General features: G+C 42.2%; 47 protein-coding genes and 1 tRNA gene (2 of these 48 only partly in view). 12 read left to right on the top strand and 36 right to left on the bottom strand.

What is annotated here, in order from left to right; translation table 11 throughout:
- On the bottom strand, positions 1-122 hold the start of the coding sequence (locus CGICJO_RS04450; RefSeq protein WP_486499782.1) for a hypothetical protein. Its footprint begins 826 nt before the window's first position; 122 of the gene's 948 nt are visible here — the first part of the coding sequence; the start codon lies at positions 120-122; the stop codon falls past the left edge of the window.
- 31 nt (positions 123-153) lie between these two features.
- Positions 154-744 (bottom strand): Crp/Fnr family transcriptional regulator, encoded by a 591-nt coding sequence (locus CGICJO_RS04445; RefSeq protein WP_486499992.1) that lies wholly within the window; start codon positions 742-744, stop codon positions 154-156.
- Between the two features lie 249 nt (positions 745-993).
- Between CGICJO_RS04445 and CGICJO_RS04440 the strand changes: the two genes are divergently transcribed.
- The gene (locus CGICJO_RS04440) at positions 994-1242 is read left to right on the top strand and encodes a helix-turn-helix domain-containing protein (RefSeq protein ID WP_486499781.1); all 249 of its coding nucleotides are present in this window, start codon (positions 994-996) and stop codon (positions 1240-1242) included.
- 67 nt (positions 1243-1309) lie between these two features.
- Here the strand turns inward: CGICJO_RS04440 and CGICJO_RS04435 are convergent, their stop codons facing one another.
- The 5 genes from CGICJO_RS04435 to CGICJO_RS04415 form a co-directional block, all read right to left on the bottom strand.
- Positions 1310-1633, bottom strand: a complete 324-nt coding sequence (locus CGICJO_RS04435) for a hypothetical protein (RefSeq protein ID WP_486499780.1) — start codon at positions 1631-1633, stop codon at positions 1310-1312.
- Positions 1634-1645: 12 nt separating this feature from the next.
- The gene (locus CGICJO_RS04430) at positions 1646-2266 is read right to left on the bottom strand and encodes a hypothetical protein (protein WP_486499779.1); all 621 of its coding nucleotides are present in this window, start codon (positions 2264-2266) and stop codon (positions 1646-1648) included.
- A 33-nt stretch (positions 2267-2299) separates the two neighbouring features.
- The gene (locus tag CGICJO_RS04425; RefSeq protein ID WP_486499778.1) at positions 2300-2806 is read right to left on the bottom strand and encodes a hypothetical protein; all 507 of its coding nucleotides are present in this window, start codon (positions 2804-2806) and stop codon (positions 2300-2302) included.
- Entirely contained in the window at positions 2793-9452 is a 6660-nt protein-coding gene (locus CGICJO_RS04420; RefSeq protein ID WP_486499777.1) for a GLUG motif-containing protein, read from the bottom strand. The genes CGICJO_RS04425 and CGICJO_RS04420 overlap by 14 nt, the downstream gene beginning before the upstream one ends.
- A 907-nt stretch (positions 9453-10359) precedes the next feature.
- The gene (locus CGICJO_RS04415; RefSeq protein WP_486499776.1) at positions 10360-12891 is read right to left on the bottom strand and encodes an AMP-binding protein; all 2532 of its coding nucleotides are present in this window, start codon (positions 12889-12891) and stop codon (positions 10360-10362) included.
- 261 nt (positions 12892-13152) lie between these two features.
- On the opposite strand from CGICJO_RS04415, the gene CGICJO_RS04410 reads away from it, so the two are divergent.
- Together CGICJO_RS04410 and CGICJO_RS04405 are read left to right on the top strand one after the other, a co-directional pair.
- Positions 13153-14487: an MATE family efflux transporter gene (locus CGICJO_RS04410; RefSeq protein WP_087376802.1), complete on the top strand. Its 1335-nt coding sequence runs from the start codon at positions 13153-13155 to the stop codon at positions 14485-14487.
- 77 nt (positions 14488-14564) lie between these two features.
- On the top strand, positions 14565-15410 hold the full coding sequence (locus tag CGICJO_RS04405; protein ID WP_486499775.1) for a DegV family protein: 846 nt from the start codon (positions 14565-14567) through the stop codon (positions 15408-15410).
- A gap of 51 nt (positions 15411-15461) precedes the next feature.
- Here the strand turns inward: CGICJO_RS04405 and CGICJO_RS04400 are convergent, their stop codons facing one another.
- From CGICJO_RS04400 to CGICJO_RS04350, 11 genes are all read right to left on the bottom strand, one after another.
- Positions 15462-15923: a C-GCAxxG-C-C family protein gene (locus tag CGICJO_RS04400; protein ID WP_486499774.1), complete on the bottom strand. Its 462-nt coding sequence runs from the start codon at positions 15921-15923 to the stop codon at positions 15462-15464.
- Positions 15924-15946: 23 nt separating this feature from the next.
- Positions 15947-17368 (bottom strand): motility-associated ABC transporter substrate-binding family protein, encoded by a 1422-nt coding sequence (locus CGICJO_RS04395; protein WP_486499773.1) that lies wholly within the window; start codon positions 17366-17368, stop codon positions 15947-15949.
- A gap of 13 nt (positions 17369-17381) precedes the next feature.
- Positions 17382-18086, bottom strand: a complete 705-nt coding sequence (locus CGICJO_RS04390) for an ABC transporter permease subunit (protein ID WP_087376794.1) — start codon at positions 18084-18086, stop codon at positions 17382-17384.
- Positions 18086-19054 (bottom strand): ABC transporter ATP-binding protein, encoded by a 969-nt coding sequence (locus CGICJO_RS04385; protein WP_486499991.1) that lies wholly within the window; start codon positions 19052-19054, stop codon positions 18086-18088. Before CGICJO_RS04385 ends, CGICJO_RS04390 begins: the two co-directional genes overlap by 1 nt.
- 161 nt (positions 19055-19215) lie before the next feature.
- Complete coding sequence (locus tag CGICJO_RS04380) at positions 19216-20007, bottom strand: RnfABCDGE type electron transport complex subunit B (protein WP_486499772.1); 792 nt, start codon at positions 20005-20007, stop codon at positions 19216-19218.
- A 43-nt stretch (positions 20008-20050) separates the two neighbouring features.
- Positions 20051-20665: an electron transport complex protein RnfA gene (locus CGICJO_RS04375; RefSeq protein WP_486499771.1), complete on the bottom strand. Its 615-nt coding sequence runs from the start codon at positions 20663-20665 to the stop codon at positions 20051-20053.
- The gene (gene rsxE, locus CGICJO_RS04370) at positions 20665-21360 is read right to left on the bottom strand and encodes an electron transport complex subunit RsxE (RefSeq protein WP_486499770.1); all 696 of its coding nucleotides are present in this window, start codon (positions 21358-21360) and stop codon (positions 20665-20667) included. The genes CGICJO_RS04375 and rsxE overlap by 1 nt, the downstream gene beginning before the upstream one ends.
- A 3-nt stretch (positions 21361-21363) precedes the next feature.
- Positions 21364-21945 carry an RnfABCDGE type electron transport complex subunit G gene (locus CGICJO_RS04365; protein WP_486499769.1) on the bottom strand — a complete coding sequence of 194 codons (582 nt, stop codon included), beginning with the start codon at positions 21943-21945 and terminating at the stop codon, positions 21364-21366.
- Positions 21946-22902: an RnfABCDGE type electron transport complex subunit D gene (locus CGICJO_RS04360; protein ID WP_486499768.1), complete on the bottom strand. Its 957-nt coding sequence runs from the start codon at positions 22900-22902 to the stop codon at positions 21946-21948.
- Complete coding sequence (gene rsxC / locus CGICJO_RS04355) at positions 22892-24286, bottom strand: electron transport complex subunit RsxC (protein WP_486499767.1); 1395 nt, start codon at positions 24284-24286, stop codon at positions 22892-22894. Before rsxC ends, CGICJO_RS04360 begins: the two co-directional genes overlap by 11 nt.
- 251 nt (positions 24287-24537) lie before the next feature.
- Complete coding sequence (locus CGICJO_RS04350) at positions 24538-27489, bottom strand: YfhO family protein (protein ID WP_486499766.1); 2952 nt, start codon at positions 27487-27489, stop codon at positions 24538-24540.
- Between the two features lie 236 nt (positions 27490-27725).
- On the opposite strand from CGICJO_RS04350, the gene nth reads away from it, so the two are divergent.
- A complete protein-coding gene (gene nth, locus CGICJO_RS04345) occupies positions 27726-28361 on the top strand; it encodes an endonuclease III (RefSeq protein ID WP_486499765.1) in 636 nt (211 codons plus the stop codon).
- Between the two features lie 34 nt (positions 28362-28395).
- A complete protein-coding gene (locus CGICJO_RS04340; protein WP_158096216.1) occupies positions 28396-28947 on the top strand; it encodes a phosphatase PAP2 family protein in 552 nt (183 codons plus the stop codon).
- A 65-nt stretch (positions 28948-29012) separates the two neighbouring features.
- Here CGICJO_RS04340 and CGICJO_RS04335 read toward each other — a convergent pair whose 3' ends face one another.
- The 13 genes from CGICJO_RS04335 to CGICJO_RS04275 all read right to left on the bottom strand — a co-directional run bounded on the left by CGICJO_RS04335 (position 29013) and on the right by CGICJO_RS04275 (position 42486).
- Entirely contained in the window at positions 29013-29492 is a 480-nt protein-coding gene (locus tag CGICJO_RS04335; RefSeq protein ID WP_087376773.1) for a P-loop NTPase family protein, read from the bottom strand.
- A gap of 16 nt (positions 29493-29508) precedes the next feature.
- Positions 29509-29985: a hypothetical protein gene (locus CGICJO_RS04330; protein ID WP_486499764.1), complete on the bottom strand. Its 477-nt coding sequence runs from the start codon at positions 29983-29985 to the stop codon at positions 29509-29511.
- 207 nt (positions 29986-30192) lie between these two features.
- Positions 30193-30741 carry a DUF5662 family protein gene (locus CGICJO_RS04325; RefSeq protein ID WP_087376769.1) on the bottom strand — a complete coding sequence of 183 codons (549 nt, stop codon included), beginning with the start codon at positions 30739-30741 and terminating at the stop codon, positions 30193-30195.
- A gap of 34 nt (positions 30742-30775) precedes the next feature.
- Positions 30776-31855 carry a tRNA 2-thiouridine(34) synthase MnmA gene (gene mnmA, locus CGICJO_RS04320; RefSeq protein WP_486499763.1) on the bottom strand — a complete coding sequence of 360 codons (1080 nt, stop codon included), beginning with the start codon at positions 31853-31855 and terminating at the stop codon, positions 30776-30778.
- A gap of 4 nt (positions 31856-31859) precedes the next feature.
- Entirely contained in the window at positions 31860-32771 is a 912-nt protein-coding gene (nadA, locus tag CGICJO_RS04315) for a quinolinate synthase NadA (protein WP_486499762.1), read from the bottom strand.
- 749 nt (positions 32772-33520) lie between these two features.
- Positions 33521-34426: an ornithine carbamoyltransferase gene (gene argF, locus CGICJO_RS04310; protein WP_486499761.1), complete on the bottom strand. Its 906-nt coding sequence runs from the start codon at positions 34424-34426 to the stop codon at positions 33521-33523.
- A gap of 2 nt (positions 34427-34428) precedes the next feature.
- The gene (locus CGICJO_RS04305; RefSeq protein WP_486499760.1) at positions 34429-35607 is read right to left on the bottom strand and encodes an aspartate aminotransferase family protein; all 1179 of its coding nucleotides are present in this window, start codon (positions 35605-35607) and stop codon (positions 34429-34431) included.
- Between the two features lie 15 nt (positions 35608-35622).
- Positions 35623-36048 carry a GNAT family N-acetyltransferase gene (locus tag CGICJO_RS04300; protein WP_486499759.1) on the bottom strand — a complete coding sequence of 142 codons (426 nt, stop codon included), beginning with the start codon at positions 36046-36048 and terminating at the stop codon, positions 35623-35625.
- A gap of 617 nt (positions 36049-36665) precedes the next feature.
- The gene (argB, locus tag CGICJO_RS04295; protein WP_486499758.1) at positions 36666-37517 is read right to left on the bottom strand and encodes an acetylglutamate kinase; all 852 of its coding nucleotides are present in this window, start codon (positions 37515-37517) and stop codon (positions 36666-36668) included.
- 36 nt (positions 37518-37553) lie between these two features.
- Positions 37554-38777, bottom strand: a complete 1224-nt coding sequence (argJ, locus tag CGICJO_RS04290; RefSeq protein WP_486499757.1) for a bifunctional glutamate N-acetyltransferase/amino-acid acetyltransferase ArgJ — start codon at positions 38775-38777, stop codon at positions 37554-37556.
- A 12-nt stretch (positions 38778-38789) separates the two neighbouring features.
- On the bottom strand, positions 38790-39824 hold the full coding sequence (gene argC / locus CGICJO_RS04285; protein WP_087376753.1) for an N-acetyl-gamma-glutamyl-phosphate reductase: 1035 nt from the start codon (positions 39822-39824) through the stop codon (positions 38790-38792).
- Positions 39821-41191 carry an argininosuccinate lyase gene (gene argH / locus CGICJO_RS04280; RefSeq protein WP_087376751.1) on the bottom strand — a complete coding sequence of 457 codons (1371 nt, stop codon included), beginning with the start codon at positions 41189-41191 and terminating at the stop codon, positions 39821-39823. The genes argC and argH overlap by 4 nt, the downstream gene beginning before the upstream one ends.
- Positions 41192-41265: 74 nt before the next feature.
- The gene (locus CGICJO_RS04275) at positions 41266-42486 is read right to left on the bottom strand and encodes an argininosuccinate synthase (protein ID WP_087376749.1); all 1221 of its coding nucleotides are present in this window, start codon (positions 42484-42486) and stop codon (positions 41266-41268) included.
- 408 nt (positions 42487-42894) lie between these two features.
- Here CGICJO_RS04275 and CGICJO_RS04270 point away from each other — a divergent pair, with 408 nt between their 5' ends.
- From CGICJO_RS04270 to CGICJO_RS04260, 3 genes are all read left to right on the top strand, one after another.
- Positions 42895-43404, top strand: a complete 510-nt coding sequence (locus CGICJO_RS04270) for a flavin reductase (protein WP_486499756.1) — start codon at positions 42895-42897, stop codon at positions 43402-43404.
- An 80-nt stretch (positions 43405-43484) separates the two neighbouring features.
- Entirely contained in the window at positions 43485-44030 is a 546-nt protein-coding gene (locus tag CGICJO_RS04265; protein ID WP_087376745.1) for a thioredoxin family protein, read from the top strand.
- Entirely contained in the window at positions 44027-44719 is a 693-nt protein-coding gene (locus CGICJO_RS04260) for a cytochrome c biogenesis protein CcdA (protein ID WP_087376743.1), read from the top strand. The genes CGICJO_RS04265 and CGICJO_RS04260 overlap by 4 nt, the downstream gene beginning before the upstream one ends.
- Before the next feature lie 153 nt (positions 44720-44872).
- Here CGICJO_RS04260 and carB read toward each other — a convergent pair whose 3' ends face one another.
- Positions 44873-48925 carry a carbamoyl-phosphate synthase large subunit gene (gene carB / locus CGICJO_RS04255; protein WP_486499755.1) on the bottom strand — a complete coding sequence of 1351 codons (4053 nt, stop codon included), beginning with the start codon at positions 48923-48925 and terminating at the stop codon, positions 44873-44875.
- Between the two features lie 56 nt (positions 48926-48981).
- The gene (locus tag CGICJO_RS04250) at positions 48982-50043 is read right to left on the bottom strand and encodes a carbamoyl phosphate synthase small subunit (RefSeq protein WP_486499754.1); all 1062 of its coding nucleotides are present in this window, start codon (positions 50041-50043) and stop codon (positions 48982-48984) included.
- A gap of 380 nt (positions 50044-50423) precedes the next feature.
- Between CGICJO_RS04250 and CGICJO_RS04245 the strand changes: the two genes are divergently transcribed.
- On the top strand, positions 50424-52532 hold the full coding sequence (locus CGICJO_RS04245; RefSeq protein ID WP_087376737.1) for a glutamine synthetase III family protein: 2109 nt from the start codon (positions 50424-50426) through the stop codon (positions 52530-52532).
- 62 nt (positions 52533-52594) lie between these two features.
- Here CGICJO_RS04245 and CGICJO_RS04240 read toward each other — a convergent pair whose 3' ends face one another.
- Positions 52595-53197: a TetR/AcrR family transcriptional regulator gene (locus tag CGICJO_RS04240; RefSeq protein WP_087376735.1), complete on the bottom strand. Its 603-nt coding sequence runs from the start codon at positions 53195-53197 to the stop codon at positions 52595-52597.
- 157 nt (positions 53198-53354) lie between these two features.
- Between CGICJO_RS04240 and CGICJO_RS04235 the strand changes: the two genes are divergently transcribed.
- On the top strand, positions 53355-54353 hold the full coding sequence (locus tag CGICJO_RS04235) for an NAD-dependent epimerase/dehydratase family protein (protein ID WP_486499753.1): 999 nt from the start codon (positions 53355-53357) through the stop codon (positions 54351-54353).
- A gap of 368 nt (positions 54354-54721) precedes the next feature.
- Positions 54722-55261 carry a hypothetical protein gene (locus CGICJO_RS04230; protein WP_486499752.1) on the top strand — a complete coding sequence of 180 codons (540 nt, stop codon included), beginning with the start codon at positions 54722-54724 and terminating at the stop codon, positions 55259-55261.
- A 121-nt stretch (positions 55262-55382) separates the two neighbouring features.
- Here CGICJO_RS04230 and CGICJO_RS04225 read toward each other — a convergent pair.
- Positions 55383-55458 (bottom strand) — tRNA-Trp (locus tag CGICJO_RS04225).
- A 285-nt stretch (positions 55459-55743) separates the two neighbouring features.
- Between CGICJO_RS04225 and CGICJO_RS04220 the strand changes: the two genes are divergently transcribed.
- Entirely contained in the window at positions 55744-57228 is a 1485-nt protein-coding gene (locus CGICJO_RS04220) for a sodium:solute symporter family protein (protein ID WP_486499751.1), read from the top strand.
- A 61-nt stretch (positions 57229-57289) separates the two neighbouring features.
- Here CGICJO_RS04220 and CGICJO_RS04215 read toward each other — a convergent pair whose 3' ends face one another.
- Positions 57290-57671: the final stretch of an alcohol dehydrogenase catalytic domain-containing protein gene (locus tag CGICJO_RS04215; RefSeq protein ID WP_486499750.1), read on the bottom strand. 635 nt of this gene lie beyond the right edge of the window; the window shows 382 of its 1017 coding nt (coding positions 636-1017); its start codon lies off the right edge, out of view; the stop codon is at positions 57290-57292.

The following is a 57671-nucleotide window of genomic DNA, read 5'->3' as shown; positions in this document are numbered from 1 at the left end:
TGACCCATAGAATCCCTCTTTTTCACCATTTTTGAGTAAGCGTTCTCCAGCACCATTTTTTCTTTTTCTAACTGTAAAACGGTATTGACATACTTTTTTAAATTTTCATAATCCAACTGCATAAATTTACCTCCTATTTTTATTATTTATATATTAGCAAAACAGTTCTACATTGTCTGTTATGCTGTCTGACATGTTTATAAGTCTGCTGAGAGTTACCGGAGACATATTTAAGTACGAGGCAACATATTTATGACTTATTTTATCAATTACCCCGGGATAGTTTTTTAAAAACCAGTGATATCTTTGCATTGCGGTAAACTGGTAAGCCATTATCTTTAAGCATCTGTGTAAATCATTTGAATTTTGAAGCAAATTTCTATACAACAAATTAGCCTCTGAAAAACAATCAAGCAATGCATTAAAATCTGAAACAGCAATACAAACTACTGTTGATTTAATGAGCGCCTCTATAGCTATGGGGGAAACCGCACTAAAATCAGAACTTGCAATAATAGGAGCACCGCATTTATATATAAGACAGTCAGTAATATCTTTCCCGTTTATATCCACGAAGAAACCACGGCATATACCGTCAACAAGAAAAAACATTTGCTCCGCCCGCTGTCCCTGTCTTATCAAATATTCTCCCTTTTTTACCGTCTTAACTGAAGACTTTTTTACAAGCTCACTGATTAAATTTTTGTCACTTAAATGCAGAGTCTCTGTAAAAAAATCGACCATTGTCAAAGAAATCCCCCTCTTTTAAAAGTATTTTTACCTAATTTTACACTTAATTTTTATTTTTGTCGTTATCATAGATTAACAATTTAAGCATTATTTTCATTTTTATAACATTTTTTAAGCATAATAACATTAAAAAAGCAATTATCACACAAAGACAATAATAACATTCAGTGAATGTCAACAGTTCTTTTAGCATAACATATAATTAAATCATTGACAAGCACTGAATGTCATTAGGGTGATTATATGTTTATTAACAAAAGTACGGACGGGAAAAATAATATTTGCGGGACGCAGGTTGCTAAGTACCGCAAGGCCATGAAAAAATCTCAGAGGGAGCTTGCCGACGAGCTTCAGCTTATCGGGCTTGACGTGGACAAAAATGCAATTCAAAGGATTGAAGCCGGTAAGCGGTTTGTCACCGATATCGAGCTTGTATATCTATGTAAAGTTTTAGGCATTACTCTTGAAGAACTTGTATTTGGCAGTAATTAAAAAACAATTAAATAATTGCATAATATAAAAACGACGATTGTTTCAAATAAAAACAATCGTCGTTTTCTTATTGTTTATTGTTACTTGTACCCCTACATGTAACTATAATAACCGCTGTTCCTGCTGCTATAATCAGAAAAAGAAATCCTAATGCCAGCTTTTCACCTGTTGGGATGGGAGGATTATCATCCGGTGTTTCGGTGCTGTCCGGAATTTCTTCCGTTGTGGGCTGTTCAGAGTCTTTTTCTATTCTTGCCGTAACCTTTGTTGTTCCGTCGCTGTTTTCATAACTCAGCTCCTCACCGAAAACAACACATGCTCCGTAAACGATATATAGAAACAAGAACAAAATTAAAAGCGGTTTTAACCTGTGTGCTTTGCTGTGAATCATATCTTACATTTATTATGGAAGAATTGATTCTGTAATTTCCGTATGGAAAGTCATTGTGCCACTGTATTCTCCGGCTAAATCATTTAAGTTCTGACCGTAAATCTGCTTCTGATTGAGAGCCAGTGTTGCGTTAAGTGTGTCGTTTGCGTCTTTAAGCATTACAAACATGTAGCCGTTTTCACCCATTTCGCCGCTGTTTATGGCTGTTTTCTCCGCAATATTCTCATCGTTTACTTCTTCTCCGTAAACATCATAGGTCATCTTAAAAGGTGATTCAGCCACCTGCTGTGTAAGATAGAACTGTTCATCCTCACCAAGCACAGCGTTCTGATCCTTTACCCACACGCCTACTCTCTGGTTGCTCTCAAGGCCTGCTACCTCTTTGAGAGTAACTGTGAAGCTCTGATAGGTATAGCTGTCGGTATCTGTTTCAGGCTGGGTAAGTGTTCCGAAATCAACACTGTCAGGAATCTCTACAACATATGAAACCTCGCCGTCTCCCTGAATTCTTGCGTGTACTTCAGATGTGCCGTCAGGATTATCGTTTGTAAGTTCCTTAGCAGATACTGCAAAAGCAGATGCTGCAAGCACTGCCAATGCCATAATTAAAGCTGCAATTTTACTTCTTTTCATTGTTTCTATCCTTTCGTTTTATATTTATGTAAATCAATTTACATACAGTTTAAAGGCAGACTCCGCCGAGTTCATGTAGGTTTCTTCCTCATCCACGGTTACACACTGATACAGAACAACGGCGTCGTACTCTCCTTTTTCAAGGGTTTGGCTCAGAGGAACCTCCTCAAGCCCGTAACCGGGCTTGAGGAGCTCTGATTCATAAAGTATTGTTCCGTCTTCCAGCATAAGAGTTGCATAAAATCCGCAGGTGTTATCTTTTGGATTTCCTATGCTCAATTTAAGGGTTGTGTCACCTGCATTCATCTCGGCTGCGCTGTAACCGGGAACAAGAATATTTCCGGCTCCTGAACCTGAATTTTCAATTCCTGTGTCCCAGCCATCGGAAATCAGTCCCGCCACATTTTCCGATTTGTTTTCATCTTCTTTTAAATAGGTGTTATATATTATTATACCTGCCAAAATCATGGCGATAACAACCACAAAAGCTGTAATGATAATTATAAGCTCTCGCTTTTTGCTTTTATTATTGCTGTTCAAGGTCTTTTCTCCTTTTGAAGTAAACTATAAGAAGTAATGCACCGGCACAAATAACAGCCAATACAACAACCATTATTGTGTCCTGACCTGTCTGAACAGGTGATGACTGAGGATAGTCCACGCTTCCGTCAATCTCTGTATCCTCTGAAACAACCGCAAATGAAGATATAGATGAAAGATTGAATTTTATCTTGCCTGAGCCTGCTGATTCAACGCTGTGTGTAACAACTGTTCCGTCGTCGTCAACAGTTACAATCTTTATATCCTTGTCTGTTACAGGAAGTGTAACCTCCACCTCTCCCTGGCTCCAAAGCTCGGAAGGTATTCCGTTTCCGTTTTTATCTGTGAGAGATACGGAGTAAACCGCTGTAATATCGTTGTTTCCAACTGCTTCTTTCAGTTCCTTATAGGTTTCTGACTCTTTGTCGGCAAGTTCATAGCTTACATTCAAATCCTGATGCATAAGTCCGCTTACGTTTATTCCTATTTCAGTGGAAACAGTTCTGTTTTTAAGGAAATTACACTTGATTGTTGGATATCCGTTGTTTACAGAAGTGTTTCTAAGCCATGTAACTGTATCATCGGACAAAGAGTTAAGAGTTTCAACGAAGCTGTCGTTCATCATGTCGTTCTTGTTCATATTCTTAACAGAGCTGTCAATGCTTGCTGCTGATGCGCTTCCAACCGCCTGCACTCCGTTGATTGATGTATAGAAAAGATTTTTGAGAACAGCTGTATCTGAATCCGCTGTTCCGTTTATACCTGCAACAGAACCTGTTGACTTTTTATCGGAACAATTTATCTTTGCTGAATTATAAGAAAGCTCTATTGTTCCTGTGTTCTGTCCTGCAAGTCCGCCGGAAACCTTTGAGGATGCAGCTCCGATTGTACCGTTGTTTGCACATCCGTAGATTTTTCCTGTATTATTTCCTGCAATGCCTCCGTTAAGGTCACTGCCGTTTACAATGGATGAATTTCTGCATCCTGTTATTGTTCCGTTATTTACAGCCGCAAAACCGCCGGCAGTTTTTCCCTGAATATTTGAATTGAGATCTGCAAGTGATATAAACTCGTTCTTTCCGTCATTATTTATATCTATTGAAATATATCCTGAGGTAAAGTTTACACCGCTTATGCAGTGGTCTATTGTGCCGTTGTTTACTGCGGCAATTGAACCTGCGTATTCTGTGTTCTTATCGGAATAATCACAGTCAGCAAGAAGAATTTCTGTAACAGTTCCCTGCTCTCCGATGATTTCAAAGAGTCCGCCGTACTGATTTTCAGGCTTCATATTTAAACCGAAAATTATGTAGCCGTTGCCGTTAAAGGTTCCGTTAAATGGCTTGTTGTTTTCAACAGAGCCTATTCCCTTTGTCCATAGGGACTGGCTGTCTGCAATTATATTGTTTGTGAGAATATAGTTTTCAGAACCGTAGATTTCATACTCGTTTTCAACCAGCTGAGCAAGCAAAGTAAGGTCGCTGTAGGTTTCAATCATAAGATTGCCGTTTTCATCTCTGTCAAAGGCGTCTGCGCCCTTTGGCATATTGGAATACTTGTCCTCTGACTCACGGTAATATACTGTGCCGTGTGTATTGTCAAGAACAGGATACATGTCAGGCTCCAAGCCGTTGTCTATATTCTGATACCAAACCAGTGTTCCGTCAGAAGTCTTGCCGTTGAGCAGATATGCAACCTGTCCTGAAGCAAACTCATCGGCTGTTTTTGCCTGGGCTTTTGCGTCGGCAAGTGTTGTATCAAGATAATAGGAATTGGTAACTGTACCGTTTGTGTTTCCGCTGACAGCTCCGGCATTTTCGCCTGTTGCTGTTATTTCTCCTATGCTGAAGCAGTTTCTCAGTGTTCCTGTTGAAGTGTTGGAATTTTCTCCCTGAATACCGGCAACAAAGCTTCCGCCTGTTACAGAGCCTGTATTATAGCAGTTGGTAATATTGCCGCCGTAATTTCTGCCCACAATTCCGCCGACATTTTTGTTGCCTGCAACTGAGGCTTCGCTGTAGCAGTTTAAAACAGATACGCCTGTGTTGTAGTTTTGACCTATGATTCCTGCCACATAATTTCTGCCATGGAGGTAGCTGTTTACAACTCCTACATTCATTACCTTTCCTGATGAGCTTCTTGTACAGCCTACAAGACCTACATAGTCTGTATTTGTGTCTGAGAAGTAAAGACCACTGATTGTATAGTTTTGTCCGTCAAACTGTCCGTTGTAGAAATTATCGTATGAATTTCCTATTGGAGTCCATACTCTGAGAGCTGATGTGTCAACAGCGTCTATATTGCTCAAGTCAACATCGTTTACAACAATATTATTCATAAGCACTGCACTTGCGGCTGTGTTTTTCTCATCAAACTCTGCGTGAGTTCTGTCACCGTTTACAAGAGCGGCAAGCCAGTAAAGCTGTCCCGCATTTGAAATCTCGTAAACACCGTTTTCATTAAGTTCAGCCGGCTGGTACTGTCCGCATGGGCAGAAACCGTTTTCGTCATAAATATGAACCGCAACACCGTCCGGGCTGTTGGAATAAGTCTTGTTTTCAAGGTCTACCTTATAAACATAGCTTTTCAATGTTTTGTAAATAATAGGATATGGATTCGGCTCCAAGCCGTTATCTATATTCTGATACCAATACTGAGTTCCGTTTGTAACCCCTTTGTTCAAGTCATATGCAACCTGTCCTGATGAGAACGCTTTTTCATCAACCTTTGTTCCTTTTCCGCCGTTCTGGCAGGAAGTGTCGAGGTAATAACAGTTATCAACTGTTATGCCCGTTCTGTCCAAGCCCACAATAGCTCCTGCGTTTTGCTGGTTTCCTGCGCATTTTACAGTTCCGTAGTTATAGCTGTTATATATACCGACGAAATTGCTGTCGTTTATATATCCCAAAATACCGCCTATGTATGCTCCGTCAGCGTCGCTTGTAACAGTTCCTACATTGGCGCAGTCTTTAATAGTAACTTTTCCGTGGGCATATCCCACAACTCCGCCGATACAGTCTGTTGAATTTTTAAGGTCGATATTTCCGGAGTATACACATTGTTTAACAGAAACTTCTCCGGAAACGTCACCTGCCACGCCGCCCACATGCTTAACTGAGGTATTGGCTATATTTGAAATATTTACTGAAGAAAATACATTTGTTATGCTTCCCGCTGTAAACTGTGCGGCTGCTGCGCCTACATATGAAACATCACTTGAAATCTGTATATTTCCCTCAATAACGAGGTTGCGTATTTCTCCCTCTGCCATTGAGAACAAGCCCACATTGTCGGATATGCGTGTTATATTCAATCCTGATATGGTATGACCCTGTCCGTCAAAGGTTCCGTAAAATTCAACGATAGGAATCCATTCTCTGTTTTCAAGGTCAATATCTTTAACCAAAAATCCTGTTTTATATGTATGGATATCTTGGGATACCATATCCGCAAACCAGAAAAGCTGTCCTGCGTTGCTTATTTCATAGGCTGAACCCGACAGCACAGCCGGCTCATAGGCTCCGCATATTGTACAGAAACCGTTTTGGTTATAAACATGGTCGTGAACATTTCCCTTAGGATCGTTTGAATAGCTTTTGCCGTCAACATTTACCTTGTAAACAGTATTGTTTCCTGTGTTTACAGTTAACGGATATCTGTCAAGCTCTACACCGTTGTCTACGTTCTGATACCATGCCTGAGTTCCGTCGGTAACTCCGTTGTTAAGATTATAGGCAACTCTTCCGGTAGTAAAACCTGCTACGTCCGCCAATGTACCTCCGCCTGTATTAGCGCAGGATGAATTAAGATAATAACAGTTGTCTACAGTTATATCGGTTCTTTCCCAGCCTACGATAGCTCCGCAGTGTTCCTCACTGCCTGAGGTTTTTACTGCTCCGTAGTTGTAGCAGTTGTAGATACCTTTAAATCCGCTGTAGTTTATATATCCCATTATTCCGCCGATATAGGCGCCGGAATTCTTTGATATAATATTTCCGACATTTGCACAGTTGTATATTCCCGATACAGATTCGGAGATAGCAACTATACCGCCGATACAATCCCATGAGTTGCCTAACTGCATGTTTCCTGTGTACATACACTTTTCAACGGAAGCGCTGTCATTTAAGGATGCAGCAACACCGCCCACATGTGCAAGTGTAACGCCGTCGCCTGCTATAATATTAACGGAAGAAGTGACGTTTGATATAGTTCCGTCTGAGAACTGAGCGACAATTCCGCCGATATTTGAGGCATTTTCGGAAAGACTCATAGTTCCCTCAAGGGTAAAGTTTTGAATTTTGCCTATTGCGCTTGAAAAGAAACCCTTATCGTCGCCTGAGCTTGTCAGGTTAAAGCCCGATATTGTATGACCTTGTCCGTCAAAAATTCCTCTGAAATTTGCAATAGGGATCCACTCTCTGTTTTCAAGGTCGATATCGTTCATAAGCCTTGCATTTACAAGAGCCGGAGCTTCGTTGTTTATTAAATCTGCAATCCAGAAAAGCTGACCGGCATTGCTTATCTCGTAGTAAGAACCGCTGAGAACAGCAGGCTCGTAGCCTCCGCAGTCAATGCAGAAGCCGTTGTCGTTGTACACGCAGTCGCTTTCCTCTTCATAGGAAGTGGTCAGTATAAATACAGAGTCCGAATAAGGCATTGTGTAGTTTATTGTATAGGAACCGTCCTCGTTTTGGGTAAGGGCATTAAAATCGTCCTCTCCCTCCATAATAACGCTTTCAGAGTTCCGGGCATTCTGCCTTACGCAAAGCAATGACGCTACACTGTAGCCCTCTTCCAGTTTAAAGTTTATCTCCAAATCGGTTCCGGATTTCAAAGTGATATTTGAACCCGGCTCCAGCCTGGAATACACTCCGTTTTCGTCCTGATATGATATGTAATATTGAGAAATACCGTTGCCTATCTGCTGTAAGCTTAGATTCTTCCTGTATACATCGGAAGTCTGGGCAAGTATAACCGTATAGCGTTTGTTGTCTCCGCCACTGTCCGGCTGAAGAATTTGCGCAGTTATCTCCTCTGTGTTTAGACTTGAGCCGGTATGAGACGCCGTTGCATCTATAACAATATATTTTGAATACCATGTTTCCCATGCGAAAGCGTCTATATCGTTATCTCCCTCTGATGTGATTATATATACCTCAGCACCGTCGTTTCTATCTGGCAGGTATTCCGTTAAATATTTTTCGGGTATGCTTCCAGCAAGAGAAAAGCTGTTTGTGGCAATAAGGTTGTCAAAACAGGAGGTATCACTTCCGGAAACTCTGAATGTATTTGTTCCGTCCGACATTTCCTTTTTAAGATTCATATGATCCATTGAATAAACATGATAATCACCAAATCCGGGAATATCTATCTTTTCTTCCAAGGCGGAGGTGGACAGAACCAAAGGATTGTCAAACTGAGCAGGGTCAACAATATAGTATACCGTTCCGTTTGCCATTATACGGTTAAAGTTTATCTCTTCACTGATGTATTTTGAATATAGCGTATGATAGTTTTTGTAGGATGTTTTGTAGTCGGATATTGTAAGGGTTTCGGATACCGCATCCTCCGGCTTCATGTAATCCTCAAGGCTCATGGAAACAGAATTGTTTATAACCATATCTGAACTGAGCATTTTTTCTATTCTCGCCCAAACGCCTGTGTCGGAATTGGACATGGTGTCCTCGAACTGCTCAACCATAGTGCTGTAGCCTTTAAATTCGGATGAGTCCTCTCCGTAGGTTTCTGAAAGATAATCGCCCTGCATGGACAGATATTCGTTATAAAGCATCTGGCACAGGGATATCTCCATAAGCTGTTCGTTTATAACGGCGTAAACATACTGATACTGCTGATGGCTGAAAGGAAAATACTCATAGGCGGTCCTTGCGGCGGTTTCCGCTAAAGTTATGTTTGATGAATTTTCACCCTTTACAAGATTTCTGGACAGGTCGTTTATCATGTTTATAAACTTGTCGTTGATTGATGTGCTGGTAAAGAGAATGTCTTTTAGCTTTTCTGTGTCGCTGAGGTCGCCTGCGCTGATTTCTCCCGGATACATATATCTGAAATCCATAAGCAGGTCGCTCTTTGCCTTTTCATAGTCCGCTTTTGCGGTTTCGTCCTCGGGATTGTCGGCATAGTTTATAGCCGCTTTCATATATACCTGATACTGCTCAAGGGCAAGACTTGCGTTGTAACCGCTTATAACGCCTTCAACATCGCTGTCCCACTTTTTGTCCTGCTCCGCTCTTGCATTGTCAGCAGCCTGCTGTCCCAGCATCTGCTCAACCCTTGCAAAGCTTTCGTTCATATCCTCGTGCATCTCGTTGACTTCGTCAAGAATATCTTTGCAAAGCTCCTTTATATCTCCCAAGGCTTTTGATGTTCCGCTTCCTCCAATAAGGATACTGTTTACAATGGAAATTGCTTTTTTGACTTTTTGCGCATCTTCACCGGAAGCTGAAGCTATTGCATTGCCTGTTACATTTATCGCTTTTGCAGCTGTCCTAAGTCCAAGGCTAAGCAGCTGGTTACAAACAAAATTAGTAACCAATCCTGCCGAAGCCGTGGGCGCCGCCATGGGCACTGCCGAGAAAACAAGGCAGAGCACAAGCAAAACCGATACAAGTTTTTTCTTCATTCTTCAATTCATCTCCATCTAAAAATAATATAGTTTTAATAATGCTTCTAAAACCTTTCCTCTCTTTAGTAGTTTTAGCTAACAATTTCCCAATATTAAACACAGATATATGTTCAATATATGATTTTCTATATTACCAGATTTAAAATGAAATGTGAACTAGCCAAAAGTATAGTTTGGCTGTATTTTTTTGTTTTTTGTACAGTTTATTTTAAAGAACTATTCTCCTATTGTTTCTCATGATATTTTTTCTTTAAAATTTATTAAGTTATTATAGTAAAAAATAAAACATATTAAAAGCCGTGGTAATTAAACCACGGCTGAAATTTTGAATAGTATAATATTTAATAATGAAAAGTCACATATAAAGACTTAGCCAAAAGCACCCCTCTCTAAACCACTTAACAAAACGTCTCGCCCGCCTTGAAACAAAGTTTATTTCAAAACAACCCCTTGCAAGGCGGAAACAAAAAACCCAAATGAGAGCGAGTCACTCTAAACCACTTAACAAAACGTCTCGCCCACCTTGAAACGAAGTTTATTTCAAAACTAAACCTTTGCAAGGCGGAAATAAAAAACTCAAATGAGAGCGAGCCACTCTAAACCACTTAACAAAACGTCTCGCCCGCCTTGAAACGAAGTCTATTTCCAAGCTAAACCCCTGCAAGGCGGAAACAAAAAACTCGCCTGACCTCTGCAGAACATAAGGATTAGATGAAAACTATGCAGGTCGGAAATAGAAAGCTTAAATGAGAGCGAACCATTCTAAGTCGCTTAAAAAAACGTCTCGCCCGCCTTGTAACGAAGTCTATTTCCAAGCTAAACCCCTGCAAGGCGGAAACAAAAAACTCGCCCGACCTGTGCAGAACATAAGGATTAGATGAAACCTATGCAGGTCGGATATAAATTAAGCGGTTTCTATGGAGGCGGCTTGCTGGAGTCCTAATTTCTTGACAGCTTCCTCACGCATTTTGTATTTCAGGATTTTTCCTGCGGCGTTCATCATAAAGGAGTCAACAAAGTCAACATAACGTGGTGTTTTGTGCTTTGCCATGTGGGAGGCAACGTACTCTTTTATCTCTTCCTCTGTGGAGGTTTCGCCCTCTTTGAGGATAACACATGCCATGATTTCCTCGCCGTAATCCTTGTCAGGAACTCCGATTACCTGTACGTCTTTAACCTTTGGATGGGTGTATATGAAGTCCTCTATCTCCTTTGGATAGATGTTCTCTCCTCCACGGATAATCATGTCTTTGATTCGTCCGGTTATTTTGTAGTTGCCGTTTTCGTCCATGCGTGCCATGTCGCCGGTGTGGAGCCAGCCGTCCTTGTCGATTGCCGCCGCTGTGGCTTCCGGCATTTTGTAGTAGCCTTTCATTATGTTATAGCCACGGGCAACAAACTCGCCGTCCACATTTACAGGCAAGTCCTCGCCTGTTTCAGGGTCAACAATTTTACATTCAACGCCGAATATGTTACCGCCTACTGTGGCAACTCTTGTTTCTATGGTGTCTGTAGTTTTGCTCATGGTGCAGGCAGGGGAAGCTTCCGTCTGTCCGTAGGTTATGCAGATTTCATCCATGTGCATTTTGTTTATAACGTCCTCCATAACCTTTATCGGGCATGGGCTTCCGGCCATAATTCCCGTGCGCATATGAGAAAAGTCTGTTTTCTCAAAGTCAGGATGTCCAAGCATGGCTATAAACATTGTGGGAACACCGTGGAATGCGGTGATTTTCTCCTGAGTTATGCAGGCAAGTCCCTTTCTCGGTGAAAATGCAGTTATCGGACACATTGTGGTTCCGTGGGTCATGGATGCGGTCATGGCGAGAACCATTCCGAAGCAGTGGAACATAGGAACCTGTATCATAAGACGATCGGCGGTGGACAAGTCCATGCAGTCGCCTATTGCCTTTCCGTTGTTTACAACATTATAGTGGGTGAGCATTACGCCCTTAGGGAAGCCTGTTGTGCCGGAGGTGTACTGCATATTGCATACGTCGTCCTTGTCAACTGCGGAAGCACGGCGGTAAACCTCTTCAATAGGAACATGGTTTGAAAGCTCTATGGCTTCTTCCCAAGTGTAGCAGCCCTCTTTTTCAAAGCCGCAGGTGATAATATTTCTCAGGAACGGCAGACGCTTCATAAAGAGAGGTCTGTATTTGTTGGCTGTTTTAAGCTCGGGGCAAAGCTCGCCGATAATCTCCGAATAATTGGAATCCTTGTAGCCGTCGATCATAACAAGGGTGTGGGTATCGGACTGACGGAGCAAAAATTCTGCCTCGTGGATTTTATAGGCGGTGTTTACAGTAACCAAAACTGCGCCTATTTTTGTGGTTGCCCAGAAAGTAATGTACCACTGGGGAATATTTGTCGCCCAGATTGCCACATGGTCGCCCGGCTTTACGCCCAGAGCGATAAGTGAACGGGCAAAGGTGTCAACATCGTCACGGAACTGGCTGTAGGTTCTGTCATAGTCCAGCTCGTAATATTTAAATGCCTGCTGGTCAGGGAATTCCTCAGCCATTCTGTCAAGCACCTGAGGGAATGTAAGGTCGATAAGGTGCTCCTTAGGCCATACATATTTACCTGTTTTTCTTGCATTGTCGTAAAGTCTGCCGGTAAGCTCTGCCTGTGAGATATACTGGCTCATGTAGTGGATAAAATGAGGGAACACAACGCCGGCGTTTTCCAAATCCGGAGCATAGTTTCTAACCCACTCAAAGGAAATATAACCCTCATAGTTTATTGACTCAAGGGACTTCCAAGCTTTTTCAAATGGAATATCGCCCTCACCCATAAGACGATAGGAAACCTTGTCCCCGTCCATAACGGAGTCCTTAACATGTACATATTTTACATATGCGCCCAGATTTCTTATGGTTTCCTCAGGCTGTTCGTTTTTAAAACGGTATGGGTGGTGAATATCCCAGAGAGCGCCTATGTTGTCGCTGGGAACACTGTCCAAAAGATTTTTAAGTCTTGAGGTGTCTGCGTAAACTCCGTTTGTTTCCACAAGGAGAGTTACGTTTTTAACCTCTGCAAAGGGCATAAGCTTTTTGAGGACTTCAATTACATGGTTGTCGTCCACTTCTCCCTCTTCTTTTGCGTGCTCGTCGGCGAGTATTCTTATGTATGGAGTTCCCAGCTTGTAGGCAAGCTCTATGTACTCCATAAGCTTCATTATGTTTTCTTCGGTTTTTTCTTTATATTTCAAACTGCAGTTTGAAGAAAGACATGGAATTTCAAGATGTCTTTTCTTCAAATCGCTTAAAGTGCTTTCAATATTTTCAGCCTTAAAAGGGCGGGCATGAAGAGAAAAATATTCTCCCCCGGTAACTCTCATTTCAATACCCTGAAAGCCCAAGTCTTTTGCCATTGAATATATTTCAGTCCAGTTATAGTCAGGACATCCAACTGTGGAAAATGCAAGCTTCATAAACAACTACCCTTTCATAATTTTTTATCCCTATTTTATTTTTCCAAAATATAAAACAAAGAAATTTTATATTGTAACGTCTTAAAGCAAGAACGTTTTACCTTACGAAAATTTCCCATTATACACATATAATATCAATTTAGCAAATTTTTGTCAATAGTTTTTGTGCATTATGTTAGATTAAAACTAAAACCACAAATTGACAGTCTTTTAACAGCTTGTTATAATATTTTGTAATAAAATGGATTTGGGAGTGTTTGTATGGAAAAAGACCTTACAAAAGGCCCTGTGCTGAAAACCATGTTTCTTTTCGCTCTGCCTATGATTTTGGGCAATCTTTTACAGCAGTGCTACAACATAGCCGACACACTTATTGTCGGACGAGTTTTAGGCTCCAACGCTCTCGGGGCGGTCGGTTCCTCCTTTACTCTTATGACGTTTATAACCTCGGTTTTGCTGGGTCTTTGCATGGGAAGCGGCGCTTTGTTTTCAATAAAATTCGGACAGCGTGACGAAAAAGGTTTTCAAAACAGCGTTCACGGAGCTTTTTTCTTAATCGCTGTTGTAACGGTTGTTTTAAACGCATTGGTTTTTCTTTTTATCGACGAAATTCTTATTTTTCTACAGGTTCCGTCCGATACCATAGCTTTGATGAGGGAATATCTGGTGGTCATATTCTGGGGCATTGCCGCCACTTTCCTGTATAATTTCTTTTCCTGTCTTTTGCGTTCCGTGGGAAATTCCGTCGTTCCGCTTATTTATCTGGGAATTTCCGCAGTTTTAAATATCGGACTTGACCTGCTTTTTGTGGCGGTTTTCAAGTTTGGCGTTGCCGGAGCCGCCTGGGCTACAGTTATTGCCCAGTATGTTTCAGGAATAGGAATAGGAGTTTACGCCCTTTTGAAATATCCTTTCCTTAGAAAAAAGTTTTCTTTTACCTTTGGCAGCATAAAAGAGGTTGCCGGATTTTCATTTTTAACCTGCGTTCAGCAGTCGGTTATGAATTTCGGAATACTTATGGTTCAAGGTCTTGTAAACAGCTTCGGAAGCGTTGTTATGGCAGCTTTTGCTGCCGCAGTGAAAATCGACGCCTTTGCATACATGCCTGTTCAGGACTTCGGAAACGCATTTTCCACATTTATAGCCCAAAACTACGGCGCAAAGAAAAACGACAGAATAAAAAGCGGTATAAAAACCGCCTTAATTTCCGTCACTGTTTTCTGTATCATTGTTTCACTTTGCATATTTATATTTGCCCCTCAGCTTATGGGATTGTTTATCGACTATTCTGAAATCGATATAATCTCCTGCGGCGTTGATTATCTGAGGATTGAGGGCGCTTTCTATATAGGAATAGGCGTTTTGTTCCTGCTGTACGGACTTTTCCGTGCAATAGGAAAGCCGGGAATGTCAGTGGTTCTCACTGTGATTTCACTGGGAAGCCGTGTAGTTCTCGCCTATGGACTTTCCGCAATTCCTCAAATCGGAGTTTTCGGCATATGGTGGTCAGTTCCAATAGGCTGGATTTTAGCCGATATAACGGGTATTTTGTCTTATTATTTTATACAAAGAAAAATGTCCAAAAATCCCTTGTAATAACTAAAGTTAAAGAGTTATAATATAATTGTTCTTACGGGATTGAAAGAAAGTTTTCACATGGGAGGTAAAATTTGATGAATGTAAAAATCATTTCCGACAGCACCTGTGACCTTTCACCGGAGCTTCTGAAAAAGTACGACATAGCCGTAACCCCTCTTTTTGTAACTATGAACGGGAAAAGCGGCAAGGACGGAATAGACATTACTCCGGACGACATTTATGATTATGTGGCAAATACGGGAAAGCTCCCCACCACCAGCGCAGTAAATGTTGCAGACTACGCCGAGGTTTTTAAGTACTGGCATGACCAGGGATACAGCATTGTACATTTTACAATAAGCAGTGAGTTTTCCAGCACATATCAAAACGCCTGCATTGCGGCACAGAATTTCAACAACGTGTTTGTTGTGGATTCAAGAAATCTTTCCACCGGTCAGGGACTTTTGGTGCTTCACGGCGCTGAGATGGCTCAAAAGGGACACGATGCAAAGGAAATTTTCGAGCACTGCACAAAGCTTGCAAAAAAGGTAGAGGCAAGCTTTGTTATAGACAGTCTTAATTATCTCTACAAAGGCGGAAGATGCTCTGCCGTTTCCGCTTTGGGCGCAAATCTTTTAAGACTTAAACCCTGCATAGAGGTTATAGACGGCAAAATGGATGTGGGCAAAAAATACAGAGGAAAGTTTGAAAAGGTTATTATTGATTATGTGACCGAAAGACTTACCGGAAGAGATGACATAGACAAAACAAGGATATTTATAACCCACACAAAATGTGACCCTGCGGTTATAAAAGCTGTTGAGAAAAAAGTTAGAGAGATATGCCCTGATTTCGGGGAGTTTCTTGAAACCACAGCCGGCTGTACCATAACAACCCACTGCGGTCCAAATACTTTGGGTATTTTGTTTATCAGAAAATAATTTAAAAAGAAACGGGAATTGCATTTTTACTGTGCAATTCCCGTTTTTGTTTTATTTATAAGGATGTTTATTTATATAATCCATAAGAATATTTGCTCCGTCCTCTATGAAATCTCCGCAGGGGCGTGTCTGATAATATTCTTCTGTGCGCTTGGAGGGTGTGGGGTCGTCGGCTCCGTCAATGTCAAGTCCAAGAAGCTCACGGCATATAAAAGTTCCGTGCTTTTCTTTAAACTTAAAAGCCAGCTCCTGAACCCTCTCGTAATGCTGGGCTTTTGCGTCGTCATCTGTCGGGTCATCGGAAGCATAAAGCATTCCCGCAACCAAAAGCATACCGCTGACCGCTCCGCAAACCTCACGGAGTCTGCCCATTCCCGCACCGAAAGAGCAGGAAAGCTTCATCATGGTTTCACGGTCAAACCCACATTCCTCGCAGAAAGTTACCGCCACAGACTGAGCGCAGTTACATCCTCTGTTAAAATTTTCTCTTGCCAATTTACCCTTATCGCTCATTTAAACCGCCTCACGTTAAAAGATTATTTGTTTCTTCTTCTGATGAACACAACGATACCGGCAACCAATATCAATGCAGGAGCCACAAATCTGAGAATAAATGAAAGAACTTCAACCTGTGAATAGCTTGTAAGTCCCAAACCGTATGCGCTGAAAGACTTGCTCTCGATAACAATATCAGGAGAGGATTTTTCAGCCAGTGTATTGAACACGTTTACAAAGTAAGGGCCGTTGTTGTAGCTTCCGTTGTTAAGAAGTGCCTCTGCAAAAGCGTCACAGGAACCGAAAACTATTGTGTTTGAATTTTCCAAACTGCTGATAACTGCTACAGGGATTTCCTCTTCTGTGAGAACATCCTCGTAGTTGAAATCATCTCCTGCATCAAATGGATAAATTCCTGCGCCTGTTGAGGAATAAAGCATTCCCTGTACGCTCTCTGACTCTTCCAGTATTTCAACAGGTCTTGCATATGGGAATACTACAGGAACATTGTCGTTTGTAAGTCCATCCATGAAAATTTTGCCGTTGTAGTCAACCAAAGTAAGGTACAGACTTTCTGAGGATATAAGATATGATGAATCTGTTTCAAAAACAATTCCTGAACCTATTGCAAGGCTGTAATGCTCAAGAATACTGTCAATATTCGGACAGTCAACCTCTTCATAGCTTGGCATGTAGATAAAGTTTGCGCCGTCCTGTCTGCCATCGTCAAGATATGTGTAAAGTCTGTCCTTTGCCGCATCGGTAAGGTCAACTGAAGGAGCAAACAGCACAACAAAATCTGCATCCTCAGGAATGTCGGTTGTGGTAAGGTTTATCTCCTCAACCTCAAATGCGTTGTTTTGCAAGAGTGTTGATAAACCGCTGTAGTCACCCTCACCTACACCTTTGAGGAATACAACCTTCGGCTTTTCAGTGGTTGTTACATTGAATATTGCAGTTGCCGCCGCCTGCTCAAACTTTGAAGCGGTGATGTATTTTGACAATGTGGAATAGTCAACGCCTGATTCAAAAACATCGTCCATATCCAAAATAAGATAATTTTCGCCGCTTTCAACAAGCATGAGATACTCTGTTGTATCGTCCCAGTTTATCCTGTCGTAGTTCTCGGAAAAGGTAGGAGTGTTGTTCAAGTCCACATATTCCACTGTTATATGCTCGTTGTAAAGAGCCATCTTCTTGAGAAGAGTGTTTATCTGCATGTAATAGGAGCCGCTGTTTTCAAAGGCTTCCTCTGTCATCAATACAGTAAACTTTACATCTGTTTCAACTGTATCAAGGTATTCCTCCATCTCTGAGGAAAGCTCAAAGTTTTTGCCTACGGTGAAATCCACCTGAAGTGACGGATATTTATCAACCAAGGCTGACGCTCCGATATTTACGCCTATTAAAACAACAATAAGCAGGAGCGTAAAAATTACTGAAGATAATTTTTTCTTTTTCACTGTTCACGCCTCCTTAACTTCTGCTGTTTTTGCCGAAAGACTTCATTGTAAACCAGAGGAACAAACATGTTACACTGAGGAAATACAAAACATCGGCAGGGTTGAATATACCCAAAGTAAAGTTTGAAAAACGCTGAATAAAGGTGAACACGCCTACAACATAGGATACAATAGCATTATTTGCCAAATTTGCAAGCACGTCCATTATGTAAAGGAAAAATCCAACGCCCAGAGTTCCCACACAGGCGATAACCTGGCTTTCTGTAAGTGAGGAAATGAAAAGGCCTATGGATATTATTGCAGAACCCATAAGGGCAAGTCCCAAAACCGTACACAAAATTACAGACCACTGAGCTGTAGAGAAGTATTCAATGATAAGTCCATGAACCACAAAAATCAAAAGGCAGATTACATAAATAATCATTGCACTTAAATATTTTCCGAAAACAATTCGTCCGGTGGACACAGGAGAAGTCAAAAGCAGTTTATCTGTTCCCAGCTTTTTGTCCTCGCTGAATGTTTTCATTGTGATTATAGGGATTATAAAAAGTACAATCAAAAATGTATTCTTAAACACTGAGCTCATATTGCCGGAATTGTAGCTCAGGCAATACATGTTAAAGAATATATTTGCAAAGAAATAAAAAATCGCTATTATTGTATATCCGATTGGGGAACGAAAATAAGAGCCAAGCTCTCTTTTAAGTACAGCAGCCATTATTTCTTACCTCTCTTTCCCGTTTTTTCTGTGTTGTTCTGAGAATTTTCGGAAGAAGCGGTAAGCTGGAGATAAAGCTCTTCCAAACTAAGCTCTACTTTGCCCATTTCCAAAATCGGATAATTCTTAGCCGCCATAACAGTAAATATGTTTTGACGGATATCTATATCCGACTTATGAGTAATTCTTATCTTAACCTCTCCGTTTTCCTCGGAGATAAGCTCTGTTTTCAAAACGCCGTCGATTTCTCTTAAAGCCTGACAAACCTCTGCGCTTGGACCCTGAATATCAACAACAATCTTAGGCGCACCTGAGAACTTCTGAGCAAGGTTTGAGGTTTTCTCGTCGGTGACAACCTTTCCCTGAGCAATAACAACTATTCTGTCGCAGATTTCAGAAACCTCAGAAAGAATATGGGATGAAAAAATAATTGTGTGCTTCTTTCCCAGACTTTTTATGAGCTTTCTGAATTCAATTATCTGATTTGGGTCAAGTCCAACTGTAGGCTCGTCCAAAACCAAAACAGGCGGATATCCCAGCAATGCCTGAGCAAAGCCCACACGCTGTTTGTAACCTTTTGAAAGGTTCTTTATTATTCTGCCGGAAACATTTGAGATGCCTGCGGTTTTCATAATCTCAGCAATGTGTTCCTTTTTTGGAAGCTCTATGCCTTTCAAATCAAAGACAAAGCCCAAAAATTTCTCAACGGTCATATCCGTATAGAGCGGTGGAATTTCCGGAAGGTAACCCACCTTCTTTTTTGCCTCCTTAGGCTTTTCGGAAACGTCAATACCGTCTATTGTCACCTTTCCCGATGTTTTCCCAAGATAACCTGTAATAATATTCATTGTTGTGGATTTTCCGGCGCCGTTAGGACCCAAAAGTCCCAGTATTTCGCCTTTGTCCACGGTGAAGCTTATGTCCTGTATGGCGTTAAGCTTTCCGTACGCCTTGGACAATTTTGACACTTCTATCAACTTTACTCACTCCTGTACTCCGTATATTTTCTTATAAACAGAGAAAAATCCCCGGCTTGTATAATTATACTGCAAATACCGGGGATTTTTCATTCTTTTTGTGAAAAATCAATTTTTATTCACAAAAATTCATAATTATTTCACCTGTATTGTCACTGCATCATGCCGATACAGTTCTTTGGACATACCTTTGCGCACTCTCCGCATCCTGTACAAAGCTGAGGGTTTACAACAGCATGTAAATTTTCTATTTTTATAGCTCCAACAGGACAGGTTTTAGCGCACTTCATGCAGGCTATGCAGGCTGTTCTGCATGCCGCAGTTGCAGCGGCTCCCTTGTCGCAGTTGCTGCACATAACCACAGCCTGCTTTTTAAGGGGTACAATGGAGATGAGGTGCTTGGGGCAGGTCTTTACGCACATTCCGCAGCTTTTGCACTTTGCAGGATTTATTCTTGCCACGTTGTCCTCAACAGCTATTGCGTCGTATTCGCAGACATTTACACAGTCGCCGAAGCCTATACAGCCGTAAGAACAATTTTTTGTTCCTCCGTGAAGAGCGGCTGCAGCGGCACAGGTGGTTATTCCCTGATACTCCATTTTAAGAGGTGAGTTTTCCGCTGTTCCGTCGCATTTAACAACAGCGGTTTTTCTCTCTATTGCACCGGCTTCAACTCCCAAAACCTTGGCTATAGCCTTTACGCATTCCTCGCCGCCCGGTGAGCAAAGTCCCGGCTGGGCTTCTCCGTGGGCAAGTGCCTTTGCATATCCTGAGCATCCTGAATATCCGCAGGCGCCGCAGTTAGCTCCCGGCAAAACCTCCAAAACAGCCTCTGCCTTTTCGTCCTTTGGCACAGCCATAATAACAGAAGCCACGGCAAGGATAAGTCCGATTATCAAACCCATTGCGGCTACAATTAAAACCGCAATTAAAATCTCGTTCATATCAATTTCTCCTTACAATCAATTATCATCTGTTTTTTGGCAATCAGCCCATAAGACCTTCAACAAGTCCCGAAAATCCCAAAAAGCTCAAAGAGGTAAGGGAAGCCGCAACAAGTGTTATAGGAAGTCCTTTAAGACTTTTCGGTATGTCGCAGGTTTCAAGTCTTTGTCTAACGCCTGCAAACATAACCATTGCAACCAAAAATCCTATACCTGCACCGAAAGCGTTTACCAGCGCATGACCGTAACCATATGTTGGGTCTGCGGCGGCTTTTTCCAAAACCAGCATGGTAACGCCCAAAACCGCACAGTTTGTGGTTATAAGGGGCAGATAAATTCCAAGTGAATTGTAAAGAGGAGGCATATATTTTTTAAGTGCAATTTCAACCAGCTGTACAAGACCTGCAATAACCAAAATAAACACGATTGTTTGCAGGTAAGCCAGATTGTTAGGCACAAGTATTCCTGTATATATAGGCCATGTTACCGCTGTGGCAAGCACCATAACGAATGTTACCGCACAGCTCATGCCCAAAGCTGTGTTTACCTTTTTGGAAACTCCCAAAAATGGGCAGATACCCAAAAATTTACTTAATACATAGTTTTCCGTAAGGATAGCCGCAAGGAAAACGCTTACAAGACTCTGTACTGTTCCCATTATGCTTCACCCTCCTTTGTTTTACAGCCGTCTTTTATATTCTGACATCTGTTTTTCATAGGACATCCGGCACAGCCAACCTCTTCCGGTGCTTTGCCCTTTCCGCCGTTGAGCTTATTTGCAAGGGCGATAAGCATACCGAACACAAAAAATCCTCCCGGAGGAAGAATAAAGGCTATTATCGGTGACATGAAGTTTGAAAGTATCGGTATTCCGAACAATGAGCCTGCGCCGAAAAGCTCTCTTATCATACCCATAAGAAGCATTGCGGCGGTAAAGCCTACGCCCATTCCCAAACCGTCAAGCATTGATGGGATAACCTTGTTTTTACTTGCAAACATTTCGGCTCTTCCCAAAATAATGCAGTTAACAACTATAAGCGGAAGATAAATTCCCAGGCTGTCGTTTATTGCAGGGGCAAAAGCCTGCACAAGCATTTGAACTATAGTAACAAAGCCTGCGATTATTGTTATGTATGCGGGAATTCTTACCTTTCCCGGTATTACCTTTCTCAAAAGGGAGATAACCATATTTGAGCAAACCAAAACCGCAGTTGCGGCAACGCCCATTCCTATAGCGTTTGAAGCCGAGGTTGTTACCGCCAAGGTTGGGCAGGTTCCCAAAACAAGACACAAAACGGGGTTTTCTTTGATTATTCCTTTGGAAAATTCCTTGAAAAGTGATTTCTTTTCCATAAATTACCCCTCCTTTACCGCATTGTAGGCTTCAAAAGCCTGATTTACCGCATTTGTAACCGCACGGGATGAGATAGTTGCACCTGTTACAGAGTCAACAGCCACGCTGTCAGGATTTTTTCCTGCGTCCTTGTCAACTGTAACTCCCGTACCTGAGGAAAGTCCCGCAAACTGGGAGGTGAACTTCTCCCCTGAAGTATTTACGCCAAGACCCGGGGTTTCTCCTGAGTTGTCATAAACATTTATAGCGATTACAGAGCCGTCCTCTGCGTTTATTCCGGTCATAACCTTAACATCTCCGCCGTATCCACGGGAAGCAGAGGAAATGGCATAGCCTATAAGGTTTCCGCTTTCGTCCAAAGCCTTGTAACATTCAACGCCCTGAACATCGTACTCAACCTTTTCAAAGTCCACAGCATCGGGACATACTGCCTGTCTTGACTCTGCGGCGGAAAGCTCCTGCTGGTAGGCAATGGCGTCCTTTGTAACCGCATTTGTAACGGCAAGTAAAGCTGTAACGCAAAGACAGATTACAAAAAGCGAAACTGTAGGGATAAGGATTTCTTTAAGTCTTGAATTTTTCATTTACTTATCCCCCTTTATTTTTTTCTTTATCTCACCGAAAGCCTTTGGTCTTGTGAGGTTTTCAATGTGAGGAACAAGTATATTCATAAGCACAATAGAGAAGGAAACTCCCTCCGGCAGGTTTGCGTAAACTCTTATGAGCATTGTCATAAGTCCGCAGCCCATAGCGAAAATAACCTTTCCCTTTGAGGTTATAGGTGAGGTTGTGTAGTCGGTAGCCATGAAAAACGCTCCAAGCATAACACCGCCGCTGAGTATATGGAACAGTGGGTCCTGACCCATAACAAAAGCCAAAACAAAAACTGTGGCTATATATGTAACAGGGATTATAGGGCTTATAACCTTTCTTGCAATAAGGTAAATTCCGCCCAGAAGAATTGCAAGGGCGCAGGTTTCACCGATACAGCCTCCCACATTTCCCAAAAACAAATCAAGATAAGAACCGCTGAAGGTTCCTGCGGCGTTCTGAGCCAAAGGTGTTGCGCTTGTAACTGCGTCAACAGCTCCCTGTGTATAGTAGAAAGGAGATGCCCATGTGGTCATATCTGTCGGGAAAGAAACAAGGAGAATAATTCTTGCAGCCAATGCAGGGTTTACAAAGTTCTGGCCTATTCCGCCGAACATCTGCTTTACCACAACTATTGCTACAACTCCGCCGAACACAGCCATAACCGGGTTAATTCCCACCGGATAGTTAAGTCCCAGCAAAACGCCTGTTACAACTGCGGACAAGTCCCCTATTGTGTTGTTTCTCTTCATTACCTTTCTTGAAATATACTCGGAAACAACGCAGGAAGCCACTGTAAGAGCCACAATAAGCAATGCTCTTACACCGAAAATAATACTTCCGGCAACAACTGAGGGCAAAAGGGCTATAATAACATCCCTCATAATCGATGTGGTGGAAATGCCGCTTCTCAGATGAGGGGAAGCGGAAACATACATATTACTGTTCATTCTTCTTTGCCTCCTCTTTCTTCTGTTCTTCGGCTTTTTTCATAGCTTCGGCTCTCACCATTGACTTGCCCTCTCTTATGGTCTGCACAAGGTGCTTGTGAGCAGGACAGTTAAAGGCGCAGCTTCCGCACTCCATACAGGTCATAACATTGAGCTTTTCCAAACCGCTGACATCCCCACGCTTTACACAGCCGGCAATAGCTTCCGGCATCAAAGACATAGGACAGCTTTTAAGACATTTTCCGCAGCGTATGCAGTCGGTTTCCTCTGCAAGCTTTGCGTCCTTTTCGTCAAAAGCCAAAATTGCGTTGTTCTGCTTTAAAACAGGCATACTGTCGTCTGTCAAAGCAATACCCATCATAGGGCCGCCCATCAAAATTTTCTTAGGCTCGCACTTATAGCCTCCGCAGAACTCAATAACATCCTTAATAGGTGTACCCAAAGGAACTATAACATTTTTAGGCTCTTTTATTGCGCTTCCGTCAACTGTAATTCTCTTTGAAACAAGGGGAATACCTGTTTTAAGATACTTTGCAATAAACGCAACGGAGGTTACATTCATAACAACACAGCCAACGTCCGCAGGAAGCTTTCCGGCAGGTACTTTTCTTCCGGTACAAGCCCTTATTAAAACTTTCTCTGCACCCTGTGGGTAAGAGGATTTAAGTGTTAATATTCTAACCTCATCGTCCGGGTCTGCGGCTTCATTGTCCGCAATCTGGGAAAGCACCTTTATAGCGTCCGGCTTGTTGCTTTCAATTCCGATAATTACACGGTGTACGTCCAAAAGGTCTTTTACAATCTTAATTCCTGAGAGTATATCCCATGAATTTTCAAGTATTTCCCTGTGGTCGGATGTGATGTAGGGTTCGCACTCCGCACCGTTTATAATAAGGGTATCAATTTTTTTATCCTGTGGAATACTCAGCTTTACATGGGCAGGAAATCCCGCTCCGCCCAAGCCTACCAAGCCGCTTCTCTTTATGGCAAGCAAAAGCTGTTCCTTTGTTTCTGCGGCAGGTGGTACGGCGTAAGGTGATTTTGTCATCTTTCCGTCTGACTCTATCACCACAGCTTTAACCTTAGAGCCGTTGGGCATTTTAAGATCTATTATTTTTTTAACAGTTCCGGACACACTTGCGTGTATTGGTGCAGTTACGAAGCTGTCGTTTTCTCCGATAGACTGACCAACGTCCACATGGTCGCCGGGTCTTACAATAACATTGCAGGGAGCGCCTATATGCTGTGACATAGGTATTATCACTTCTTTCGGCGCAGGCATCACAACAGTTTCCATAGCGGCTGTATTCTTTCGGTGTGGAACTTTCGCTCCGCCCCTTGTTGAAAACGGCCGCACCGGAAAGGTAAGACTTACGTTTTTCATTTCAGATTACCTCCGATTTTGTGAACATTTCTTTTCATCCTTTTTCATCCGCCTGTGTTTTACTTAACACAAACACACGAAAAATTACCTTTATTTTATCACTTTTCCCCTTTATTTTCAATGATTTAAAGTATAATAACAAAAAGAAACAGACGTACATTCCTGCACGCCCGTCCTTTTTATTTCGGCTTTCCCTAAGCTTATTTTTTTATTCCATTTGCTTAAAAGATAAGACCTAAATTGTTAAAGTATTATTCCGGTATACTGTCCTGTCCGTCCTCGGTTTTTGAGTCCTCAGCCGCCTGCATTTCTTCGTACTCCAATACCCTTTTGGTGGTTTCGGAAAGCTCCTCCGCAGGCTCTGTATTTTCTTCGCCGCTGTAATACTCGCCCTCTTGAAGCATACGCTCTTCTCTTTCTTTGCGCTTGCGTTCCAGCTCCTCAAGGCGTTTTCTCTCTTCTCTTTCCTGAGCTTCAATCAAAGCCTGTTCGTCGTCCGGATATCCGGTCTGTTCGTCGTTAAAGGTCTTGTAAAGTCCCTTATCTCTCTTTCTTCCCGTAATCCAAGCCACAAGGCACATTATTATAAACACAGCCACGCCGCCGATAAATATCAGCAGTCCCGGCCAAAAGCCCTTTGAAATAAAGGACATCTTAACAGTGTGTGTTCCCTCTGAAAGGCTGAATGCAAGCATTGCATTTCCTACAGGAGTTATTTCAACCTCTTCTCCGTCAACCCAGGCTCTCCAGCCCTCTTCATAAGGAATTGATGTGTAGAACAAGCCGTCCTCGTCAACAGTTATTGTTCCCTCTATTGAAGAATCTGTATATGAGGTTGTTTCCAAAGTGTTCTGGCTGAGAATTTCATAACCCTCGTCAAAAACATCCTGGTTGAAATATCCGCATACAACTGTGGCAGTTCCGCTTGCGCCCTCGTCAAGGTCAACATAAAGGGAAATTTTATCGCCTTTATTGAAAACTCCGCCGCAGGCAACATAAGCCTTGCTTATATCAAAAGAACCCTGACTCTCGTCATTTACATAAAGAGTAAGACTGTCGGCGTTTGTGATATTGGCATAGAAGCATACCATACCGTCTTCCGGCATTTCGTAATTGTATTTGAGATGAGGCGCAACTGCGCTGTTATTTGTTGAGAAAGAATATTTATAATCCGAGGTCTTGTTTACCGGGAAAACAGCATAGTCTGTGTGTCCCTGGCTGACAACATTAAGGATTGTGAAAACATCCTCGTCAATTCCGGTAGCATAGGAGAAAATCTCATTTTGATTTTCAATAGGATTGTCCACCGTCTTGTCAACCTCGTATTTCAGCATATCCTCATTTGCCATAAATCCGATAGGCAGATATGCTGTGTTCTCCATAAGCTTTACATTGCCCTCCTGAGCAATCTCTTCCATGTACAATGTGTTATTGTACTTGCCGTCACGGGCAATAAGGTATTTAAGGTTAAACAGAAGATTTGTAACAGGTGAGCTTTCACGGTAGGAATATCTGTTTCCGGATTTTCTTCCGGTAAGTCCTGTGTTTTCCGCAAATGAGCTTATGTTTACATTTGCCATTGAATCAAAAAGTGAAATGCCGTTGTAGCCGTTTAATGCTCCGTCGTTAAGAGTCTGGGTTGTGGTCATTTCTGTTCTGAAAAATTCATTTGTGCCGGACTCTTTTTCCTCAATTTGATTTAAAAGCTTTGAAACGCTTTCGCCCTCTCTCGGATATCCGTCCTTTGTGGTAACTCCCACAGCGTTGATACCTAAAGCTGCGCTTGCTATAAACTCAACAACAAGGAATATCGAGAGCATACCGTTCATGGTTTTTCTTGAAATCTTTCTTGTGGTGAAAAGATATACAATTATGAACAAAGCTGCCAAAATTACAACGGTCAGCACTATAGGCAGTGTCTCCTGAACGCCTATTGCGAGAATAATCGGTATCAAAGCCAAAATTCCCGCAAGCATAACATCCCACTTATTGAAAAACGCCATGTGTGAATATGCTCTAAATGCCATTGTCACAAGTACAAAGCTGAAAAGGAAGCTGAATCTGTATGGAAGCATATTTGTAAAATGGAAGCCGTGCCATATATAGTCCAGCTGTCTTATAATAAAGCTCATTATAAAGAAAACAAGCATAAATAAATTAAATACTTTTTCTCTTTTCTTGATTTTTCCTGAAAGCAAACTCAAAAGTCCTAAGAACATTGCCGCATATGTGCAGTAAATGTTTGGAAGTCCCTCTTTTGAGGTGGGTTCAACAAAGGCTATGCTGTTTGAAATAACCTTTTGAATTGCAATAAGTGTTCCCTCAAGGTCGTTTGAACCGCCTATATTTATGGCGTAGGTTTTCGGGAAAGTGCTTGTGGTTGAATAGGTATTTTGCAGAGCAAAAAATGCCGGCAATGTGAGAATTGCTGTTATTGCCAAAGCAACTAAGGTTGAAAGTGCAATTCTTCCGAAACGCTTCATAAACTTCTTGAAGCCGTCCCACATGCAGATGTTGTAGCCTATATAGCACAGCAAAACAAATATACAGGTAAAAAGTCCTATATAGTAGTTTGCAAGCACTGAAAGGGCAAGGGAAACTATGTAAAGCTTAAACTTTCCCTCTCTCATCAAAGCCACTGTGCCGGTGACAACAAGGGGCAGAATTGCCACAGTGTCAAGCCAGATTACGTTCCAGTAATAACCCATAAGGAAAGAACAAAGGGCGTACATGGGTGAAAACATCACCAAAGACCAGTTGTTAATCTTAAAGGTGTACCTTAAAAAGATTGCAAAGCTTAGGCCTGCAATTCCTATCTTAAACACAACAGAAAAAGCAAGGAACTCCGTCAATATACTTTGCGGTATAAACACCGTCAAAAAATTTAATGGACTTGCCAGATAATAGGACATAAGTGCAAAGAAGTTTACACCCATTCCCACGTCCCAAGTCCAAAACAGAGAACCTCCGCTTTGAAGCTTGTTCTGCAAGCTAACCAAAAATGGATAATACTGATGCCACAGGTCAACTACAAGTATCTGCTTATTGCCAAAAGGCGCAATACCCGCCACGGCAAACGCCACTCCCATAATCAAAAATGGTATCAAAAAAGACCAGAGCAGATACTTATGACGATGCAAAAATGATTCTTTTTTCTGACCGGAAAATTTTCTCAAATCAGACCTCTTGCTGGTTGCAGTCATAATTTACCTCCGTTTAAAAAATATAGCATCAACGAAAGACTATTGTATTTTTTCTTCCGTCTGTAAAAAAATATACGGATATAGTTTACCATTTTTGTGAGTTTAAGTAAAGAGATAAAACCAACATCATAAAAAATTGTACCTTTTTACAAGTTTCTTTAATATGCTTTAACTTAGTTTAATTTCCGGTTGCTATTAGTTTTCTTATGTGTTAGAATAGTTTTAGAGGTGATTTGATGACGCAGGAAGAAAAAAAGGAAATTATGCTGAAAGCTGTAGAAGCATTGAAAAAGGAATATCCGGACGCTATTTGTTCTCTGACCTACACAGACCCACTACAGCTTTTGATTGCAACACGTCTTGCGGCTCAATGTACCGATAACCGTGTAAACATGGTTACTCCGGCTCTCTTTGAAAGGTTTAAAACTGTCGAAGATTTTGCCGATGCCGATGTTTCCGAAGTAGAGGAATATATAAAAAGCTGCGGACTTTACAAAACCAAAGCAAGGGATATTGTGCTTATGGCTCAGTGTCTGCGTGATAACTACAACTGTGTTGTGCCTGACACAATCGAAGAGCTTACAAAGCTTCCGGGCATAGGCAGAAAAACCGCAAACCTTATTGTAGGCGATATTTTCGGAAAGCCTGCGGTTGTGGTTGACACCCATTGTATTAGGCTTACCCACCGACTGGGTATACACAATATTAAAGACCCAAAGAAAATTGAATTTATGCTTCGTGACCTTCTTCCTCCGGAGGAAAGCAACGATTTTTGCCACAGACTGGTGCTTCACGGAAGAGCAGTCTGCGATGCAAGAAAACCTAAATGCGAAATCTGCTGTATGAATGATTTTTGTCCCAAGAATATATGATTTACTGTTTGTTATTAAATCGGCGGTGATTGAATTGATAGATAAAATCCAAAAAATAGACGACAAAGTTCTCGACAAAATAAAAACCATAAACAGACCCATACTCAATAAGATAATGATTGTAATAACTTCCCTGGGTACTTTCGGTACAGTCTGGTTTGCAATAGCCATTATTATGATGATAACAAAGACCTACCGTTCCGTGGGAGTAAACCTGGTAATCGGACTTGCTATAACCCATCTTTTGGGAGAGTTCACATTAAAAAGAATAGTCTGCCGCTCACGACCATGTCACAAACTGGACGACGAAGAGCTTATAATCGACCGACCGAAATATTACTCTTTCCCATCGGGACACACAGCCGCTTCATTCTGTGTTGTGGGAGTTGTATTTTTAAGATGTCAGCCCATAATCTGGGTTCCAATTCTCATTTTAGCTCTGCTTATAGGCTTTTCAAGACTGTATCTGCGAGTTCATTTCCTCACAGACGTTTTGGCAGGCGCACTTTTAGGATTTATCTGCGGCTGCGCCTCTGTTGGAATAATGGTAAATCTCGTGATAAATTACGGATGGTTCAGATTTTAATAACTTTTATAAAATTAAGACGGTTCTCCAATTTTGAAGAACCGTCTTTTTTTACAATAATCTTATCAGAAAAAATATCGATTAACAATTTCATCAGGCAAACAGCTGTAAAGGTATTTGTAAAGTTCTCCGGATTTATCCTCCAAAAACACCGTAAATTCATCTTCTTTATCTTTAAACAATGCGGAATAGTCATAGAAAACCACTTTACCACTCTCTCCCACAGAAAGTTTATAATGATTTTTGTCTTCTGTTTCAAAGGTTATGTCAAATCCGGGTGTCGGAGAAGATTTATCCATATTCCTTGTATTGAATACTGTTTTTTCCGTAAGTTCCATTATCTTATCGCTGTGCAAGTCCTCAAAGCTATATGGAGAGTATTCTCCGGCAATTTCAAGAGTTATTATTATAACGTGGGCACCTTTAAGCTGAGGATATTCCTCCATAAGATTTACCGTTTTTCCCGAACCGCATGACGCTGTTCCTATAACAGTGATTATAATTGCCACAACAAGAAAAACCGAAAAGAAAACTTTTTTCTTCATAAAGACACCTCCCGTTTTATTTCCCACCAAAATTCAAAACCTCATATGCCAATTCATCGGATATTGAAACATACTTGCTTTCATTTCTGAAATAAATATAGATATCCCTCATTCCCTGACTGTTATATGTAACGCCCACCTGTATCTGCTGGTCGTCAATGTATTCCAAATACACATAATTTTCCGATTCGTCTTCCTTAATCCATTTTTCAATATAACAGCTTTCAGTATTATCCGGCAGATATTTAAACATTTCGTCTGTCGGATTATATATTTCTGCCTTCGTCTTTCCGTCGGTGAAATTTTCATTGAAGCGGTCTGTTTCCTCCTGGTCAACAACGCACATTTCCAGCACATCCGCATCTGTCACCGACTTTACATCCTCTTTAATTGTCGGAGCATAATGCATATATGTTTTCTCCGCCTGCTCTATATTAAGTTCCTTGTAAATCTCTCTCTTATCGTTGTTACCACATCCGCTCAACAGAGCCATAACAATTAAACACATTGTCATAAACAGCAAACAAGTTCTTTTTTCATAGGACAACCTCCTTTATCTGTTTTTAAATATAAAATTTTCCGCACAATTCTTTAATACAATAATACCATTTTTTAAGGTAAAGTCAACATTTTACATAAAAATAAAGACAAACAATCCGTAAAACTTATGACGGATTATTTGTCTATTATTGCTAATATTTTATTGTATTATAGGTTTATCATTTTTTATCAAGTCCTTAATATAGGCAAATGTTGCCTTTTCTCCGTCCTTTGAAAGCTTTGTCAGCAGAAATTCAATTTCGTCGGAGGTTTCTTGATTGATAAATCTGGTTTTCTTTGACTTCTCAAAATATCCCAGGGGGCTTGCGTCGTTGTAGTTTTCTTTCATATAAATTTTGCTTGCGGCAACTCTGTCGCAGAACATCTCAACCACAAACCTTTTTGGCATCTTCACCGCCTCAAGCTTTTTTGTCTTTGGATTGTAGTCGGTCCAAAATTCAAAATGGTGACGGTTTCTTCCCTTATGATGAAGCCAAGCTCTTGAATAACCGTAGGTTTCCCTTTCACTTTCGTTGGGGCTTCTCTTTCCCCCTTGGTAATACTTTGCGCCGGGTATGAACTCCGTTGGCGAGTATTTTGAAAGGTCGTGTCTTAATCCCTGCCAAAATATTCCCGCTCTGAAACAATTTGCAATAACCTTATGTCTGTGCTTTGTTATGGTTCTGAAATGACCCCACGCTTTTTTCATTTTTTACATTACCTCCGAAATTTAACCCACAATATTATTCTTTAGCGGACAGAATTTTTCCTCCGCCCACAAGGTAGTCGTCTTTATAAAATACTACCGCCTGACCGGGAGTTACCGCCCTTTGAGGCTCAGAAAACTCCACAATCACTCTATCCTTTTCCAGCGGATAAACCACCGCCTGCGCCTCTTTCTGGCTGTATCTTGTTTTTGCCACAACCCTCATAGGTGCTTTAAGCTCATTTATGGCTATAAAATTCACATCGTATGCCTCAAGGCGTTTGCTGAAAAGGTCTTCATTTTTTCCCAGCACAACGCAGTTATCCTGGGGATTTTTGCTTATAACATAGAGAGGATGCTCCCATGCTATGCCCAAGCCCTTTCTCTGTCCTATTGTGTAATGGATAATTCCCTTGTTTTTCGCCACAAAGGTTCCATCCTCCAGCACAAAGTCACCGAGCTTCGGCACATATCCTGTTTCCCTTTTGAGAAAAGAGGCGTAATCTCCGTCCGGCACAAAGCAGATATCCTGGCTTTCCGCCTTTTTTGCATTTACAAGACCGTAATCCTCCGCTAACTTTCTTATCTCAACCTTGCTCAAGTCACCGAGAGGGAAAAGCGTCCTGCTTAAAATCTCCTGAGAAAGTGAGTAAAGCACATAGGTCTGGTCTTTAGTCACATCCGAAGCCTTTCTCAAAAGATATCTTCCCGAGCCTTGGTCGTATTCACGGCGCACATAATGTCCTGTAGCCGTTCCCTCAAAGCCCAGCTTTTCTCCCTGCTCAATCATGCCTTTAAACTTGATATACCTATTGCACTCAAGGCAGGGGTTCGGGGTTTCACCCTTAATATAACCGTCGCAGAAACGGTCGATAACTTCCTTTTTAAAATTATCCCTGTAATCAAAGACATAGTGTTCTATGCCCAGCTTTTCACAAACGCTTTTTGCGTCGCTGATATCCTTTAAAGAGCCGCATTTTTTTCCGCACTGACCGCTTTCCGGTCTGTCAAAAAGGCGCAAAGTTCCCCCCGCCACCGTGTAACCCTCATTTTGCAGGATAAGTGCTGCGGCAGAGCTGTCCACGCCGCCGCTCATTGCAGTTATAATTTTTTTCATATTTTTAACCAAGCTCCAACATTTTTTCTATTGGCTTTACAGCCGCTTTTATTGTTTCTTCGTCCATGACAATTTCTTCGCCGCCCTCGCCTTTCAGGCAGTTGAGAACATCAACCAAAGTAGTGGCTTTCATGTCAGGACATATGAGGTCTTTGCTGAGTGAATAGAATTTCTTATCAGGGCAAGCCATCTGAAGCTGTGCTGTGATAGAAATTTCTGTTCCTATAATAAATTCTTTATGCTGACTTTCCTTTGCATATTTCATAATTCCCGATGTTGAACCGACATAGTCCGCAAGCTCCACAACCTCAGGAACGCACTCAGGATGCACCAAAAACAAAGCGTCCGGATGCTCCTCTTTTACAGCCTTTACCTCATCAACCTTAATTGCTCCGTGTATAGGGCATCCGCCGTTTATAACCTTAATATTCTTGTCAGGAAAATTCTTAGCAACATAATTTCCAAGATTCGGGTCGGGAATAAAGAGAATATCCTTTTCCTCAAGCTTACCCACAATGCTCAAAGCGGAAGCGGAAGTAACGCACACGTCGCACTTTGTTTTAAGCTTAGCTGTTGTATTTATATATGCCACAACTGCGCTTCCCGGATTTTCAGCCTTAAACTTCTCTATATCCTCAGGCTCAAACTGTTCCGCCATAGGGCATCCGGCGTGAGGGCTTGAAAGAATTACCTTTTTCTCCGGTGAAAGCAGTTTGCAGGTTTCCGCCATAAATCTAACGCCGCACATAAGCACGGTTTTATTAGGTGCAGTTTTAGCAAGCTTACTGAGGGCAAAGCTGTCGCCCACAAAGTCAGCTATTTCTATAATATCACAGGTCTGATAGCTATGAGCAAGAATACAGACGTCCTTTTCCTTTTTAAGTCTCAAAATTTCTTCCTGTATATCTCTAATCATCCCGATTTCCTCCTTAACTTATCGTTAATCATTGTTTCTCAACAATTTTTACAACCTCATACACAATAATTCTATCCCACCCCCACCCCAAAAGTCAAGTCTTTTGTTACCGCCGTGCCAAGGTTTTCGCTGGAAATTAACGACAGCACACGGCGGACGAAACCTTCTGTTTAGTCTTTGGAGTGGTTCGCTCTCATTTAGGTTTGGTTTTTTAATATTTATATGCATGTGGTTGGTTTTGAAAATTAACGTCGTTTCACGTCGGGCGAGACCTTTATTTTATTTCCGACCTGCAAAGGTTAGTTTAGGAAATTAACATCGTTACAGGTCGGGCGAGACGTTTTCTTTAGTCTTTGGAGTGGTTCGCTCTCAGTTGACTTTGTTTTACATTTCTTTTTTCTTATATAGAATTATTATTGCAGAGGTAGATTTTATATCCGCTTCTACGTACTGAATGTTGAATAAGATTACACACAAAAACAACCGTGGTTCATAATTCAAAGAACCACGGTTGTTTTTTTATTATTTAAAAATTAACCCAATTATGAGCAAGCCATTCTAAGTCGTTTAACATAACGTCTCGCCCGCCTTGAAACTAACTTTATTTTTAAGCCAAACCCTTTGCAAGGCGGAAATAAAAAATTAACCCAAATGTGAGCGAGCCATTCTAAGTCGTTTAACAAAAAGTCTCGCCCGACCTGAAACGGAAGTTAATTTTTATATCCTCCCTTGCAGGTCGGATATAAAAATTATTTCATGAGGGTTACTAAAACTGCTTTTTGGGCGTGGAGACGGTTTTCTGCTTCTTCAAAGATTTCTGTTGCGTGCTCTTCGAATACGTCGGCTGTGATTTCCTCGCCACGGTGTGCAGGCAGGCAGTGGAGAACCATTGCGTCGCTCTTAGCTGCTGACATAAGCTCTTTGTTTATCTGATAGCCCTCAAATGCCAAAGCTCTCTTCTTTGCTTCGTCTTCCTGACCCATTGATGCCCATACGTCTGTGATTACAACGTCTGCATCCTTTGCGGCGTCCATTGGATTTCTGTACATATGGAACAGGTCGCCGTACTCTGCTGCAAAGTCCAAAATCTCCTTTGGCGGCTCATAGCCCTCCGGGCAGGCAACGTCTATTGACATTCCTGTTTTAAGTGCGCCTACGATAAGGGAGTTCATCATGTTGTTGCCGTCGCCGATGAAGCACATTTTCAGACCCTCAAGCTTACCCTTGAACTCTCTGATTGTCATAAGGTCAGCCATAATCTGGCATGGGTGACAGAAGTCTGTAAGTCCGTTGATTACCGGGATTGAACCGTACTCTGCCAAAGCCTCAACCTCTGCCTGCTCGAAAGTTCTAATCATAATACCGTCAAGGAAACGGGAAAGAACTCTTGCTGTGTCCTGAACAGGCTCGCCTCTGCCAATCTGCAAATCCTTTGAGGAAAGGAACAAAGGATGTCCGCCCAGCTGGTACATACCAACTTCAAAGGATACTCTTGTTCTTGTGCTTGCCTTTTCAAAAATCATACCCAGTGATTTTCCCTCAAGGTGTCTGTGTGGAATTCCGTGCTTAAGCTCGTATTTAAGCTGGTCAGCAAGGTTCAACATTCCTACAATTTCTTCTGTTGTGCAATCCAAAAGCTTTAAAAAGTGTTTCATTTTTATTCCTCCGTAATTGTTTTTTCAAGAATTGAAACCGCCTTGTCTATCTCTTCATATGTGATAACCAAAGGAGGAAGCATACGAAGCAGAGTTTTAGCGGTGATTATAAGAAGTCCGTTTTCCAGACATTTTTTTGCAATCTCTCCGGCATTGTCCTTTTCAAGCTCAATACCTATCATAAGACCCATACGACGCACGTCTTTTACGCCCTTTATAGCTCTTATTTTCTTTTCAAAATATTCGCCCTTTTCCCTTACCTTTTTGAGGAAGTTCTCGTCGGAAATCTCATTAAGCACATACAATGCACCTGCGCAGCAGACAGGGTTTCCGCCGTAGGTTGTTCCGTGGGTGGATGGTGTCATAACATTTGCGTATTTTTCTGTACACATGCAGATTCCTATTGGAAGTCCGCCGCCGATACCCTTTGCGGAAGTGCAGACATCGGGAACTATATCGTAATTTTCAAAGCAGTACAGTTTTCCTGTTCTTCCTGCTCCTGTCTGAACCTCGTCAACTATCAAAACGATATCCTTTTCGTCGCAGAGTTTTCTAAGTTTCTGAACATAATCCTTTTCAAGGATATTTACGCCGCCCTCGCCCTGGATAAGCTCTATCATAATTGCGCAGACTGTATCGTCAACATTAGAGAGCATATCCTCAAAGTTATTGGCTTCGGCGTACTTAAAGCCCGGTGTGAATGGAAAAAAGTAGTTATGGAAAACGTCCTGACCTGTTGCGGAAAGGGTGGTTATTGTTCTTCCGTGGAAAGAATTTTTAAGTGTGATAATAGTTGTTCTTTCCTTGCCGTATTTATCAAAGCTGTATTTTCTTGCAAGCTTTATTGCACATTCGTTGGCTTCCGCTCCGCTGTTTCCGAAAAACACCTTATCAAAAGGTGTAACACTGCAAAGCTTCTCTGCAAGAGTTGAAACAACCTCGTTGTAATAGTAGTTTGAGCCGTGCTGAAGCTTATGAAGCTGGTCGGTAACTGCGTTTATCCAGCCGTCGTTGCAGTAACCTACGGAGTTTACGCCGATACCGGAAGCTGTATCTATGTACTCTTTACCCTCAACATCGGTAACAGTTGCGCCCTGGCCCTTATTCAAAGCCACATTATACCTGCCGTAGGTGTGCATAATATTTTCGTTGTCCAGATTTTTAATCTGTTCCGTATTCATCTTTATACCTTCTTTTCAGTCAGTTTTTCCGTCGGTTCTATAGGCGAAAACGTAGATATCGTCACGCTTTTTAAAGCCGAAATCTTTCCAGAAGCCCTGACCCATATTATTATTTTCGTAACAAAAAATGTGAGTTTTATATATTCCCTGTTCTTTCAAAGCATTCAATGCCTTTTCCGCCATTTGATGGGCGATTTTTCTTCTTCGATAGTCGGGATGAACCGCCATGTGATATATAAATCCTCTTCTGCCGTCGTGACCGGCAAGCACTGTACCCACAATTTTGCCCTTTTCCTCAGCCACAAAACTGCAGCCTTTATTTCTTTCAAGATATTTCTGAATGTTTTCTTTACTGTCCGACTCAGACAAGGCACGTTTTGTGGTTATCTGCCACATCTCATACATACCCTCATAGTCGCCGATCTTCATCTCTCTTATCATATTTTTTATATCCGACCTGCAAAGGTTATTTTTAGAAATAAACTTCGTTTCAGGTCGGGCGAGACCTCCTATTTTTTATTTCCGTCTTTTTTATATCCAACCTGCATAACTTCCATCTAACCTTTAAGTCCAGCACAGGTTGGGCGAGACCTCCTACTTTTTATTTCCGACCTGCATAACTTCCAGCTAACTTTTAAGTTCCACACAGGTCGGGCGAGACCTTCTCTTTGAATTTTAGAATGGTTCGCTCTCAGCTAACTCTATTTTTATTTTATTATATATGAAATAGGTTTTATCTATATAATATTAAATTCATCGTTATAAACGACCTTGTTTTAATCATAAATCCTACTGCGACCGGGCGGATATTTAATCCGCCCCTACGGTTGTGAATTTCTTTCTATATCAATTCCTTATGCGGGCGAGCCATTCCAAAAAATCAGGAAAACGTCTCGCCCAACCTGCGAAGATGTTAATTTTTTATATAAAATCCTTGCAGGTTGGAATAAAAAAATCCCTTATGCGAGCGAGCCATTCCAATAACTAAGGAGAACGTCTCGCCCGGCGTGTGCAGAACTTTAAGATAATATGAAACCTCTGCACGCCGGAAATAAAAATTAAAAAAACATTGTGCCGATACCTTCGTCGCTGAAGAGTTCTATGAGGATTGAGTGAGGGATTCTGCCGTCCAGAATGTGAGCACGGTCTACGCCCTGACGTACAGCCTCAACACAGCAGTCGATTTTTGGAATCATTCCGCCGCTTATGATGCCCTCGTTTTTAAGGCGTGGAACATCGCTGACATTTACAACGGAAATGAGTGTGTCCTCGTCATCCTTGTCACGGAGCAAGCCTCTTACGTCGGTCATAAGAATGAGCTTTTGAGCGTTGAGCTTTGCGGCAATGGCTGAAGCGGCTATGTCTGCGTTTATGTTGTAAACTTCGCCCTCAGAACCGCCGGCAACTGTAGCGATAACCGGAATATATCCGCTGTTTATAACATCGTTGATAACTGTAACGTCTACGTCTGTTATGTCACCGACAAAACCGATGTCTCCGTTTTTGGTTTGCTTCTCTGCTTTCAAAAGATTTCCGTCAAGACCGCAAAGTCCTATTGCTTTACCGCCGCTTAAATTGAGCTGGTTTGCAAGGCTCTTGTTTACCTTTCCGGCAAGCACCATTTGAACAATGTCGATTGTCTCCTCGTCGGTAACTCTCATGCCGTTTACAAATTTGCTTTCTTTTCCGGTCTTTTTAAGCATTGCGTTTATTTCAGGGCCGCCGCCGTGAACCAAAACCACGTTTACGCCTACAAGCTGCAAAAGCACGATGTCGCTCATAACTGCGCTTTTAAGCTCTTCGTTTATCATTGCGTTGCCGCCGTATTTTACAACAATAGTCTTTCCTGCATATTTCTGGATGTAAGGCATAGCCTGTACAAGCACTTGGGCTCTGTTTGATACTTCCACAATTTTTCCTCCCTTTTTCCTCAAACTCTGCAAAAATCAGGTGCGGTAATCGCCGTTGATTTTTACATAGTCATAGGTAAGGTCACAGCCGTAAGCCTGAGCCTTTCCCTCGCCGTCGCCGACGTTTACAAGTATTTCTATCTCTTTTTCAAGGAGAATTTCTTTGGCTTTCTCCTCGCTGAATTCTATTCCTGCGCCGTTTCTGCAAACAGCGATTTCTCCCTTTACGGATTTAAAGTCAACGTCAACCTTTGTAACGTCTACGTCGGCGCCGCTGTAACCAACTGCGCAAAGCACACGGCCCCAGTTTGCGTCAGCTCCGAACATAGCCGCCTTTAAAAGACTTGAGCAGATAATGCTTTTTGAAACCATAACTGCGTCTTTCTTTGTCTTTGCTCCGGTTACTGTGCAGATGAGAAGCTTTGTTGCTCCCTCGCCGTCGCCGGCAAGCTTCTTGGCAAGTTGTTTGAATGCTTCTGTGATTCCCTCTACAAAATCCCTGTAATCCTGGTTTTTCTCGGTGATTTCAGGGTTTCCTGCAAGTCCGGAAGCCATAATTGCCAGTGTGTCGTTGGTGGATGTATCGCCGTCAACGCTTACCATGTTGTAGCTGTCCTCTACAGCCTCTTTCAATGCTTCGTAAAGCATTTCGGAGGAGATAGCGGCGTCTGTTGTAACAAAGGAAAGCATTGTTCCCATGTTGATGTGAATCATGCCGCTGCCCTTGGCAATACCGCCCACTGTTACGGTTTTTCCGCCGAGTGTCATCTCCATAGCCATTTCCTTTTTAACGGTGTCGGTTGTCATAATGGCTTCGGCGGCGTCTGTGCCGCCATCTTTTGAAAGGCTGCCTTTCATCATGGCAACACCTTTTTCTATAGGCTCTATTGGGAGAACCTGTCCGATAACTCCCGTTGAAGCCACAATAACGTCGTTGCTGTCAACGCCCAAAGCGGCGGCGGCAAGACTGCACATTTTCTCAGCTTTTTCAACGCCGTCGGCATTGCAGGTGTTGGCGTTTCCGCTGTTTACTATAACCGCCTGAGCATAACCGTCGGCAAGGTGATTTTGTGTTACAAGTATCGCCGAAGATTTAACAAGATTCTTTGTGTAAACTGCGGCGGCTGTACATTTTTTCTCGCAGTAAATAAGGGCAACGTCCCTTTTTGTTTTGTTGGAGGGCTTTACGGAAGCGCACACTCCGGCGGCGGTAAAGCCTTTAGGAGCTGTTACGGAACCCTCGATAAATTTATAGCTCATGCTGTCACCTCATTAAAATGCAGGAGGAACGATTTTAAGTCCCTCTGTTTCCTCAAGACCGCAGACAATGTTCATGTTCTGGATTGCCTGACCAGCCGCACCCTTGACCATGTTGTCAATGGCGGAAACTGCAACAAATGTGCCTGTTCTGAAATCAGTGTGTATTGATATATCGCAGAAGTTTGAATACTTTACATCGTGAATATCTGCAACCTGACCCGCAGGAAGAAGTCTGATAAAGTATTCGCCCTTGTAAAATTCTTCGTAAGCCTTTCTAAGCTGTTCTTCGGTAACGCCATCTTTAAGTCTTGCATAGCAGGTGGCAAGGATACCACGGTTTACCGGAAGAAGATGAGGAACAAAAGTAATTTTTACGTCCTCGCCGGAAAGCTTTGATAGTGTCTGTTCAATCTCCGGTGTGTGACGGTGGCTTGCAACCTTGTATGGGTGGAAGCCCTCGTTAAGCTCCGGATAGTGATTGCCCTGGGAAAGTCCTCTGCCGGCGCCGGTTACGCCGCTTTTGCAGTCGCAGATAATTCCCTTTGTTTCGATAAGTCCGTTGGCGATTGCAGGAGCCAAAGCCAAAGGTGAGCAGGTTGTATAACAGCCAGGGTTTGCAATAACCTTTCTGCCCTTAATCTTGTCACGGAAGAACTCAGGCAAACCGTAAACAGCCTCTTTGTGAAGCTCTTTGTTTATGTATTCGCCGCCGTACCACTGCTTGTATTCCTCTTCGCTTTCAAGGCGGAAATCTGCGCCCAAGTCGATGAAGATTTTATCCTGATTATAGCACTTTTCCGCCAGCTCCTGGGAAAGTCCGTGGGGCAGTGCGGCAAAGATAACCTGACTTTTTTCAACAACTGCGTCGGCGTTTTCGCATACCATGTCGTTTAAAAATCTGTAGCTGTGATACACGTCGCTGATTTTCTTTCCCTCAAAGGAAACCGAGCTTATAGCCGCAATCTCCGCATGAGGATGATTCATAAGAAGTCTTACAAGCTCTGCACCTGCATATCCTGTTGCTCCGATTATTCCAACCTTTATCATTTTACCTTTTCTCCTAACAATTCAGCCTGATATTTTACGTTTTCCCTTGCAGGGCCGCCGTATGCTTTTCTGTCGTCTGTGCATCTTTCAAGGGAAATAGCGTTGTAAACCTCGTCATTGAACAAGTCGCAAACCTTTTTGTATTCCTCCATAGGGAGATTTTCAAGGTCTGTGCCAAGTTCGATACATCTTGCCACAAGCTCGCCTGTTGCCTTGTAAGCGTCACGGAAAGGCAAACCGTTTTTAACAAGCCAGTCTGCGCAGTCTGTGGCGTTGATAAATCCGCCGGCGGCGGCTTTTCTCATATTTTCAGGAATTACCCTCATTGTGTCAAGCATTGGGGTAAATGCAGTAAGGCACATCTTAACTGTGTCAACTGCGTCGAATATAGCCTCTTTATCCTCCTGCATATCCTTGTTATATGCCAAAGCTATACCCTTCATAACTGTGAGAAGTGTCATTGTATCGCCGAAAACTCTGCCGCTCTTGCCTCTTACCAGCTCTGCAATGTCCGGATTTTTCTTCTGAGGCATTATAGATGAGCCTGTGGAGAAAGCGTCGTCAAGCTCAACAAACTTAAATTCCCAGCTGCACCACATGATTATCTCTTCGCTGAAACGTGAAAGATGAACCATGATTATTGAAAGGTCAGCGGCAAGCTCCATGCAGAAATCTCTGTCGGAAACTCCGTCCAATGAGTTGTTGGTAATTCTTTCAAAGCCCAAAAGCTCACGGGTTATGTTTCTGTCTATAGGATATGTGGTTCCCGCAAGTGCGCAGCTTCCCAAAGGCATTTCGTCCATTCTCTTATAGCAATCCTCAAGACGGGAAAGGTCACGGAGAAGCATTTCACCGTAAGCCAAAAGATGATGGCCGAAAGTGATAGGCTGTGCTCTCTGAAGATGAGTATAGCCCGGCATAACTGTTCCGCTGTATTTTTCAGCCTTGTTGGCAATTACTCTGATAAGACCTTTTACAAGCTCTTCGATTTCCTTTACCTCTTTTTTAAGATAAAGCTTTATATCAACTGCAACCTGGTCGTTTCTGCTTCTTGCTGTGTGAAGTCTTTTGCCGTTTGCGCCAAGTCTTTTGGTAAGCTCGCCCTCTATAAATGTATGTATATCCTCGGCTTCCATATCTATTTTAAGGTCGCCCTTTTCTATGTCCTCTAAAATTCCTTTAAGGCCCTGCTGGATATCCTTGCTCTCTTCCATTGTGATAATTCCGCACTGTCCCAGCATTTCTGCGTGAGCGATGCTGCCCTCGATATCCTCTCGGTACATTCTGCTGTCAAAGGATATGGAGCTGTTAAAATCGTTAGTTGTTTTGGATATTTCTTTTTTAAATCTTCCTGTCCAAAGCTTCATAATAAATTACCCCGATAATCAATTTATGGGGCAGGTGACCCTGCCCCTTGTTTTATAGAATTTTAAATTGTTAATTATTTAATAAGACCCTTCTGAGCTCTTACCTTGATTGGAAGTCCGAACAGGTTGATGAAGCCCTTGCTGTCGTTCTGGTCGTAAACTTCGTCCTCGTCAAAGGTTGCGATTTCCTCATCATAGAGTGAATATGGGCTTGTAACGCCTGCGTCAATGATGTTGCCCTTGTAGAGTTTGAGCTTTACATCGCCTGTTACATACTGCTGTGTTGAATCAACGAAAGCGGAGAGAGCCTCACGGAGAGGTGTGTACCACTGACCGTAGTAAACAAGCTCTGCAAAACGGTTTGCAACAAGCTCTTTGTAGTGCTGTGTATCTCTGTCAAGGCAGATTTCCTCAAGCTTGCTGTGTGCAGCGTAAAGGATTGTGCCGCCCGGAGTTTCATAAACGCCCCTTGCCTTCATACCAACAAGACGGTTTTCAACGATATCTGTAATACCGATTCCGTTTTCGCCGCCAAGCTTATTGAGCTTCTCAACGATTTCTACAGCACCCAGCTTCTCGCCGTCGATAGCGTAAGGAATACCCTTTTCAAAGCTGATTGTAACATAGGTTGGCTTGTCAGGAGCCTGCTCTGGGGAAACGCCCATCTCAAGGAAGCCTGGCTCGTTGTACTTAGGCTCGTTTGCCGGGTCCTCAAGGTCAAGACCCTCGTGGCTCAAGTGCCAAAGGTTCTTATCCTTGCTGTAGTTTGTCTCTCTGTTTATCTTAAGAGGAATTTTCTTAGCCTCTGCGTATGCGATTTCTTCTTCTCTGGACTTAAACTCCCAAGTTCTCCAAGGAGCGATGATTGTCATGTCAGGTGCATAAGCCTTGATTGCAAGCTCGAAACGAACCTGGTCATTACCCTTACCTGTGCAGCCGTGGCAGATAGCGTCTGCGCCCTCAGCCTTAGCGATTTCAACGATTCTCTTTGCGATGATTGGACGTGCAAAGGATGTACCGAGAAGATATTTACCCTCGTAAACTGCGCCTGCTTTAAGTGTAGGCCAGATGTAGTCCTCTACAAACTCCTTGTTCAAATCCTCAACATAGAGCTTTGATGCGCCTGTAGCCAAAGCCTTTTCCTCAAGACCCTCAAGCTCTGTACCCTGACCAACGTTACCGGAAACTGCGATAACCTCACAGTTGTCGTAATGTTCCTTGAGCCAAGGAATAATGATTGAAGTATCAAGACCGCCTGAATAAGCAAGAACAACTTTTTTAATTTTCTTTTCCATTGAAAATCCCTCCGTAAATTATGAAAAGACAATTTTTATTTTGTCTGTGTTTTCCTGTCATGGCTATTATTATACACCTTTTATACAGAAAATCAAGAGTTTTTTGCATAAATATTCAGAATAGCTGTATTTTGTATAATATCATATATTAGCCTCAACTTTTTCCGTTTTTATATTCAAAACAACGGAAAAATCCGTGGTTTTTAAAGTATTTATTCAGCAAAAGACCATTTACAGCCTGTTTCCTTAAATTTTTTATATGCAATACACACGGTTATTTATACATATACAATGCATATTTTCCCCTGTGTTTTAAAAAAAATCAAATTTGTGGTACAATATCAGCATAGAATAAAAGGTAAAAATTAACCCTTTTTACCTCAAAATAATTTTTTGGAGGAATTAAACATGTCTGATTTTAAAAAAATAACAGCAGAAGAGCTTACCGCAAATCCTTTTAAGCTTATCGGCAAGAACTGGATGCTTATCACCGCAGGAGACAAGGAAAAATTCAACACAATGACCGCAAGTTGGGGCGGCGTTGGAATAATGTGGGGTAAGCCTGTGGCTACAGCCTACATCCGTCCTCAGAGATACACATTTGAATTTATTGAAAATGGCGACTACTACACCCAGTGCTTTTTTGACGAGGAGTACAGGGACGCACTGAAGTTCTGCGGTTCAAAATCCGGCAGAGATTACGACAAGGTAAAGGAAACAGGTCTTACACCTGTTGTTGACGATGAAACAGGTACCGTATATTTTAAAGAAGCAAAGCTTGTTTTCATCTGCAAAAAGATGTATGCACAGTTCTTAAACGAGGAAAGCGCACTGACAGAAGAGGTTACAAAGTGGTACAACGGAGATTACCACAAAATGTACATGAGCGAGATTGTTTCTGTTTTGGTAAAAGAGTGATTAAGTCACATAATCTGTTGACACATCTCCTTATGTAAAATATAATAGTCTTGACTAACTCACTTAAAGGAGATGAACCGATGAGCAGCAAACCCGTCCAGGCAAACACAAAAAAATCAAAAAGAATAATTCAGGTAGCCGCACCTCTTTTGATTATTCTAATAGCGGCGGTTATATTCTTTGTAAAAAACAGCGACTCTGCCCAAACAATAGAGCAAAGTCCAGACCTTACAATAACTGAACTCAACATTGATGAAATGACCTCTCAGGGCAAGCCGGTTATTATTGACTTCGGTGCAGATTACTGTCAGCCCTGTAAGCTTATGGCTCCTGAGCTTGAAGCTGTGCACAACGCAATGAAGGGCAAGGCATTTGTCCATTATATTGACACAATGGAAAGTCCTGAAATCGCCGGACAGTTTCCTATACAGGTAGTGCCCACTCAGGTTCTCTACGATAAGAACGGCAATCCTTTTGTACCAAGCGATGAGCTGGCCTCGCAGATACAGTTTACAATGTATACCCACAGGGATACGGGAGAGCACGCACTCACCACCCACCAGGGATATCTCTCCGCAGAACAGCTCTACATGATACTTGAGGAAATGGGGGCAGAAAACCCATGATAGACCAGTGGCTCCAATCCCTTTCAAGACTTATAACTGAAAGCTTTTGGCTTGCGCCTTTGATTGCAGTGCTTGCTGGAGTTCTCACCTCTTTTACCCCCTGTTCCCTTTCCACCATACCATTGGTTATGGGATATGTGGGAGGAACAAAACAGCGTGACACAAAGCGTTCATTTTTACTTTCGGTGACCTTTGCTTTGGGAATGGCTATAACCTACACGGCTTTAGGCGTTATCGCCTCAACCTTAGGAGGAATGATAGGTGCGGCATCAGGCTGGTGGTACATTGTTTTAGGCGTTCTTATGGCTTTGCTTGCACTTCAAACCTACGGAATTTTTAATTTTATCCCCTCCACCTACTTAGTTTCAAAAAATAAGAAGCGTGGTTTTATCGGGGCATTTTTAGCGGGAATTCTGGGCGGAGTTTTCTCCTCACCATGTTCCACACCGGTGCTTGTGGCACTTTTGGCTATAGTTGCCGGAAGCGGAAGTATTTTATGGGGAACTCTTTTACTTCTTTTGTACTCCATAGGCCATGGAACTTTAACGGTTATTGCCGGAACCTCCGTAGGCTTTGTACAGAAGCTATCCGCCAGTGAAAAATACGGAAAGCTCAGCAAAGCTTTAAACATCGTATTGGGAACGCTTCTGCTTTTGATAGCTTTCTACATGTTTTATCTGGGCTTTTAAATTTTACACATACAAAACATCCTATGGTATGCGCCATAGGATGTTTTTTTATAAAAAATATTCAAGGGCAGAACCTTTTGAGTTCTGCCCTTGATTTTGCTTAGAATGACTTTAGAATAAATTATTTATTTAAGCATTTTGCCAAAATAACTATTAGATTTCTACTTCACCCTCGAATACAAGACGTGCGTCGCCTGTCATATATACAGTGTCGTCTGTGTATCTGATTGTAAGTTCGCCGCCGAGAAGCTTAACTGTGATGTCCTCGTCTTTCTTGCAGATACCGTTTTCGCAGGCTGCTACAACTGCTGCACATGCGCCTGTTCCGCAAGCGAGGGTTTCACCGTTGCCACGCTCCCAAACACGCATTTTAAGAGTCTTATTGTTGATAACCTTTACAAACTCTGTGTTTACTCTGTCAGGGAACATCTCGTGGTGTTCAAATTTCTTGCCTACTGTTTCTACGTCGAAGCCGTCAACATTGTTTACAAAAATCACGCAGTGTGGGTTGCCCATTGAAACGCAGGTGATGTTGTAGGTTTCGCCGTCGATTTCTACTGGCTTATTGATAACTGTTTCGCTGTCTGCTGTAACAGGAATATCAGAAGCCTTGAGGCTTGCCTTGCCCATATCAACTCTCAAACGTGTTACCTTTCCGTCCTGTGTATAGGCCTTGAGGTTCTTAATACCGCTGAGTGTTTCGATTGTGAGCTCTGATTTCTCATTTATATCAAGGATACCGTTGTCATAGAGGTACTTAGCTACGCAGCGGATACCGTTGCCGCACATTTTGCCCTCTGTGCCGTCGGAGTTGAACATCTTCATTTTAGCGTCGGCAACCTTTGAAGGTGCAACGAGGATAAGACCGCTGCCGCCGATACCGTGATGTCTGTCGGAAAGTCTTACTGCAAGGCACTCAGGATTGTTAATCCATGACTGCTCAAATGTGTTGCAGTAGATGTAGTCGTTTCCTGTTCCCTCCATCTTGGAGAACTTGAGCTTCATTCTCTCAGATCTCATGTTGTTGATATCAACAAGCTCTGTGCTCATCTGAGAATAACGGCTCTTAAGGCAGTCTGCCAAAGCGTTTGCAGTGTCGATTGAAGTAAGGCAAGGAATGTTTCTTTCAACTGTCTTTCTTCTGATCTTAACTGAATCTCTTGTTGGGATTCTGCCCTTTGAGGATGTGGAAATAACGTACTGAATCTTTCCGCTCTCAATAAGTGTAAGTGTATTTTCGTCGGACTCGTGAATCTTCTTAACAGGTGTTGCGTCGATACCGTAATCCTTGAGAACTGATGTTGTTCCCTCTGTTGCGTAAATCTTAAATCCAAGGTCAGCATACTTTCTTGCAACGTCGCCGATTTCAGCCTTGTCGGAATCTCTTACTGTGATAAATACGCCGCCTGTCTTGTTCATCTTGTAGCCGGCTGCGATAAGACCCTTGTAGAGAGCCTCCTCCAAAGTTCCTGCAATACCGAGAACCTCACCTGTTGACTTCATTTCCGGTCCCAAGTGGTTATCAACGTTGATAAGCTTTTCAAAGCTGAATACAGGAACCTTAACTGCAACATAGCAGCTCTTCTTGTAAAGACCTGTGCCGTAACCCATATCCTTAAGCTTTTCGCCAAGCATTGCTCTTGTTGCAAGCTCAACCATAGGAACGCCTGTAACCTTACTGATGTAAGGAATTGTTCTTGAAGAACGTGGGTTAACCTCGATTACGTAAAGCTCGTTTTCATAGATAAGGTACTGGATGTTAACAAGACCCTTTGTATTGAGAGAGATTGCAAGGTTCTTTGAACTTTCAACAATCTTCTTTGTCATTTCATCGGAGATATTCCATGCAGGATATACTGCAATAGAGTCACCGGAGTGGATACCTGCACGCTCAACGTGTTCCATGATACCAGGGATAAGCACGTCTTCGCCGTCGCAGATTGCGTCAACCTCAAGCTCTGTACCGCTGAGGTATTTATCTATAAGCACAGGGTTTTCAATATTCTGTGCAAGAATAATTGCCATGTATTCCTTAACGTCTGCCTCGTTGAAAGCGATAATCATGTTCTGACCGCCGAGAACGTAGGAAGGTCTCAAAAGTACCGGATAACCGATTTTCTCTGCAACGCTCAAAGCTTCCTCTGTTGACATAACAGTCATGCCCTTTGGACGTCTGATGTGGTGCATTTCAAGAAGCTCGTCGAAACGCTCTCTGTCCTCAGCCATGTCGATAGCGTCTGCTGAAGTACCGAGAATCTTAATTCCGTTATCGTTGAGGAATTTTGTAAGCTTAATAGCTGTCTGACCGCCGAATGCAACAACAACGCCGATTGGGTTTTCTGTCTTGATGATACCCATAACGTCCTCGTTGGTAAGCGGCTCGAAGTAAAGTCTGTCAGCTGTGTCAAAGTCTGTGGAAACTGTTTCAGGGTTGTTGTTTACGATAACAACATCGTAGCCGGCTTTCTTCAAAGCCCATACGCAGTGAACTGAAGCGTAGTCGAACTCGATACCCTGACCGATTCTGATTGGACCTGAACCCAAAACCATGATTGTCTGCTTGTCGCTGTTTTTCTCTTTGATGAACTCCTCAGCTTCGTTCTCCTCATCGAATGTTGAGTAGAAGTAAGGTGTTTCAGCGGCAAACTCTGCGGCACAGGTGTCAACCATTTTATAAACAGGAACAAGAGGATTTTCAATCTCTTTGCCTGTGAACTGCTTTATTGTCTTGTCGAGGAAGCCGTAATTTTTAGCTTTCTCGTAAATCTCTTCGTTAAGCTCCCCTGATTTCATAACCTTGCTGATTTCTGCAAGATTTACGAACTTGCTCAAAAACCACTCGTCAATCATTGTGATTTCGTGGATTTTCTCAATGGAAATTCCTCTCTTGATTGCCTCGTATACACAGAAAATTCTCAGGTCGTCACAAACGTGGAGTCTTTCCTCAACCTCTGCGTCTGAAAGCTTTTCAAACTTCTTGTCGTCAAGTGTGTCGTGGGAAATCTCTGCACCTCTTACAGCCTTCATGATAGCCTGCTCAAAGGACGGAGCGATAGCCATAACCTCACCGGTTGCCTTCATCTGTGTACCAAGCTGACGCTTTGCGTAAACAAACTTGTCGAAAGGCCATTTCGGGAACTTAACAACAACGTAGTCAACAGCAGGCTCGAAGCAAGCGTATGTTGTACCTGTAACTGCGTTTTTGATTTCGTCAAGTGTGTAACCGATTGCAATCTTTGCAGCAACCTTTGCGATTGGGTAACCTGTAGCCTTTGAAGCCAAAGCAGAAGAACGGGAAACACGTGGGTTAACCTCGATAACTGCATACTTCATGCTCTCAGGGTCAAGGGCGAACTGGCAGTTACATCCGCCTTCAACGCCCAAAGCCTCAACCATGTCGAGAGCTGCTGTTCTGAGCATCTGATATTCCTTTGTGGAAAGTGTAACAGCAGGAGCGATAACAATACTGTCGCCTGTGTGAACGCCAACCGGGTCAAAGTTTTCCATTGAGCAGACTGTAATTGCGTTGCCTGCGCTGTCTCTGATAACCTCGAACTCGATTTCTTTCCAGCCGGATACGCATTTCTCAACGAGAACCTGATGAATTGGGGAAAGTGCAAGACCGTTGCCTGCGATTTCTCTCATCTCTTCCTCGTTGTTAACGATACCGCCGCCTGTTCCGCCAAGGGTGAAAGCAGGTCTGATAATTACAGGGTAGCCGATTTTCTCTGCAAATGCCAAAGCGTGGTCAACGCTGTGAACAACCTCAGATGGGATACAAGGCTGGTTGATGGACTCCATTGTGTCTTTAAACATCTGTCTGTCCTCTGCCTTGTCGATTGTTTCAGGCTTTGCGCCCAAAAGCTGAACGCCGTACTCGTCCAAAAATCCCTCTTTTGCAAGCTGCATGGAAAGGGTAAGACCTGTCTGTCCGCCAAGTGTTGACAAAACGCTGTCCGGACGCTCTTTTCTGATAATTCTCTTAACTGTATCAAGTGTCAATGGCTCGATATAGATTTTATCTGCCATTGCGTTGTCTGTCATGATTGTAGCCGGGTTGGAGTTTACAAGGATAACCTCCAAGCCCTCTTCTTTAAGGGCACGGCATGCCTGTGTGCCCGCATAGTCAAACTCGGCAGCCTGTCCGATTACGATAGGGCCTGAACCGATTACGAGAACTCTTTTTATATTTGGTCTAAGTGGCATAAATCATCATTCCTTTTGCATAATTTTAGTCTTGGGCTGTGTATTGCTCTTTAGGTTCAGCCTACCATTTCCTTAAACATATCAAACACAAATCCTGTGCCGCATCTGTCGGCATAGGATGGGTGGAACTGTACTGAGAAAGCGTTCTTTCCCTCGTACTCGATACCCTCGCAGCTGCCGTCGTTGCTGTTTGTAAATACAACCTTGCAGTAATCAGGCAAGGTTTCGCTCTTTACAGTATAGCCGTGGTTCTGGCTTGTAATGTAAACTCTGCCGTTTTTGCTGAATTTTGCCGGCTGGCTTGAGCCTCTGTGACCGTAGTGAAGCTTTTCTGTCTTTGCTCCGCATGCAAGAGCCATAAGCTGGTGACCCAAACCTACACCCATAACCGGAATGTTTTTATCCATAAGAATTTTTACCTGCTCGATAATCTCTGTGTTTTCAGTAGGGTTGCCCGGGCCGTCGGAAAGTACAACGCCGTCCGGATTCATAGAAGCGATTTCCTCTGCCTTTGTATCAGCAGGAACAACCTTAACATTAAGTCCGCACTGTGCAAGAGAATCTGCAATGCTGTGGTTCATACCGAAGTTCCAAACAACTACAGTCTTTTCGCCCTTGCCTTCGATTTCTCCGCCCTGAGGATTTACGGATTTAACAGCATCCTTAATTTCATATGCCTTAATCTCTTCAAGGTCTTTTTCCTTATTATCAAGTGAATAGCAGAGCTTGCAGTTCATAACGCCCTTTTCACGGATAATCTTTGTCAAAGCTCTTGTGTCAATGTCGTAGAGTCCCGGGATATTGTTTGTTTTTAAAAAGGTGTCAAGCTCTCCATCACTGCGAAAATTTGAAGGAACCTGGCACCAATCACGTACAACATATGCATTTAAAACAGGTGTACCGCTCTCTACATCAGAGGGAATAACACCATAATTACCAACCAAAGGGAATGTCTGTAAAACCACCTGACCAAAATAAGAAGGGTCGGTGAGTGTTTCCATATAACCGATTACAGAAGTGGTAAAAACAAGTTCTCCCACTGCTTCTTTTTTTGCACCAAAGGCTTTGCCCTCAAAAACGGTGCCGTCTTCCAAAATCAAATACGCTTTATCACCCATAGATTTCTTCCCTTTCCAAATAGATTTTTGACGTACAGTACATCATCAACTGGATATTTTAATATATTTTTTACTATTGATTTTTCCGTAAAAGAAAATTAGTAATATTTTTTTATATCAGCCCACTGTACTATGCATAATTATATTATATCTTTTTTTATTTCATATGTAAATTATTTCCTTTACAGTATATTAAACAAAATTACAGGCTGATATTCGACTATTTCTTACATAATAAGCACCGGTCAAAAAACTTGACTTATATGCACAATGAAGATATAATTTTTCTATATACTTGCAGGGTTTAACATCTTTTTCCCTGCTTTTTTACACCGTTGCAGTTTAAACAAACCTATATTATAAAGAACGGAGAGAAGATTATGACACCGGTAACCGAATACTTCGGCAGTCTTGTTTTCAACGACACAACAATGAAACAAAGGTTGCCAAAAGAAACCTACAAAGCTTTAAAAAAGACTATTCAGGACGGCAAGCCACTGGATATTTCCGTTGCAAACGTAGTTGCCAACGCCATGAAGGATTGGGCTATTGAGCACGGCTGCACTCACTATTCCCACTGGTTTCAGCCTATGACCGGTATCACCGCCGAAAAGCACGACAGCTTTATAACACCAACCGACGGCGGCAAGGTTATCATGGAGTTTTCAGGAAAAGCTCTTATCAAGGGCGAGCCTGACGCATCTTCTTTTCCTCACGGCGGAATAAGAGCTACCTTTGAGGCAAGAGGCTATACCACCTGGGACCCAACCTCCTATGCATTTATCAAGGACGGTTCCCTCTGTATTCCTACCGCTTTCTGCTCCTACACAGGAGAGGTTCTCGATAAGAAAACACCATTGCTCCGCTCAATGGAGAGAATAAGCCACGAGGCTGTAAGAGTTCTGCATCTTTTCGGCAAAAAGGACGTAACACGTGTTATCACCACCGTAGGCGCAGAACAGGAATATTTCCTTGTTGACAAAAAGGTTTACGAAAAAAGACGTGACCTTATCTTCACCGGAAGAACACTTATCGGCGCAAAGGCTCCGAAAGGTCAGGAGCTTGAGGATCACTATTTCGGATCTATAAAGACAAGGGTTTCCGAATACATGAAGGATTTGGACGAACAGCTTTGGAAGTTCGGCATTTACTCAAAGACAAAGCACAACGAAGCAGCCCCTGCCCAGCACGAGCTTGCACCGGTATTCACCACCACAAACCTTGCCACCGACCACAACCAGCTCACCATGGAGATTATGCAGAAGGTGGCTGAAAAGCACGGTCTTGTTTGTCTTCTCCACGAAAAGCCGTTTGCAGGCGTTAACGGTTCAGGAAAGCACAACAACTGGTCACTTTCCACCAACACAGGCGAAAACCTTTTCAACCCATCAAGCAATCCGGAACAGAATCTGCAATTCCTTCTTTTCCTTGCCGCTGTAATCAAGGGCGTTGACGAATATCAGGATTTGCTGAGAGTATCAGTTGCCAGTGCCGGAAACGACTGCCGTTTGGGCGGTTATGAAGCTCCTCCCGCAATAGTTTCAATGTTTATCGGCGGAGATTTGGAAGCAGTTTTGGAAGCTATGCTCCGTGACAAGGAATACGAAAGCAAAGGCAGAATTGAAATGGGAATGGGAGTTGATGTTCTCCCTGAAATAAAGAAGGACACCACCGACAGAAACAGAACCTCCCCATTCGCCTTTACCGGAAACAAATTTGAATTTAGAATGTTGGGTTCAGCCATAAATATAGCTTGCCCAAATATTATGTTAAATACAATCGTTGCTGAAGAACTTTCACAGTTTGCCGACGAGCTTGAAAAAGCCGACGACTTTGAAAGAGCTGTAAGACATATAATCAAGCGCACATACAAAGAGCACCGCAGAATTGTTTTCAACGGCAACAACTACTCCGAGGACTGGGTTCAGGAAGCCGAAAGACGTGGACTTTTGAATTTAAGAACCATGCCTGAGGCAATGCCTTACTACATCAGCAAGAAAAACATTGACCTTTTTGAAAAGCACAAGATTTACACACCTGCTGAAACCCACGCAAGATACGAGGTTCTCCTTGAAAACTATGTAAATGTTGTTAACATCGAAGCCTTGACCCTCACTGAAATGGTTAAGCGTGACATTATTCCGGCAGTTACAAAATACATCAAGTCACTTGCAGATACAGCCATTGCAAAGAAGCAGATTTTGCCTAACATTTCCACAACAGTTGAAACAGAGCTCATCGAAAAGCTTTCTTTTGACCTTGAGGAATGTTACAGCAAGCTTATGCAGCTTGAATTCCACATTAAAGAGGTTGAAAAGCACACAAAGAACCACAGCGAAAAGCAGATACAGGCTCTCTCCGAATATGTATGCGGCAATGTGCTTACAGTTATGCGTGATATGCGCACAGTCTGCGACGACATGGAGGTCAACACCTCCGCCGAATACTGGCCATACCCATCCTACGGCGAACTGATGACCAGCGTTTGATTTTATTCTCCATAACAAACAACCCCACAGGAATAAATTTTTCCTGTGGGGAATTTTTATTTTCAGTTATTTTCGGTTTTTCTGTCATTCTCAAGAAAACCCATTCCGTACATCATAAGATTTTCCGCCATTGATGCTATTTCCGCCGGGGTCATCACCAAGCCGTCTTCAAACCATTTTTGAAGCAGTCCTATACATCCTGCGCTTACAAAGGTGTAGTAATATTCCAGCTTCTGTGGAGTTGCGTTCTTATAAAATTTTCCGTAATTCTCAACACAAAGCGTTCTTCCATAGTCAATAAGCTTCATTGCAAAAGCTTTATCTCCATAATTTCCCAAAGTTACAATACATAAATCTGCGTTATCCTTGATACACTGAAATATACCTGTTGTCACCGTAAGGTAATTGGGGTTTCCCTCTTCGGAAGCAACAATAGGTTCCAAAGCGGTTTTTATACCCTCAAACATTTCCTCCTCAATCTGATTTAACAGGTCGTAAATATCCGTATAGTGAAAATAAAAAGTGCTTCTGTTGATTTGAGCCAGCTCGCAAAGCTCCTTTATAGAGATACTCTGGATAGGCTTATTTCTAAGTATCGTGGTAAAAGCTTTTCTTATCATGGCTTTTGTTACCCTTGTTCTGTGGTCATTTTTTGTTGTTTTCATGAAAATTCCCCCTAAATCAACAGATATTGCTTTTCTGTCGTATATCTTCACAGCATGGAAAAATCTGATGATTGATAATCTACAATAAAGCTATTATAATACAATCGAAGAATTAAATCAACACTATGTTTATTATTTGGTTAAGGAGTTGACTTCTATGAACAGGACATACATTATCACAGGAGCAAACGGACATTTAGGAAACACTATTCTCAGAACTATAGACAAAACGAAAAATCAGGTCAGAGGTTTAATTCTTCCCGGAGAAAATCCATATTTGGCCGGAGTCAACTATTATTTCGGTGACGTTACAAATCCTGAAACACTGCGTCCCCTTTTTGAAAACACATTCGGCAGTGAGGTTTACGTAATCCACACCGCCGGCATTATCAGCATAGAAAACAACGTATCTGAAAAGCTTCGTCAGGTAAACGTAGGCGGAACAAAAAACATTGTAGACCTCTGCAAAGAATACAAAGTAAAAAGACTTGTATATGTAAGTTCAGTACATGCCATACCCGAGGGCGAAAAAAGCGAAACCCTTACGGAAATTTCACATTTTTCACCGGATGAAGTAATCGGCGGCTACGCAAAGACAAAAGCCGAAGCAACCCAGATTGTTTTAGACGCCGCAAAAGAGGGACTTAACGCCGTTGTGGTACATCCCTCCGGAATTTTAGGCCCTTATGACAATTCAGGCAATCATCTTGTACAGCTTGTAAAGGATTATATAAAAGGCAAGCTTCCCGCATGTGTCAAAGGCGGATATGATTTTGTTGACGTCCGTGATGTTGCGGCAGGCTGTCTGCTTGCGGCGGAAAAAGGCAGACAGGGCGAATGTTACATCCTTTCAAACAGACATTACGAGATTAAGGACATTCTTGCATTAGCCAAAACCATAGGCGGCGGCAAAAGAATACCTGTACTCCCCATGTGGATGGCAAAAATGGCAGAGCCTTTCCTGAGAAAAACCGCAGAAATCAGAAAAAGGAGACCTTTATACACAAAGTACTCCCTGCACACACTCACCGCCAACGACAAATTTTCCCACGAAAAAGCCACAAAAGAGCTTGGCTACCACCCCCGTGACATAAAAACCACAATTGCGGATACTTTATTTTATATCCGACGTGCCAAGGCTTCAGCTAAAGGTTAAGAACAGCACACGTCGGGCGATTCTTTTATTTCCGACCTGCATAGGTTTAATCTAATCTTTATGTCCTGCACAGGTCGGGTGAAACCTTTTGTTAAGCGACTTAGAATGGTTCGCTCTCGGTTGGGTTTGAGCTTTCAATTATAATGTTACAGCCATGGTTATTTTTAATCATGGCTGTTTTATTATTCTTTTATAGAATAATTTGTACAGTCTGTTTACGGAAACGCTATTAACTACTAAACCAAAACTACAGTATATTTTTTAATATAATTTAATTCATTGACAAAACAAATCATTGTAATTAAAATTAAAGCAACGGCAAAAATATAGAGTAAATCAGTTTATCTAAGCTTTGGAGAAATATTAAAATGAAAAAAATAACGGCTATATTTTTATTAAGCATATTATTGGTGTTTTCCGGCTGTAATCAGGAAACAGACAATACAGTAAGCACTCAATCTTCTTCTGAAAGCAATGACCCGTCTGCATCTGTCAACACAGAAACCACAACAGAATGGCCTGAAATTACAGAAAACGGAGTCAACGAAGAATTACTAATGCAAAATATCGACACCGAAACCTTAGAAACAATAGCCGCAGAACTTCAAGCCCTGTGTGATGAAGTGATAGAAGAAGAACAGCAAAATCCGGAAATTATGTTTACCGAGGGATTTACAAGAGTATTTGAAAAAGAGCGTTATAAAAAAGTTATCGGTATGGGTGATATCGCCATGAAGCCGCTGTATCTTATTATTTATAAAAGCGAGAACAGCGGAATGTACGAGTATATCTGCGCAAGGGCTTTATACGATTTATCGGGCTTTGATTTTGACTGGATTAACTCAGAAGAATTTTTAGAAAAATTTAACAAGGAAATATTAGAAATCAGAAAACAATCATCCACCTAATAAAAACTTTTTTCTTTAATTTTACATCTTACAAAAAGCCATTCGTAACAACGGACGGCTTTTGTTTTTTATATAGATAGAAAAAGAAAAAACCACTCGCTTTTGCGAATGGCTTTGATTTTGGCAGGGGCAGAAGGACTTGAACCCTCGGCACGCGGTTTTGGAGACCGCTGCTCTACCAACTGAGCTATACCCCTATTTATCTCCCGAAAATCGGTACGTGTAATATTATACCTTTTTTATCTATAATTGTCAAGCCTTTTTTGTATTTTTCTTTTATTTATTTTACCTATATCCCGTTCCTTTTAATATCATTTACAGTTTTTCTCTCTTTTTCTCGTTTTTTATGAAAAATATGCAGTTATCCCTTGACAAACAGGTGAAATAATGCTAAAATACCACCATTACTTTATCGGTTTAAAGCTTTTAATCGATAAATCTACTGGATATAGTATACACTTAAAAGAAAAGGGGACGATTTTATGGATTGGGTAATCTGGTTAATTCTGGGTATCTACATCGCTGTTATGGCTTTTATAGGCATAATGAGCGCACGAAAAGTTAAAAACCTCACTTCCTTTATTGTCGGAAAAAGAGAAGCGGGGCCTTGGAAATCCGCATTCGCTTATGGAACAACATATTTTTCCGCTGTTCTTTTCATAGGTTATGCAGGAAAATCCGGTTGGGATTACGGACTCTGGGCAGTTCTCATAGGACTTGGCAATGCAATTTTCGGCGCATGGCTGGCGTGGAAGCTTCTTGCAGAGCGCACACGCTCGGTAACACGCAGAATGAAAATAAAAACTATGCCTCAGCTTTTTGAAAAACGCTACAACAGCAAAGCTATGAAGGTTTACGCCGCTGTTATCATATTCATATTTATGACCCCATACTCTGCCTCCGTTTACTCGGGACTCAGTTACCTGTGCGAAAACGTGCTGGGCATAAACTATCAGACCGCAATGGCTGTTATCGCCATAGTCGCCGCAGTATACCTGGTTTTGGGAGGATACCTTGCTTCCCTCACCGCCGATTTTGTCCAGGGCATAGTTATGGTAGGCGGAATTGTCGCCATGATTTTCTTTATAATGAATTCTCAGCAGGTGGGGGGAATAACAGAGGGTATTCCAAATCTCCTTGAAAAAATGGACGAGGCGGGAATGGACGCCACAACGCCGAGCTTCTGGATTGGACTTATCGGTCTTATTATGCTTACAAGTTTCGGCACATGGGGAATGCCTCAGATGGTTCACAAATTCTACGGTATTGCAGACAAAAAGTCCATTAAAACAGGAACCATCGTTTCAACAGCATTCTGTCTTGTAATTTCAGTGGGCGCATACTTCGTTGGCTCTCTTTCAAGACTTTTCTTCGAGGAAGTTCCCTCAGGAAATCACGACTTGATTGTTCCTCAGATTTTGGTTCAGTCACTTCCAACAGTTTTGCTGGGTATCGTGCTTATTTTGGTGCTTTCCGCATCTGTTTCCACACTTTCGGGAATTACACTCACCTCCTGCTCTTCAATAACCATGGACATTATCTCATCTGTTATTTTCCCAAAAATGAGTAGAGAAAAAGCCCTTGTGCTTACACGAGTTCTTTGCCTTGTATTTATTTTCTTCTCTTATCTGATAGCTGTACAGCAGTCGCCCATACTTTTGCTTATGTCATTCTCATGGGGCTGTATTTCAGGTTCATTCCTTGCACCGTACATACTGGGACTTTACTGGAAGAGAATGAACAAAACAGGCGCATGGTGCGGCATGATAGGCGGTTTGATTGTGGCAATAGTTTTGACCATAATTTCAAAGGCTGTAGGTCTTGACTCAGGAATGTCAGCCGCCTGCGGAATAGCCGCAATGATTGCTTCACTTATCTTCTGTGTTATCGGAACACTTCTTTCAAAAAAACCTGCAAACAGCAAGGCTTTCTTTGAGGCTGAGGCAAACGACGGAAAAGCTGCTTAATAAATTCATATAAACCCAATATTAAAGCCGCTGTGAGAATTTAACTCACAGCGGCTTTATTTTATATATTCCATTTAAACACTGTTTTAAAAGGTGTTGTCAAATCTGTTTCAAAAACTCTGTGTATGTCTTTAATGGTGCATACAGCCTCGTCCTCCTGAATAATGGAAGAAAGTCTTGTCTGTATGTCCTTGTCAGACATCATGGCTATAGCCTTTTCAAAATCCACTCTACCGGAGCGGCTGCTGCCAACAATGGTAAGTCCCTTTTCAAGCACCATTCTGGTAAAAATAGGAACCGGATTTTCGCTTACTCCCATAAGGATAATTGAACCCTGAGGACGGATATGGGCGATTATATCGGAGATAGCGGACTGACTGCCCTCTCCTCCGCAGCACTCAAAGGCATGGTCACAGCGGTAATTTTCCGGAAGCTCGTTTGCA

The sequence above is a fragment of the Candidatus Limousia pullorum genome (assembly GCF_057405065.1).
This window is presented reverse-complemented; position numbering and strand designations above follow the sequence as displayed.

Bases quoted from the DNA above. Each gene is read 5' to 3' on its own strand.
- CGICJO_RS04270 (WP_486499756.1), top strand. From the start codon at position 42,895: ATGTCTGATTTTAAAAAAATAACAGCAGAAGAGCTTACCGCAAATCCT.
- mnmA (WP_486499763.1), bottom strand. From the start codon at position 31,855: ATGAAAAAAATTATAACTGCAATGAGCGGCGGCGTGGACAGCTCTGCC.
- rsxC (WP_486499767.1), bottom strand. From the start codon at position 24,286: ATGAAAAACGTAAGTCTTACCTTTCCGGTGCGGCCGTTTTCAACAAGG.
- nth (WP_486499765.1), top strand. From the start codon at position 27,726: ATGACGCAGGAAGAAAAAAAGGAAATTATGCTGAAAGCTGTAGAAGCA.
- CGICJO_RS04405 (WP_486499775.1), top strand. From the start codon at position 14,565: ATGAATGTAAAAATCATTTCCGACAGCACCTGTGACCTTTCACCGGAG.
- CGICJO_RS04300 (WP_486499759.1), bottom strand. From the start codon at position 36,048: ATGATAAGAGAGATGAAGATCGGCGACTATGAGGGTATGTATGAGATG.
- CGICJO_RS04375 (WP_486499771.1), bottom strand. From the start codon at position 20,665: ATGGGAACAGTACAGAGTCTTGTAAGCGTTTTCCTTGCGGCTATCCTT.
- CGICJO_RS04435 (WP_486499780.1), bottom strand. From the start codon at position 1,633: ATGATTCACAGCAAAGCACACAGGTTAAAACCGCTTTTAATTTTGTTC.
- CGICJO_RS04360 (WP_486499768.1), bottom strand. From the start codon at position 22,902: ATGAACAGTAATATGTATGTTTCCGCTTCCCCTCATCTGAGAAGCGGC.
- CGICJO_RS04235 (WP_486499753.1), top strand. From the start codon at position 53,355: ATGAACAGGACATACATTATCACAGGAGCAAACGGACATTTAGGAAAC.
- CGICJO_RS04390 (WP_087376794.1), bottom strand. From the start codon at position 18,086: ATGGCTGCTGTACTTAAAAGAGAGCTTGGCTCTTATTTTCGTTCCCCA.
- CGICJO_RS04265 (WP_087376745.1), top strand. From the start codon at position 43,485: ATGAGCAGCAAACCCGTCCAGGCAAACACAAAAAAATCAAAAAGAATA.
- argH (WP_087376751.1), bottom strand. From the start codon at position 41,191: ATGAAGCTTTGGACAGGAAGATTTAAAAAAGAAATATCCAAAACAACT.
- CGICJO_RS04410 (WP_087376802.1), top strand. From the start codon at position 13,153: ATGGAAAAAGACCTTACAAAAGGCCCTGTGCTGAAAACCATGTTTCTT.
- CGICJO_RS04250 (WP_486499754.1), bottom strand. From the start codon at position 50,043: ATGGGTGATAAAGCGTATTTGATTTTGGAAGACGGCACCGTTTTTGAG.
- CGICJO_RS04325 (WP_087376769.1), bottom strand. From the start codon at position 30,741: ATGAAAAAAGCGTGGGGTCATTTCAGAACCATAACAAAGCACAGACAT.
- CGICJO_RS04350 (WP_486499766.1), bottom strand. From the start codon at position 27,489: ATGACTGCAACCAGCAAGAGGTCTGATTTGAGAAAATTTTCCGGTCAG.
- CGICJO_RS04260 (WP_087376743.1), top strand. From the start codon at position 44,027: ATGATAGACCAGTGGCTCCAATCCCTTTCAAGACTTATAACTGAAAGC.
- CGICJO_RS04330 (WP_486499764.1), bottom strand. From the start codon at position 29,985: ATGGCTCTGTTGAGCGGATGTGGTAACAACGATAAGAGAGAGATTTAC.
- nadA (WP_486499762.1), bottom strand. From the start codon at position 32,771: ATGATTAGAGATATACAGGAAGAAATTTTGAGACTTAAAAAGGAAAAG.
- CGICJO_RS04220 (WP_486499751.1), top strand. From the start codon at position 55,744: ATGGATTGGGTAATCTGGTTAATTCTGGGTATCTACATCGCTGTTATG.
- argF (WP_486499761.1), bottom strand. From the start codon at position 34,426: ATGAAACACTTTTTAAAGCTTTTGGATTGCACAACAGAAGAAATTGTA.
- rsxE (WP_486499770.1), bottom strand. From the start codon at position 21,360: ATGGAAAAGAAATCACTTTTCAAGGAATTTTCCAAAGGAATAATCAAA.
- CGICJO_RS04420 (WP_486499777.1), bottom strand. From the start codon at position 9,452: ATGAAGAAAAAACTTGTATCGGTTTTGCTTGTGCTCTGCCTTGTTTTC.
- CGICJO_RS04335 (WP_087376773.1), bottom strand. From the start codon at position 29,492: ATGAAGAAAAAAGTTTTCTTTTCGGTTTTTCTTGTTGTGGCAATTATA.
- carB (WP_486499755.1), bottom strand. From the start codon at position 48,925: ATGCCACTTAGACCAAATATAAAAAGAGTTCTCGTAATCGGTTCAGGC.
- CGICJO_RS04305 (WP_486499760.1), bottom strand. From the start codon at position 35,607: ATGAATACGGAACAGATTAAAAATCTGGACAACGAAAATATTATGCAC.
- CGICJO_RS04365 (WP_486499769.1), bottom strand. From the start codon at position 21,945: ATGAAAAATTCAAGACTTAAAGAAATCCTTATCCCTACAGTTTCGCTT.
- argC (WP_087376753.1), bottom strand. From the start codon at position 39,824: ATGATAAAGGTTGGAATAATCGGAGCAACAGGATATGCAGGTGCAGAG.
- CGICJO_RS04400 (WP_486499774.1), bottom strand. From the start codon at position 15,923: ATGAGCGATAAGGGTAAATTGGCAAGAGAAAATTTTAACAGAGGATGT.
- CGICJO_RS04240 (WP_087376735.1), bottom strand. From the start codon at position 53,197: ATGAAAACAACAAAAAATGACCACAGAACAAGGGTAACAAAAGCCATG.
- CGICJO_RS04445 (WP_486499992.1), bottom strand. From the start codon at position 744: ATGGTCGATTTTTTTACAGAGACTCTGCATTTAAGTGACAAAAATTTA.
- CGICJO_RS04430 (WP_486499779.1), bottom strand. From the start codon at position 2,266: ATGAAAAGAAGTAAAATTGCAGCTTTAATTATGGCATTGGCAGTGCTT.
- CGICJO_RS04245 (WP_087376737.1), top strand. From the start codon at position 50,424: ATGACACCGGTAACCGAATACTTCGGCAGTCTTGTTTTCAACGACACA.
- CGICJO_RS04230 (WP_486499752.1), top strand. From the start codon at position 54,722: ATGAAAAAAATAACGGCTATATTTTTATTAAGCATATTATTGGTGTTT.
- argJ (WP_486499757.1), bottom strand. From the start codon at position 38,777: ATGAGCTATAAATTTATCGAGGGTTCCGTAACAGCTCCTAAAGGCTTT.
- CGICJO_RS04415 (WP_486499776.1), bottom strand. From the start codon at position 12,891: ATGAAGCTTGCATTTTCCACAGTTGGATGTCCTGACTATAACTGGACT.
- CGICJO_RS04380 (WP_486499772.1), bottom strand. From the start codon at position 20,007: ATGAACGAGATTTTAATTGCGGTTTTAATTGTAGCCGCAATGGGTTTG.
- CGICJO_RS04440 (WP_486499781.1), top strand. From the start codon at position 994: ATGTTTATTAACAAAAGTACGGACGGGAAAAATAATATTTGCGGGACG.
- CGICJO_RS04275 (WP_087376749.1), bottom strand. From the start codon at position 42,486: ATGGAAAAGAAAATTAAAAAAGTTGTTCTTGCTTATTCAGGCGGTCTT.